The organism is Streptomyces sp. NPDC046831 (genome assembly GCF_040645305.1).
Taxonomy (GTDB): Bacteria; Actinomycetota; Actinomycetes; order Streptomycetales; family Streptomycetaceae; genus Streptomyces.
In genome coordinates this window covers 1-56,473 of the sequence record NZ_JBEYXZ010000023.1, presented here as the reverse complement: position 1 = coordinate 56,473, position 56,473 = coordinate 1, and the positions used below count along the sequence as shown (strand labels likewise).

Below are 56,473 nucleotides of genomic sequence, written 5' to 3'. Positions count from 1 at the left end.
GCCGCCCGCGCCCGCCGCCCACGACGGCCGCAGGACCCTGGCCGAGGGGCCGGCCCGCGGCCCCTCGGTGACAATGGGCGGGTGACCAGCCCCGCCGCCGGCCTCGCCGACCTCGCACCCCGGCTCCCGTCGCCCCTGCAGGAGGTCGCCGACGACCGGTTCACCGGCCGCGGCCTGCGCCTGCTGCTCAAACGGGACGACCTGATCCACCCCGAGCTGATCGGCAACAAGTGGCGCAAGCTCGCCCCGAACCTGCGCGCCGCGGCCGGCCGGCCGATCGTCACCTTCGGCGGCGCGTACTCCAACCACCTGCGCGCCACCGCCGCCGCGGGACGCCTGCTCGGCCTGCCCACCGTGGGCGTGGTCCGCGGCCAGGAGCTCGCCTACCGCCCCCTGAACCCCTCGCTCGCCCGGTGCGTGGCCGACGGCATGCGCCTGCACTTCGTGGACCGGGCGACGTACCGGCGCAAGGCCGAGCCGGAGACCCTCGCCGCGGTCCTGCGCGCCGCCGGTGCGGGCGACGCCCACGTCGTCCCCGAGGGCGGCAGCAACAGCCTCGCCGTACGCGGCTGCCGCGAGCTCGGCCGCGAACTGCGCGGCCGCACCGACGTCGCCGCCGTGGCCTGCGGCACCGGCGGAACCCTCGCGGGCCTCGCCGCCGGGCTGGCCCCCGGCCAGCGGGCGCTCGGGATACCGGTCCTCAAGGGAGGCTTCCTGGGCGCCGGCGTACAGGCCCTGCAGGAGGAGGCGTTCGGGGCCCGCCGCGGGTCCTGGTCCCTGGACGACCGCTTCCACTTCGGCGGTTACGCCCGCACCGGCCCCGAACTCGGCGCCTTCGCGGAGGACTTCACCGGGCGCCACGGCGTGCCCGTCGAGCGTCTGTACGTCGCCAAGCTGCTGTACGCACTCGTCCGCCTGGCCGAGGAGGGCGCCTTCCCGCGCGGGACGACGATCACCGCGGTCGTCACCGGCCGGCCGTTCCCCCCGTCGTGACGCGCCCGGACGATTCCGACCGGCCCGGCCTCCCCCGGGCGCGCTCCGTCGGGCCTAGGCGGCCGCCTCGCGGTAGGCGGCGGCCTCCTCCAGGTCGAGTCTGCGCAGCAGCGTCCGCAGCATCTCGTCGTCGATGTAGCGGCCGTCCCGCAGCCGTACGAACACCGACCGCTCGGTGCTGATCACCTCCCGGGACAGTCTGCGGTAGGTGTCGTCGACGCTCTCCCCGGTGACCGGGTTGACCTGCCCGAGCCGCTCCCACACGGCGTTGCGGCGGCGCTCCAGCGCCGAGCGGAGCCGGTCGGCCAGTGGCCCGGGCAGGGCGTTGCGCTCGTCGGCGAGCAGTTCCTCCAGGCGCTGTTCGGCGGCCCGCGAGGCCTGGGCCTGGGCGTTGGCCTCGGCGAGGGTCACGGCCTGCGCGTCACGGCCGGGGAACCGCAGCATCCGGATCAGCGGCGGCAGCGTGAGGCCCTGCACCACCAGCGTCCCGATGACCGTGGTGAAGGTCAGGAACAGCAGCAGGTTGCGCTGCGGGAAGGGCTCCCCGCCGTGCAGGACGACGGGGATCGAGAAGGCGATGGCCAGGGAGACCACGCCCCGCATGCCGGCCCAGCCCATGACCATCGCCCCCTTCCAGGTGGGGTTCTCCTCGCGCTCCCGGATCCGCCGCGAGAACCTCCGCGGCAGGAACGTCGCCGGGTACACCCAGACGAACCGGGTCGCGACGACGACCAGGAAGAGGGCGACCGCGTACCAGGCCGCGGCGGCGCCCTGGTCGCGGCCCAGGCCGGCCGTCACGACGTGGAGCTGCAGCCCGATCAGCGCGAACACCGCCGACTCCAGGATGAACGCCACCATCCTCCACACCGCCTCCTCCTGGAGCCTGGTGGCGAAGTCGACCTCCCACGCGCGGTGCCCGAGGTAGAGGGCGACCGTGACGACCGCGAGGACGCCGGAGGCGTGCAGCTGCTCGGCGACGCCGTACGCGACGAACGGGATCAGCAGGGAGAGGGTGTTCTGGAGCAGCGCCTCCTTCAGGTGCGTGCGCAGCCAGTGGAGCGGCGCCATCAGCACCAGCCCGACACCGACGCCGCCGAACGCCGCGAGCAGGAACTCGCCGATGCCCCCGGCCCAGGTCGCGCCCTCGCCCACGGCGGCCGCGAGCGCCACCTTGTAGGCGGTGATCGCGGTGGCGTCGTTGAGCAGGGACTCGCCCTGGAGGATGGTGGTGATCCTCGAGGGCAGCCCGACCCGGCGCGCGACCGCCGTCGCCGCGACCGCGTCCGGCGGTGCGACCACGGCGCCCAGCACCAGTGCCGCCGTCAGCGGCAGCCCCGGCACGATCATGTACGCGGCCCAGCCGACCACGAACGTCGCGAAGAGCACGTAGCCCACCGACAGCAGTGCGACGGGCCGCAGTTGCGCCCGCAGGTCGAGGTAGGAGCTCTCGATGGCCGACGTGTAGAGCAGGGGCGGCAGCAGCAGCGGCAGGACGACCTCGGGATCGAGGGCGTAGTCGGGCACCCCGGGGATGTAGGAGGCCGCCAGTCCGACGGCGACCAGCAGCAGCGGCGCCGGCACCGGGGTCCGCCGGGCGGCCCCGGCCACCGCGGCGCTGCCCGCCACCAGCAACAGCAGCGGCATCGTGTTCATCGCCCACCCGCCCTTTGTTTCTGCGCGCGGCCACCCGTACAGCCGTCGTAACCTGGCAATCATGAAACAGTGCACGCACGCCGGCGCGCTGCCGCACCCCGAGCCCGAGCCGATGAGCGAGACGTGCCCGGAGTGCCTGGCCGACGGTACGCACCCGGTGCAGTTGCGGCTCTGCCTGACCTGCGGGCACGTCGGCTGCTGCGACTCGTCGGTCGGGCGGCACGCGACCCGGCATCACGAGGACACCGGGCACCCGGTGATGCGGACCTTGGAGCCCGGCGAGGACTGGCGCTGGTGCTTCGTCGACCACGTGCTCGCGTGAGCGGGAATCCGGACGGTTCGACCGTCTGACGTCTGGGTACGTCAACCCGGCACACGCTGTTACCGATTGGGCCCGCGAACCCTCTAGCCACGGAGCGTGTTCGGAGCTTTACTATGAGTGACAGCGTGGGGCCGGGGTCCCGGGACAGTAATGTCACGAGCGCGGTAGCGTCACCGCAGAACCACGAATCGCGTTGGCCCGGGGGGCGACCCCTCGGCCCCGAGCAAGCATGTACTCCCCTTGGAGGTGAGGGTGTCCCAGAACGCAGGCGAGCCCGCGACCCAGGACTTCGTGGAAGTCCGGCTGCCGGCTGCGGGTGCCTACCTGTCGGTGCTGCGTACGGCCACGGCCGGCCTCGCGGCCCGCTTGGACTTCACCCTGGACGAGATCGAGGACCTGCGCATCGCCGTGGACGAGGCCTGCGCGATCCTGTTGCAGCAGGCCGTGCCCGGCTCGGTGCTCAGTTGCGTCTTCCGGCTCGTCGACGACTCGCTGGAGGTCACCGTCTCGGCCCCGACGACGGACGGTCACGCCCCCTCGCGGGACACCTTCGCCTGGACCGTGCTGTCCGCCCTCGCGGGCAAGGTCTCCTCCGCGGTCGACGACGACAAGACCGTGTCGATCAGCCTCTACAAACAGCGCGGCGCCGGACCCGGGCCGGCGTGAGGAACGGGGACGGGCCGGTGCGGGACGAAGAGCGCGGCACACGGGGGCTGCCGGCCGGGGACGGGACGACGCCGTCCCGTCCGGAGGCGGCCGAGGGCAGGGCGGAGGGCGGCCCGAGCGGGTCGGCCGCATCTCGGCGCGCGGCGGGCGGCATCGACGGCATCCCCGAGCAGGCCAGACCGCATCCGGAGGACGACCCCCTGGGGGCACGCCTCGCGCGCGACGGGCAGCGGGAGCAGGATGGTGCCCCGCCGGACGCACCTCCGGCGCGGGAGGGGGCCGCCCCTGGCCACGGGGGTCCCCCCGCTCGTGCGGGGGAGGGGGCGAGGGCTCGGGGAAGGGCAACGGGCGGGACGATGAGCGAGCACGAGCGATTCTCAGAGGACGACGCGCACGGTCTGCCGGGCGCGCACGGCGCACCGCACGATCCCCAGAACCGCACGGGCGCGCGCACCCTGTTCGTCGAACTGCGTCAGCTGAACCAGGGCGACCCGCGCTACGCGGAGCTGCGCAACCAGCTGGTCCGTATGCACCTGCCGCTCGTCGAGCACCTCGCCCGCCGCTTCCGCAACCGCGGGGAGCCGCTGGACGACCTGACCCAGGTGGCGACGATCGGCCTGATCAAGTCCGTCGACCGGTTCGACCCGGAGCGCGGCGTGGAGTTCTCCACGTACGCGACCCCGACGGTGGTCGGCGAGATCAAGCGGCACTTCCGGGACAAGGGCTGGGCGGTCCGCGTGCCGCGCCGGCTGCAGGAGCTGCGCCTGGCGCTCACCACGGCCACGGCCGAGCTGTCCCAGTTGCACGGCCGCTCCCCCACGGTGCACGAGCTCGCGGAGAAGCTCGCCATCTCCGAGGAGGAGGTCCTGGAGGGCCTGGAGTCCGCCAACGCCTACTCCACGCTGTCCCTGGACGTGCCCGACACGGACGACGAGTCCCCGGCGGTCGCGGACACCCTGGGCGCGGAGGACGAGGCGCTGGAGGGCGTGGAGTACCGCGAGTCGCTGAAGCCGCTCCTGGAGGACCTGCCGCCGCGCGAGAAGCGCATCCTGCTGCTGCGCTTCTTCGGCAACATGACCCAGTCGCAGATCGCGCAGGAGGTCGGGATCTCGCAGATGCACGTGTCGCGGCTGCTGGCACGCACGCTGGCGCAGCTGCGGGAGAAGCTGCTGGTGGAGGAGTAGCCGCTGCGGCCCGCCCTCGGCGGGCCCGGCGCCCGGCGGAACCCACCGAACAGGCCGACACCCCCCGGGCCCGGCGGAAGCCACCGAACAGGCCGACGCCCCGCGGGCCCGGCGCCCGGCGGAACCCACTCGACGGGCCGACGCCCCCACGGACCCGGCCTCGGCGGGCCGGCGGGGCGCAAGGCCCCCAGCCGATCCAGGTGCCGCGCGCGACCGCGCTTTGCGTCCGCCGGGCGAAGGCGGCGCTACCGCTTGGGTTCGTCCGCGCGGCCCGGTCCCCGGATGCCGAGGGCCTGGCCCGTCGCCCGGTTCGCCAGCAGGACGAGCCCCGCCACCGCGACGACCGCCAGCCCGATGCCCGCCGGGACGGCCACGCTGTCGGCCTGGAGCAGGCTGTAGGCCACCGGAAGCGCCATGAGGTGCGTGACCACGGCGGGACCCCGGCTCCAGCTCCGCCGCAGCAGCAGCCCCCGCGCGGCCAGCAGGGGCAGCAGCGCCAGCACGACCAGGGTGATTCCGCCGGTGAGCGCCTGCTGCCGGTCCTCGGAGTCACCGAGGCCGAGGACGAGCATCCAGACCCCGGCCACGACGAGCGCCAGCCCCTCCAGCGCGGACAGCGCCGCCGCACAGGTCAGCCGCCAGGGGCGCGGCCCGGCGGCGTCCGTGGTCTCGTTGGGGTTCCGCTCGCTGCTCACCCCAGAAGCGTAGCCCGCAGGGCGTGCGCCCCCGTGGGGAGGCTCACGTCCGCACCTCTTACCCGATCCCTACCTGCCCTGGGCCGAGTACCGCCCAGTAGGTACGCTGCCCCCATGCGTGCACTTCTCGTGGTCAATCCGGCGGCAACCACCACAAGCGCACGTACGCGCGACGTCCTCATCCACGCGCTCGCCAGCGAGATGAAGCTGGAGGCGGTCACGACCGAGTACCGGGGGCACGCCCGCGACCTCGGCCGGCAGGCCGCGCTGAGCGAGGACGTCGACCTGGTCGTGGCGCTCGGCGGCGACGGCACCGTCAACGAGGTCGTGAACGGCCTGCTGCACCGCGGCCCCGATCCGGAGGGCCTGCCCCGTCTCGCCGTGGTCCCCGGCGGTTCCACCAATGTCTTCGCGCGCGCCCTGGGCCTGCCCAACGACGCCGTGGAGGCCACCGGGGCGCTCCTGGACGCCCTGCGCGAGGGCAGCGAGCGCACCGTCGGCCTGGGCCTGACCTCGGGGACGCCGGGCAGTGAGGACGAGGCGGTCCCGGCGCGCTGGTTCACGTTCAACGCGGGGCTGGGCTTCGACGCGGGCGTGGTCGGGCGGGTCGAACAGCAGCGTGAGCGCGGCAAGCGGTCCACACACGCTCTCTACGTGCGTCAGGTGGTCCGTCAGTTCCTCGGCGAGCCGCACCGCCGGCAGGGCACGATCACACTGGAGCCGGAGGACGGGGACGCGGTCACCGATCTGGTGGTCGCCATAGTCTCGAACACCTCGCCGTGGACGTTCCTCGGCAATCGCCCCATGTACACGTCGCCTCAGGCCTCGTTCGACAAGGGACTCGACGTACTCGGTCTCAGCCGCCTGTCCACGGCCGCGGTTGCCCGGTATGGCACCCAGTTGCTCACTTCGTCCCCGGAGCGGGGACCCCATGGCAGGCATGCCGTCCCACTGCACGACTTGACGCGGTTCACCTTGCATTCGAAGGTGCCACTGCCTCTCCAGATGGACGGTGACCACCTGGGGCTGCGTACGAGCGTGACGTTCACAGGCGTACGGCGTGCACTGCGTGTGATTGTGTGAGCAGAACGGGCCAAAGTCCTTTCACTCGAACGTTTAGGCCAGGATCCACCCCATGGAAGTACGGCTGTGACCTAGTCGACACCGAGGAATCAAAAAAAACTTTCTGGAAGGGGTTGTATCCGCCGCTGAGGTTTGCGAGTCTCTACCTGGCGATCGGGACGGCCCACCACAGCGGGCTCCCAGAGATCACCGGAACCCCTCTTCAACTCAAAGGACCACGGTCAGGGAGACCTGGCGGTCGGCCCTTCACTTGTTGAGGGATTCGTGAAAGCGTTCACATTCACAAGCAACCTGCACGTAATACCAAGGAGAGGTAGCAGCCATGGACTGGCGTCACAACGCCGTTTGCCGCGAGGAAGACCCCGAGCTCTTCTTCCCCATCGGCAACACCGGTCCTGCGCTGCTGCAGATCGAGGAAGCCAAGGCCGTCTGCCGTCGCTGCCCGGTTATCGAGCAGTGCCTGCAGTGGGCGCTCGAGTCCGGTCAGGACTCCGGCGTCTGGGGTGGTCTCAGCGAGGACGAGCGCCGCGCCATGAAGCGCCGCGCCGCCCGCAACCGGGCCCGTCAGGCCTCCGCCTGACAACACCCACCCCGCTCGACAGCCTGAGCTTGGCGGCGCGTACAGCGAGTACGCATCTCCCGCCCCCGAGCCGCAGCGCGCAGTACCCCCGATGCTCCCCCGGGCTCTCACAGCAGGGGGTACCCCCATCGACAGCGCACGAAGGGCCTCGGACCGTCACCGGTCCGAGGCCCTTCGTCATGTCGGCATGCCGGCCCGTTCGGGGACCGGCCGGGGCGTCCCGTGGGGCGTGGCGCCGCGCCGCGAAGTCGCCCTGCCCGCACGCTACTTGTGCGCCTGCACCGGGATGTCGAGGATCACGCGGGTGCCGCGCTCCGGGGCGGCGACCATGTCGAAGCTGCCGCCCAGCTCCCCCTCGACCAGGGTGCGCACGATCTGCAGGCCGAGGTTGCCGGAGCGGTGCGGGTCGAAACCCTCGGGCAGGCCGATGCCGTCGTCCTGCACGGTGACGAGCAGGCGCGCCTCGCGCGTGGTGCCGCCGCGCACCGCGGAGACCTCGACGGTGCCGGTCTCGCCCTGGCGGAAGCCGTGTTCCAGGGCGTTCTGCAGGATCTCGGTCAGCGCCATCGACAGCGGGGTCGCCACCTCGGCGTCCAGGATGCCGAACCGGCCGCTGCGCCGGCCGGTGACCTTGCCCGGCGAGATCTCGGCGACCATGGACAGCACCCGGTCGGCGATGTCGTCGAACTCCACCCGCTCGTCCAGGTTCTGCGACAGCGTCTCGTGCACGATCGCGATCGACCCCACCCGGCGTACCGCCTCCTCCAGGGCCTCGCGGCCGCGCTCCGACTCGATCCGCCGGGCCTGCAGCCGCAGCAGGGCCGCCACGGTCTGGAGGTTGTTCTTGACCCGGTGGTGGATCTCCCGGATCGTCGCGTCCTTCGTGATCAGCTCCCGCTCTCGGCGGCGCAGCTCCGTCACGTCCCGGAGCAGCACCAGCGAGCCGATGCGCGTGCCCTTGGGCTTGAGCGGTATCGCCCGGAACTGGATCACCCCGTCGTTGGCCTCGATCTCGAACTCGCGCGGCGCCCAGCCGCTGGCCACCTTGACCAGCGCCTCGTCCACCGGCGCCCGGGACGGCGCGAGTTCGGCGGTGGTCATGCCGAGGTGGTGCCCGACGAGGTCCGAGGCGAGGCCGAGGCGGTGGTAGGCGGAGAGGGCGTTCGGTGAGGCGTACTGCACGGTGCCGTCCGCGTCGAGCCGGATCAGGCCGTCGCCGACCCGGGGTGAGGCGTCCATGTCGACCTGCTGGTCCGGGAAGGGGAAGGCACCGGCCGCGATCATCTGCGCCAGGTCGGAGGCGCTCTGCAGGTAGGTCAGCTCCAGCCGGCTCGGGGTGCGGACGGTGAGCAGGTTGGTGTTGCGGGCGATGACGCCGAGCACACGCCCCTCCCGCCGCACCGGGATCGACTCGACGCGGACCGGGACCTCCTCGCGCCACTCCGGGTCGCCCTCCCGCACGATCCGGCCCTCGTCGAGGGCGGCGTCCAGCATGGGCCGGCGGCCGCGCGGGACGAGGTGGCCGACCATGTCGTCCTGGTAGGAGGTGGGGCCGGTGTTCGGCCGCATCTGGGCGACGGAGACGTAGCGCGTGCCGTCGCGGGTGGGGACCCACAGGACCAGATCGGCGAAGGAGAGGTCGGAGAGCAGCTGCCACTCCGAGACCAGCAGGTGGAGCCACTCGAGGTCGGAGTCGTCGAGGGCGGTGTGCTGGCGTACGAGTTCGTTCATGGAGGGCACGTCTGCGAGCGTACCCGGGGGTCCGGCCGGGGTCCGAAACCGGCGGGGGCGGGAGGCGTCCGCGGGCCGGGCGGGAGGCACCCGCGGGCCGCGGCGCCTGGGAGGGACCCTCAACCCTCCCGGCACCGCAGCCCGGAGCAACAACGGCCGTGGGGTGTGCGGTCCCGGTCGGCCGAAGGATGAGGAGCCGGGGCAGTCAGGGCAGAGAGCTCCGGTTCCTCGATCCGCCTTCCTGTGCGGGGAAGACGGAGGCTGGTGCGTTCACTGGCGTGCGGGACGTGCCGCGCGCGTCCGCTGTTCAGGACTCCCTCAATTGTGGACTAGACCACTCGGCCTGTCCATGAGCGAGGGGTGTCCGTCGTCGCTTTTCATCGGCCCACCGCGCCCGGACGGGTCCGGCCCGGTGACCGGCGGGGCACTCCGGCACCCCACCGGACAGCAGCCTAGCCCGCCCGGGTCGGCCGTGGGGCCGGATGGCCGTGGCGATTTCCGCGAGTGCCCCCGGTTCCTCCCGGCCCGCGCCGTCGCGCGCCTGTGCATCAGTGCGCCCGCGCAGGCACGAGCGCGCCGGCCTCGGCGCCGGCGGGCGGCCTCGACGCCGACGGGCCGCCTCCCCTCCCGGACGTCCTCGGCGCCGGGCCCGCGGCCTCGCCCGGTCCGCCGCGCCGGGTGGACGCGAGCGAGGGTTCACCGCCGCGCGGAACAAGGCGTTTCGACCGCGGTGACAGGGCTACGAGGAGAGCGCCGCGAGGGGCCGCTCTGCTAGATTGGTCTAAACCACCCGGCCCCCCGTCACCGGGTCCGGTCCTCCTCTCGGCTCTCCTCGGATAGGCAGGCCCAGCGTGGAAGTTGTCATCGTTCCGGACGCCAGAGGGGGCGGCGAGCTCATCGCCGAGGCCATGGCGCGGCTGCTGCGGCGAAAGCCCGCCGCCCTGCTGGGCGTGGCCACGGGTTCCACTCCGCTGCCCGTCTACGAGGCCCTGGCGGCGAAGGTGCGCTCCGGCGCCGTGGACACGTCCCGCGCGCGGATCGCCCAGCTCGACGAGTACGTGGGGCTGCCCGCCGACCACCCGGAGTCCTACCGCTCCGTCCTGCGCCGGGAGGTGCTGGAGCCGCTCGGGATCGCGATGGAGGCGTTCCTGGGACCCGACGGCACCGCCGGGGACGTGCAGGCCGCGTGCGAGGCGTACGACAGGGCGCTGGCCGAGGCCGGCGGGGTGGACCTGCAGCTGCTGGGGATCGGCACCGACGGGCACATCGGCTTCAACGAGCCGTGTTCCTCGCTCGCCTCGCGGACGCGGATCAAGACGCTGACCGAGCAGACCCGGATCGACAACGCGCGCTTCTTCGAGGGCGACGTGGACCAGGTGCCGCACCACGTCATCACGCAGGGCATCGGGACGATCCTGGAGGCGCGGCACCTGGTGCTGCTGGCCACCGGCGAGGGCAAGGCCGACGCGGTCGCCGCGACCGTCGAGGGCCCGGTCGCCGCCGTCTGCCCGGCCTCGGCGCTGCAACTCCACCCGCACGCCACGATCGTGGTCGACGAGGCCGCCGCCGCCAAGCTGAAGCTCGCCGACTACTTCCGCCACACCTATGCCAACAAGCCGGAGTGGCAGGGCATCTAGCCCGCGCCGTCCGGATCGGGCCGGCCCCGGCGCGCGGTGCCTCCCGGCCCACCCGGGCGGGGTCCGGCGCGTGCGGCCGCGAGGCGGAGGGGGGCGCCGACGCGGGGCCCGGCAACCGACGGCAACGCGGCGGACGTGGCGTGCCGGACCCCGCGACGCCGGGCTGATCCGGACGGCCGGGGCCGGCCCGCTCGCCCGCCGGACGACGAAGGCGCCGGCCGTCCCATCGGGGGCGGCCGGCGCCTTCGTTCCGTGTCGGGGCGCCTTCGTACCGTGTCCGTTCACCCGCCCGCGATCACCTCGGCCGCCGCGCGGCCGCAGACCCGGGCCGCGCCGTGGGTGGCGATGTGGAGGGCGCCGCGCGGGGCCGCCTGCGGGACGCCCATCTCGACGACGATCGTGTCGGGGCGGGCCGTCAGCAGGATGTCGAGGGCGGCCGCCATCCAGGGGTGCCGGTGCTCGTCGCGGACCACGGCCACCACGCGCCTGCCGTCGGCCGCCGCGAGCGCCGCGTGCCCCGCCTCCTCCCCGGCGAAGCTGCCCGTCCGGGTACCGGGCAGGAGCCGGGCCAGCTCCGCCGCCACGCCCCACGGCGTCTCGTCGCCGACCGCGATGTTGGCGACGGGGGTGAGCGCGGCGACGTAGGGCGGGGCGGTGAGCGGGGTGAAGGTCTCCGCGCCGGTCACCGCCAGGGCACGCCGGGCCGCCAGCAGGCCGACCTCGCCGTCCGCGGCGGTGCCGTCCGCCGTGCCTGCGGCCCCGGCCGTCCAGCGGGCGAGCGCGCGGACCCGTTCCGCCGCGTCCGCCAGCCGTTCCTCGGGCAGGTCGCCGGCGCGGACGGCGGCGACCAGGGCGTCCCGCAGACGGCGCACCGTCTCGTCGTCCGCGAGGCCGCCGCCCACGCAGATCGCGTCGGCGCCGGCGGCGATGGCGAGGACGCTGCCCCGTTCGATGCCGTAGGTGCCGGCGATGGCCTGCATCTCCATGCCGTCGGTGACGATCAGGCCCTCGTAGTCCAGCTGCCCGCGCAGCAGGTCCGTCAGCACCCCGTGCGAGAGGGTGGCGGGGCGGTCCGGGTCGAGCGCCGGGACCAGGATGTGCGCGCTCATCACGGCCTTGGTGCCCGCGGCGACGGCTGCCCGGAACGGGGCCAGTTCGCGTGCCTGGAGCACGGAGGCGTCCACGTCGATGCGCGGCAGCGCGTGGTGGGAGTCGACGGCGGTGTCGCCGTGCCCGGGGAAGTGCTTGGTGCAGGCGGCGACGCCCGCGGACTGCAGGCCCGTCACGTAGGCCGCGGTGTGCCGGGCGACCAGGTCGGTGTCGGCACCGAAGGAGCGGACGCCGATGACGGGGTTGGCGGGGTTGGAGTTGACGTCGGCGGAGGGTGCCCAGTCGAGGTTGACCCCGCACTGAGCGAGGCGGCGGCCGAGTTCGCGGGCGACCCGCCGGGTCAGCTCGACGTCGTCCACCGCGCCCAGGGCGTGGTTGCCGGGAAAGGAGGAGCCGGTGCGCACCTCCAGGCGGGTGACGTCCCCGCCCTCCTCGTCGATCGCGACCAGGACGTCGTCGCGCTCGGCGCGCAACCGGGCGGTGAGCGCGGACAGTTGGCCGGGCGAGGCGATGTTGCGGCCGAACAGGCCGACCGAGGCCAGGCCCTCGCCGAGCCGGCGCAGCAGCCAGTCGGGGGCCGTGGTGCCGGGGAAGCCGGGCTGGAGGACCGTCAGCGCGTCGCGGGTGAGTGTGTCGGTGCCGCTGGCGAATGTCGTCATCGGGTGGCGTTATCCCTTCACGGCGCCCGCGGTCAGGCCCGCGGCCATCTTGCGCTGGACGAGGAGGAAGAGGACGACGATCGGCACGGCCATCATCGTGGCGCCGGCCATCATCGGGGCGTACTCGGTGCCGTGCTTGGTGGTGAAGTTGCCGAGCCACACGGTCGCGGTCTGGTGGTCCTGGCTCAGCAGCATCAGGGCGTACAGGTACTCGTTCCACGCCTGGATGAAGCCGTACACCGAGGTGGCGACCATTCCGGGGGCCAGCAGCGGGAAGACCACCCGGAGGAAGGCGCCCGTGCGGGAGCAGCCGTCGACCATGGCGGCCTCCTCCAGCTCGCGGGGGATGTTGACGATGAAGCCGCGCAGCGTCCACACCGTGAAGGGGAGGATGAAGGTCAGGTACGTGACGATGATTCCGGTCAGCTTGTCGTACTGACCCAGGTCGTTGAGCAGCAGGAAGACCGGGATGATCATGGCGACCAGCGGCACCATCTGCACCGCCAGGATGCCGACAATCACCAGCTTGCGGCCGCGGAAGGCGAACCGGGAGATGGCCAGGGCCGCCAGCAGGCCGACGGCCATGCCGATGACGACCACCGCCACGGAGACGGCCAGGCTGCGCCCGACCGGCCCCCAGAAGTCGGCGATGTCCAGCGCCCGGCGGAAGTTGGCGAACGTGACGCCGGTGGGCAGCAGGCTCGGGTCCGGGTCGATGGCGTCCTTGGCGGGCTTGAACGCCGTGTTGAGCATCCAGTACAGGGGGAAGCCCACGGTCACGAAGACGACGAGACCGAGGAGGTTCCAGCCGAGCCTGGACGTGCGGCGGCCCGGTGCGGGGGCGGTGCTCCGGCCGGGCGTGCCCGTCCCGCCTGTCGTGCCGGCCGTGCGGGTCACGCCGGTCGTACTGCTCACGCTGCTCATTCCACGTCCCCGATCTTCAGCATCTGGCGCATGTAGACGGCGACCACGCCGAGCAGCAGCAGTACCGTGAGCAGGGCGATCGCCGAGCCCTGCGCGTAGTCGTTGACCACGAACGCGCGGTCGTAGGAATAGGTGTTGAGGACCTGGAACTCCGCCTCGGGATGGCCGTTGCGCATCACGAACACCTGCGGGAAGACGCCCATGTCCCAGATCACCGACAGGGTCGTGAGCATCACGACGATCGGCTTGAGGATCGGCAGGGTGACGTGCCGGAAGACCCCCCACGAGCCGGCGCCGTCCAGCCGCGCGGCCTCCTCCAGCTCCCTGGGCACCTGGGTCAGGCCGGCGCTCAGCGTGATCACCACGAAGGGCACGGCGCCCCACACCACCAGCAGCATGATCACGGCCAGGCCCTCGGGACCGCTGGCGAACCAGTTGTGGCCGATCATCCGCACCCCGGGCAGCTTGCTGAGGAGCGCGTTGAGGACGCCGTAGTCGGAGTCGAACAGCCACTTGAAGACGGTGGTGGCGACAATGACCGGCATGCCCCAGCCGGCCACCAGCACGATGTTGATGAGCACCTTCAGCCAGCCGGACACCCGCTGCAGCAGCAGGGCCAGCGCCATGCCGGCGACCATCGTGAGGACGACGGCGCCGGCCGCGAAGACGATGGTGCGCAGCACCACGGCCCAGAACTGGCCGTCGCCGAGCACCTTGGAGAAGTTGGCGAAGCCGGCGGACTCGGCCGGCCGGAACCCCCACAGCTGCGACTGGCCGAACGTCTGGAAGGAGAGCGTGACCAGCCGGAGCAGCGGATAGCCCATGACCAGGGCGAGGGTGAGCAGACAGGGCGCGAGCAGCAGCCAGGGGACCGCGGCCCCTTTCGAGGCGCGTCGTTTGCGGGGCGCGCGGGCGGCGCCGGGGGGTGGCGGCGCCTGCCGCGGCGGCGGCACCTTGGCCGGGGTGGTCGTGTCTGCGGCACTCATCGCGCGCTCCTCAGCGGTCCCTCAGGTCGTACGAAGGCGAGGCCCCGCACGGTCGTACGGGGAGCAGGGCCCCGCTGTCCGGGGGAGGAGCCGGACGGAGACGGGACCCTGCGCTCAGGTCACTTGGTGTTGATGACCTTGTCGATCGCGGCGTCCGCCTCCTTGGCGGCGGCCTCGACCGACTTCTTGCCGGTGCCGATGTTCTGCAGCATGGTCTGCAGCACCTGGGCCTTCTCGACCTGGCCCCAGCCGGGGGCCATCGGGACGAACCAGTTCGACTCGGCCGCGGTGGCCGGGACGGCCGTCTTCGGGTCGTTCTTCAGCGTCGCGAGGTCGGTCTTGTTGTTGGGCAGGTTGCCCTTGGCCATCAGGCCCTTCTGGCCGGCGGAGCCGGTGAGGGCGTTGATCCACTCCGCGGCGAGGGCCTGCGCCTTGGACCTCACGGGGACGGCGAGGTCCGAACCGCCGAGGAAGACCGGCATGTTCTTGCCGGAGGGGCCGGGCATCACGAAGTTCTCGAGGTTGCCCTTGAGCTTGCCGGTCTTGTCGTTCTTCGGGTCCTCGGCGGTCGCGCCCTCCCAGGCGGCGGCGAAGATCATGCCGGACCTGCCCTGGCCGTAGACGATGTAGCGGTCGGACTCGTCCTTGGTCTTGTCGCCGTGCATGTACGAGTCGAGCACCCTGCGGTACTCGTTCAGGCCCTTGAGGGACTGGGGCGAGGAGAGGTTGGCCTTCCACTTGCCGCCCTCCTCCTCGGCGATGGAGCCGCCGGCGTCGTAGACGAAGGACATGGCCGCGTACCAGTCCCGGCTGGGCTGGTACCAGGCGTTGAACTTGCCGCCCTCCTTCTTCTGGACCTTGTCCAGGGCGGCGGTCAGCTCCGGGTACGTCTTCGGGGCGGTCTTCACGCCCACCGAGGCGAAGACGTCCTTGCGCCAGTTGGCGACGCGGCCGCCCGCGTAGTACGGCACGCCGTAGGTCCTGCCCTCGTACGTCACCGACGCCTTGAGGCCGTCCAGCCAGGCGCCGGAGTTGTCGAAGGCCGCCGGGTCGACGGGGGCGAAGGCGCCCTTGACCATGTAGCCGAGCATCTCGGTGTTGCCCATCTCGACCACGTCGGGTGCCTTGTCCGTGGCGAGGACGGCGTCCAGCTTGGTGTTCTTGTCCGGCCAGCCGTAGTACTCGTGCTTGATTCTGACGCCCGGGTGCTTCTTCTGCACCGCGTCGTCGGCGGCCTTCACCAGTTCCGGCCAGTTGTTCTGCGCGTCCACGGTGAGCCAGACGGTGAGCTCCTTGGCGTCCGCGCCGCCCTTGCCCGATCCCTCGCCGTCATCGCTCCCGCACGCCGCGATGGAGGCCATCATGCCCGCGATACCGATCGCGGCAACCAGCTTGCGCTTCACGCCACCCTCCTCAGGGATGCCTCAAACCCCCTGCCTCCCCGCGGTGAGCTGGGCCTGCCCGTGCATACCGCCCGTGGGGCCGGGACCTGGACCAATGGTGTAGACCAGTACGGGGAGCTTGGCCCAGACCAATTGGGCTGTCAAGGGTGCGCCGACACGCTCCGCCGGTCCGTTACGGGACCGCGATATGCAGGGACCTTTCATTGCCGATGCGACAGAACGGACGGCTTCCTTCCGCTGCGACGGAAGCGCTGGCTCCCCCGTGCCGACCCGCCCTCCGGCGTCCCACCACCCCCCGCGACGGCCTGTACCACTGTCCCGTGGCCACCTATGGACTAGACCATCAGGGGTCACGGGGGTATACAGAGGAGATCACGGAGCGTGCGGGTGGCCGCCCGACACACGAAGCCGTGCCACGATGTGGGCCGGGGCCGATGGGATGTCGGCCGCTTCGGCACTGGAGCCGGGAAGGCGGAGCATGAGCACCGAGGTCAGCAGTGCGGAGAACGAGGGTGGGACGACCGTCCGCACCGCGCGCGTGCCCAAGTACTACCGCCTGAAGAAGCACCTGCTCGACATGACGGAGACGCTGCCGCCCGGCACCCCGGTCCCGCCCGAGCGCACGCTGGCGGCCGAGTTCGACACCTCCCGCACGACCGTGCGCCAGGCCCTGCAGGAACTCGTCGTGGAGGGCCGGCTCGAACGCATCCAGGGCAAGGGCACCTTCGTCGCCAAGCCCAAGGTCTCCCAGGCGCTGCAGCTCACCTCGTACACGGAGGACATGCGCGCGCAGGGGCTGGAGCCGACCTCCCAGCTGCTGGACATCGGCTACATCACCGCCGACGACCGGCTCGCCGGCCTGCTCGACATCACCGCCGGCGGACGCGTGCTGCGCATCGAGCGGCTGCGCATGGCCAACGGCGAGCCGATGGCCATAGAGACGACGCACCTGTCAGCGAAGCGCTTCCCGGCCCTCCGGCGCAGCCTGGTGAAGTACACGTCCCTGTACACCGCGCTCGCCGAGGTCTACGACGTCCGCCTCGCCGAGGCCGAGGAGACCATCGAGACCTCCCTGGCCACCCCCCGGGAGGCCGGGCTGCTCGGCACCGACGTGGGCCTGCCCATGCTGATGCTGTCCCGGCACTCGCTGGACCGGGAGGGCCGGCCGGTGGAGTGGGTGCGCTCGGTCTACCGGGGGGACCGCTACAAGTTCGTCGCGCGGCTGAAGCGGCCCGCCGACTAGGCGGCGGATCCGGAACCGGGACCGGATCCGGAAGCGGAACCGGCCGGAGCCGGGGTCCCGCCGCGGGACCCGACCCGCCGCGGCCCGTGCCCCCTCGCGGCGCCGGAACCCGCCGCGGCCGGGGCCGCCTCCGCGCCCCTGGGCTCTCACCTGCGGCGGCATTGTTGCTGTTGGGGACCGATATACCGCCGAGGGGTTCCGTTCGCGGGAGACCGTCACCTACATTGCCTGCGCACTGCACAGGTGATCAGCGAGGGGACGGAGCCGCCACATGTCAGATGCCCCAAGAACAACCGGAACCGGAGCGGCGGTGGTGACGCCCGTGCGCGTCGTCATCGCCCTCTGCCTGCTCGCGCCCTTCGTGGCGATGCTGTGGGTGGGTTCCTACGCCAAGGTGGACCCGGCCTTCATCGGCATCCCGTTCTTCTACTGGTACCAGATGCTCTGGGTGCTCATCTCCACGGCGCTGACCATGGTCGCCTACCAGCTGTGGCAGCGTGACCAGCGCGCCCGCGTCTCCCGGAAGGGCGGTGCGGCGGAATGAAGGACGGCGTCAACGGCGTCGCGCTCGGCGTCTTCATCTTCTTCTTCCTGGCCGTCACCGTCATGGGCTTCCTGGCGGCCCGCTGGCGCAGGGCCGACAACGAGCACAGCCTCGACGAGTGGGGCCTCGGCGGCCGGTCGTTCGGCACCTGGATCACGTGGTTCCTGCTCGGCGGCGACCTGTACACCGCCTACACCTTCGTGGCGGTACCGGCCGCGATCTACGCGGCGGGCGCGGCGGGCTTCTTCGCGGTGCCCTACACGATCCTGGTCTACCCGCTGATCTTCACGTTCCTGCCGCGCCTGTGGTCGGTGTCCCACCGCCACGGCTACGTGACGACATCGGACTTCGTGCGCGGCCGGTTCGACTCCAAGGGGCTGTCGCTGGCCGTGGCGGTCACCGGCCTCCTGGCGACGATGCCGTACATCGCGCTCCAGCTGGTCGGCATCCAGGCCGTCCTGGACGTGATGGGCGTCGGCGGTGGCGAGAACACCAACTGGTTCGTCAAGGACCTGCCCCTGCTGATCGCCTTCGGCGTGCTGGCGGCGTACACCTACTCGTCGGGTCTGCGCGCGCCCGCGCTGATCGCGTTCGTGAAGGACACGCTGATCTACATCGTCATCGCGGTCGCGATCATCTACATCCCGATCAAGCTGGGCGGGTTCGACGACATCTTCGCCAAGGCGGGCGACGCGTTCGCGCAGACCAACCCGGCGACGGGCAAGCCGCGGGGCGCCCTGGCCCCCGCCGAGGCGGGCCAGTGGACGTACGCCACGCTGGCCCTGGGATCCGCGCTGGCGCTGTTCATGTACCCGCACTCGATCACCGCGACGCTGTCCTCGCGCAGCCGTGACGTGATCCGGCGCAACACCACCATCCTGCCGCTGTACTCGCTGATGCTGGGTCTGCTGGGACTGCTGGGCTTCATGGCGATCGCGGCCGGCATCAAGGTGCAGAACGGGCAGCTCGCCATCCCGCAGCTGTTCGAGACCATGTTCCCGGACTGGTTCGCCGGCGTGGCCTTCGCGGCGATCGGCATCGGCGCGCTCGTGCCGGCGGCCATCATGTCGATCGCGGCCGCGAACCTGTTCACCCGCAACATCTACAAGGACTTCATCAAGCCGGACGCCACGCCGAAGGAGGAGACGCGGGTCTCCAAGATCGTGTCGCTGCTGGTGAAGGTGGGCGCCCTGGTCTTCGTCCTGACCATGGACAAGACGGTGGCCATCAACTTCCAGCTGCTCGGCGGCATCTGGATCCTGCAGACCTTCCCGGCGCTGGTCGGCGGCCTGTTCACCCGCTGGTTCCACCGCTGGGCGCTGCTCGGCGGCTGGGCGGTCGGCATGGTGTACGGCACGGTGGCCGCCTACGGGGTGGCCTCGCCGACGCAGAAGCACTTCGGCGGCTCGGCGGAGGAGATCCCGGGCATCGGAGAGATCGGCTACATCGGTTTGACGGCCTTCGTGCTCAACGTCGTCGTCACCGTCGTCCTGACCTTCGTGCTGAAGGCGGTGAAGGCTCCGGAGGGCGTCGACCAGACCCGGCCGGAGGACTACACGGCGGACGCGGGCGACCCGGGCGTGGAGGTCGAGCTGCCGCCGGCCACGGCCGGAGCGGCGCACTGACCCGCCGCGGCGTGGAGCGGGCGGCACGGTGAGCCGCCCGGAGGCCGACGGGCCGCCGGAGCATTCCGGCGGCCCGTCGTCGTATCCGCCCGGGGCGGGGACGGGGCGCGCACCGCGTGGACGACCCGGCGCCGGACGCGGACGATGTCACGCTGCTCACTCACCTGCTGACGCTCGGGCACACTGCAGGGCCACCGCGGCACAACATGTGGGGGCCTCTCCCTCGTCCGGCACAAGATGTATGCTCATGCTCGCTGTCGCCGCAGGGGAATCCGGTGCGAATCCGGAACTGTCCCGCAACGGTGTACTCGCGCGCGCCCACCCATGTCCTCGTCCAGGCGGGCCCGTGCGAGCGTCAGTCCGAGGACCTGCCGACAGTGCGCCCGGCCGTCCGGTCCGGGTGCCTGACGTCCGGGCCTCGTGGAATGGGCCGGTGGACGCGACGCCGCGTGCGTTCGTGTGCTGCCCCCTGCCCCCGGCGAGGCCCCGTGCCGAGCGAGGGAGTGCCCCACATGACCATCACGCCAGCCGGTCCGGCCGCAGCGACACCGGCCGACACCGACAGCGACTCCGGCGGCCCCGGTGCCGCGCTGCTGCGGACCCTGACGGAGCTGACCGCCGACCTGCCCGACGCCGACCCCGGCCGGGTCGCGGCCGCCGCGCTGCGCGGCCGGTCCGCGCGCACCGCCTCCGAGATCACCGTGGAACTGCGCGAGCTGGCCACGGAGGCCGCCGCCGGCCTGATCCCCGAGGACCCCGCCTACTCGAAGCTGGCCGCCCGCCTGCTCGCCGTCGGCATCCGCGCCGAGGCCGCCTCCCAGGGGGTCACGTCCTTCACCACCTCCGTCGCCGTCGGCCACCGGGAGGGGCTGATCGCCGACCGGACCGCCGCGTTGGTGCGCCTGCACGCCGAGCGCCTCGACGCGCTGGCCGACCCGGCCGCCGACGACCGCTTCGGCTACTTCGGCCTGCGCACCCTGCACAGCCGCTACCTGCTGCGGCACCCGCTCACCCGCAAGGTGATCGAGACGCCCCAGCACTTCATGCTGCGCGTCGCCGCCGGTCTCGCCGAGGACGACACCCCACGGTCGGTGGACGAAGTCGCCGCGCTGTACGGGCTGATGAGCCGCCTGGACTACCTCCCCTCCTCCCCCACCCTGTTCAACTCCGGCACGCGGCACCCGCAGATGTCCTCGTGCTACCTGCTCGACTCCCCCGTGGACGAGCTGGACTCGATCTACGAGCGCTACCACCAGGTCGCCCGCCTGTCCAAGCACGCCGGCGGCATCGGCATCTCCTACTCCCGCGTCCGCGCCCGGGGTTCGCTGATCCGCGGCACCAACGGCCTGTCCAACGGCATCGTGCCGTTCCTGAAGACGCTGGACGCCTCGGTCGCCGCCGTGAACCAGGGCGGCCGGCGCAAGGGTGCTGCCGCGGTGTACCTGGAGACCTGGCACTCCGACATCGAGGAGTTCCTGGAGCTGCGCGACAACACCGGCGAGGGCGCCCGCCGCACGCACAACCTCAACCTGGCGCACTGGATCCCCGACGAGTTCATGCGCCGGGTCGCCGACGACGGTCAGTGGTCGCTGTTCTCGCCGTCGGACGTCCCGGAGCTGGTGGACCTGTGGGGCGAGGAGTTCGACACCGCCTACCGTGCGGCCGAGGCCGCCGGGCTGGCGAGGAGGACCCTGCCGGCCCGTGACCTGTACGGCCGCATGATGCGCACCCTCGCGCAGACCGGCAACGGCTGGATGACCTTCAAGGACGCCGCCAACCGCACCGCCAACCAGACGGCCGAGCCCGGCCACGTCATCCACTCCTCCAACCTCTGCACGGAGATCCTGGAGATCACCGACGACGGGGAGACGGCGGTGTGCAACCTGGGCTCGGTGAACCTCGGCGCGTTCGCCGACCCGGCGACCGGCGACCTCGACTGGGAGCGGCTGGACGCCACCGTCCGCACGGCCGTCACCTTCCTCGACCGCGTGGTGGACATCAACTACTACCCCACCGGGCAGGCCGCCCGTTCCAACGCCCGCTGGCGTCCGGTGGGGCTGGGCGCGATGGGCCTGCAGGACGTCTTCTTCAAGCTGCGCCTGCCCTTCGACTCCCCCGAGGCCGAGGCGCTGTCCACCCGCATCGCCGAGCGTGTCATGCTCGCCGCCTACGAGGCCTCCGCCGATCTCGCCGAGCGCAACGGCCCGCTGCCGGCCTGGCCGAAGACCCGAGCCGCCCGCGGCGTCCTCCACCCCGACCACTACGGCGTGGAGTTCACCTGGCCGGAGCGCTGGGCGGCCCTGCGCGAGCGCATCGCGGCCGTCGGGATGCGCAACGCGCTGCTGCTCGCCATCGCCCCGACCGCGACCATCGCGTCGATCGCCGGTGCGTACGAGTGCGTCGAGCCGCAGGTCTCCAACCTCTTCAAGCGCGAGACCCTCTCCGGGGAGTTCCTCCAGGTCAACTCCTACCTGGTGCAGGACCTGAAGGAGCTCGGCGTGTGGGACGCCCGCACCCGGGAGGCGCTGCGCGACGCGAACGGCTCGGTGCGGGACTTCACCTGGATCCCCGAGGACGTCCGCCGGCTGTACCGCACGGCGTGGGAGATCCCGCAGCGCGGACTGATCGACATGGCCGCGGCCCGTACGCCGTTCCTGGACCAGGCCCAGTCGCTGAACCTGTTCATGGAGACGCCGACCATCGGCAAGCTCTCCTCGATGTACGCCTACGCCTGGAAGCAGGGCCTGAAGACCACGTACTACCTGCGCTCCCGCCCGGCGACCCGCATCGCCCGCGCCGCCGGGACGCAGGCGCGCGGCCACGTCCCCGTGCCCGCGCAGCAGGTCGCCGACCCGGACGCGGTCGCCTGCTCCCTGGAGGACCCCGAGTCCTGCGACGCCTGCCAGTGACGTCCCGCCGCGACCCGACGACACCCACCCCGTTTGGAGGACGGCGCCCCGCGCCGACTGTCATGACATCCCAGAACCTGCTCGACCCCGGCTTCGAGCTGACCCTGCGCCCCATGCGCTACCCCGACTTCTACGAGCGCTACCGGGACGCCATCAAGAACACCTGGACCGTGGAGGAGGTCGACCTCCACTCGGACGTGGCCGACCTCGCGAAGCTCACGCCGGGCGAGCAGCACCTCATCGGCCGCCTGGTGGCCTTCTTCGCCACCGGTGACTCGATCGTCGCCAACAACCTGGTGCTGACGCTCTACAAGCACATCAACTCCCCCGAGGCGCGGCTGTACCTGAGCCGTCAGCTCTTCGAGGAGGCCGTGCACGTCCAGTTCTACCTGACCCTGCTGGACACCTACCTGCCCGATCCGGAGGACCGCGCGGCCGCGTTCGCGGCGGTGGAGAACATCCCCTCCATCCGCGAGAAGGCCGGCTTCTGCTTCCGGTGGATGGACTCGGTGGAGGAGATCGGCCGGCTTCGGACGGCATCGGACCGGCGCCGTTTCCTGCTCAACCTGATCTGCTTCGCGGCCTGCATCGAGGGCCTGTTCTTCTACGGCGCCTTCGCGTACGTCTACTGGTTCCGCAACCGGGGCCTGCTGCACGGGCTGGCGACCGGCACCAACTGGGTGTTCCGGGACGAGACCATGCACATGTCGTTCGCGTTCGACGTGGTGGACACCGTCCGCAAGGAGGAGCCGGAGCTGTTCGACGACGAGCTGCGGCAGCAGGTCACCGGCATGCTGCGGGAGGCCGTCGAGGCCGAGCTGCAGTTCGCGCGCGACCTGTGTGGTGACGGCCTCCCGGGCATGAACACCGACTCGATGCGGCAGTACCTGGAGTGTGTCGCCGACCAGCGCCTGGTGCGTCTGGGCTTCGCTCCGGTGTACGGCTCCGAGAACCCCTTCTCCTTCATGGAGCTCCAGGGCGTTCAGGAACTGACCAACTTCTTCGAGCGGCGTCCCTCGGCGTACCAGGTGGCGGTGGAGGGCACGGTCGAGCTGGACGAGGACTTCTGACTCCTCTCCGTCTCCCGGGCGCCCCGGTCCCCGCGGGCCGCCCGGGTCCCGCCGTCCCCGCCCGCCGTCCCGCCCGGGGAGGCGGCCCGGGCCTGCCTGGCCCGCTCGGCCTCCCTGATCCGCCGGTCGACGCGCCGGTCGTGCGCGATGCCGATCACGGACGGGGCGACCAGGAAGGCCAGGAGCCCGACGACGACGGCCATTCCGATGAGTCCTTGCAGCTGGTTGGTATCCATGGACACCACTGTCGGGTCGAGTGCTCCTGACCGGGAGTGGCAGGACTGCCGTAGTCCCTCGAATTCCTGCCAGTCATACGGCACACTGGCGGCATGTTGAAGAACGTGGCCGCCGTTGTCCTCGACGGTGTGCAGCCCTTCGAACTCGGTGTCGTCTGCGAGGTCTTCGGCAACGACCGCAGCGACGAGGGGCTTCCGGTGTACGACTTCGCCGTCGCCTCGGCCGAGGGACCCACCCTGGCCAGCCAGTGCGGGTTCACGCTGTCGACGCCGCACGGTCTGGAGCGGCTGGAGGAGGCCGACCTGATCGCCGTGCCGGCCGGCGACGCCTACACCTCCCGCAGCTATCCGCCCGAACTGCTCGACGCGCTGCGCCGGGCCGTGACGCGGGGCGCCCGGGTGCTCAGTGTCTGCTCGGGCGTCTTCGTGCTGGGTGCGGCCGGGCTGCTGGACGGGCGGCGCTGCACGGCGCACTGGCTGCACGCGCGGGAGCTCTCCGAGCGCTTCCCGCGGGCGGTCGTCGAGCCGGACGTGCTGTACGTCGACGAGGACCCCGTGATCACCTCCGCGGGCACCGCGGCCGGTATCGACGCCTGTCTGCACATCGTGCGCAAGGAGCAGGGGCCCGAGGTCGCCAACAGGATCGCCCGGCTCATGGTGGTGCCGCCGCACCGCGACGGCGGGCAGGCCCAGTACATCGAGCGGCCGCTGCCCAAGTCCTCGTGCGACACCGTGGGCGAGGTCCTCGTCTGGATGGAGGAGCACCTCGATCAGGAGGTCACCGTCGAGCAACTGGCGGCCCGTGCCCACATGTCGCCGCGCACCTTCGCGCGCCGCTTCCTGCAGGAGACGGGGACGACCCCCTACCGCTGGCTCCTGCGCCAGCGCGTGCTGCTGGCGCAGGAGCTGCTGGAGGCGACGGACGAGACGATGGACGCGATCGCGGCCCGCACCGGGCTCGGCACGGCGGCCGCGCTGCGCCATCAGTTCGTGCGGGTGCTTGCGACGACCCCGAACACCTACCGGCGCACGTTCCGCGGCCGCGAGGCCGTCTGACCGCGCGCCGGAGGCGCCCACCGCCGGTGCGGCGCACCGCTCCCGTAGCCGCACCGGACCGCGGCGTGGCCGCGCCCTCGGGCGCCGCGGGCGCCGGAGCGGACCGCCGCGCGGCGCGCCCCGGCGCCCGGAGGCGTCAGCGCGGCACGGGCTTCAGCAGCAGCCGGTGCGGACGGAGCGTGATGCCCACCCGGGGCGCGCCGTCCGAGCCGGGGGCCGGCTCCAGGCGGTAACCACGCGCCACCGCCGCCGTGATGAGGGTCAGTTGCGCCATGGAGAAGTGATCGCTGGGGCACTTGCGGTTGCCCACGCTGAACGGGCGCATCGCGTATTTCGGTACGTCCTTGGAGCGTTCGGGAAGCCACCGGTCGGGATCGAATGCGAGGTGGTCGGCATAGGATCGCGGATCGCGCTGGATCGCGTACGGACTGTAGATGATGTCCGAACCGGCCGGAATGCGATAGCCGCCGAGCTCGGTGTCCGTGACCGCGCGCCGGGTCAATACCCATACGGCCGGCCGCAAGCGCATCGCCTCGACGACGACATTGTTGGTGTGCGTGAGCCTGCGGACGTCGTCGAATCCGACCGGCCGACCACCGGTCACGGTTTCGACCTCGGCCCGGATGCGGTCCGCGTGTTCGGGGTGCTCGGCAAGTGCCTGGAGCAACCACATGACGGTGGATGCCACCGTTTCGCTGCCGGGGGTGAGTATCGCGACGACCTGGTCGTGGATCTCCTGCTCCCCGATGGGGTCGCCATTGTCGTCCTTCGCCTCCAGCAATGCCGTCAGCAAATCGTCCGGATTCCGACCGGATGCGCGCCGTTCCGCGACGATCTCGTCGACGAGGAGATGCAAATCGGCCAGAGCGCGGTTGAATTTGAGGTTGGCCGGCAGCGGCAGCCGGTACAGCGGTCCGAGCGGGACGACCATCCGCCGGTACATGCCCCGGAAGACGGTGGTCAGCGCCGTGCTCAGCCGCTCGGCCCGCTCGTCCATGTACTGGCCGCGCAGCAGGCACCGGGCCGCCATGCGGACGGCGACCCGGAAGGACTCCGAGGTGCAGTCGATCGTCTCCCCGGAGGCCCAGCGCGCGACCAGGGCGTGCGCCTCCTCCTCCATGATCGGCCCGTAGGCGGGGATGGCGTCGAGCCGGAAGGCGGGCTGGATGGTGCGCCGCTGGCGCCGGTGCAGCGGGCCGTTGGCCGTGGCCACGCCCTCCCTCCCGAGCAGGTCCTCCAGGGACTCCCACAGCGGGCCGGCGATGATGTAGTCGGCACTGAGCGCCACCGCCCCGGTGAGGGCGGGCGTGGTGACGGCGTACACCGTCTTGGGGCCGAGCCTGAGGCGCACGACGTCGCCGTGGTCGCGCAGCTGGGACATGTAGGCCAGCGGGTCGCGGGCCAGCTTCAGGCCGTGGCCGAGGAAGGGGACCGCGCCGCCGGCGACGGGCGGCTCGCGCAGCTCCGGCGCCGCTTCCCGCGGGCCGTCCTGCGGCGGGGCCGTTCCCGGTTCGGGAGAGGGGGACGTGGCGGAAGAATGGACGGTCATTTCTCACCTGCCGCTTCGTTGTTGACGTACGGGGGCGTGGACCGGTCGTCCCAGCTGTCGACCATGTAGCGGCCGGACTCGTGGTGGAACCAGTAGACCGAGCTGAACCAGTTCCGCATATTGCCGAGGCAGGCCCGGACCGCGCCGCTCAGTTCCTTTCCGCGTACCGTTCCGTCCGCGAGCCGGTCGGCGAAGAGCAATGCCTCCCGCTCGGCGTCCAGGAATTCGGATATGCATTCCTCGATCCGTCGGCGGAGGTCGGCGATGGCCGCCTCCAGACTCATTCCCTCGTGTTTGACGAGACTGATTCCGAGGTTGTGCACCTCGTCGCCGGCGATTTCCTTGGGAAGGGAGCACAGGTCGTTGTACCAGGCGGCGAATTCCTGACTCAGCAGTGCCGGTCGGCGGTATGCCGGATTCTTCCGCACGGCGTCGGGGAGTTCGCAGCCGGCACTCGGCTCCAGCAGGTCCGTCCAGATCCAGTGGGCAAAGGTCAGCCGGCGCAGCGCGAGGTATTCCCCGACCGTGGGGACCACGCCCTCGGTGCGATTGCGGAACTCCCGGTCGTAGGCGTCGATCACCGCGTGGAAGTGCCGGGCGAAGCGGGCGTTCCACGTCTGCGGGAGGAACGAGTACAGCCGCGACACGCTGTCCGCGAAGGCCGCGACCAGGGGATCCTCGTGGTGCAGGTGCGCCCCGGGTGAGTCCAGGGCCGTGTGCAGCGCCAGCCTGAGCCGCCGCCATGCGTCGGGCCGGCCGTGGACGATGTCGCGGTCGTGGCGGTCGTCCCAGACGAAGAACCACGCACTGTAGTCGGCGATCGCCTGGAGCACCTCGTCCGGGGCCCCGAGGTAGTACCCCGCCATGAGGTCGGTGTAGCACAGGCCGTCGGCGTGTTCCTCCACCTTGTCCGCCGGCATCAGCCGCTTTTCGAGCAGCCAGCAGCGGGTCTTCTCCTGAAGCCTGGGCCAATACGGATGCAGTCGCCTGGGAAACGCGACCTCGATCACCGGAAGAGCGAGTGACGGTGGGACCGCGACCGCCGTCGATGTGGTGCTGTGTGGGAAAGCTGGCACGAACAAACCCCTCTCAGCCGCCGGTGGCGCTCACCCCTGGTCTCGTGCCGGGCGCGCGCCGTCGCATATTCCCCGCACTCACCATTCAGCACCACAACTGACCACTGTGGGAACGGATTTGCTCCAATGACCATCCCCCGGTGCCGAGAATATCCTGATGTGTGGCTGATTATGAATCGAGAAGGCGCACAAAGAATCGAATACGACTGCACACACGCACGGCGCCCGGCCGGGAGGTTCCCGGCCGGGCGCCGTGTGAACGGGGCTCTCGCGCCCCGACTGCCGTCCCGCGCCTCAGTCGTTGGCGACGACGGGGTAGCGGGGCTCGTTCTCGGCCATCTGCCGCAGGGCGTCCTTGCGCTCGCGCTTGGACAGCCGGTCGATGTAGAGGTAGCCGTACAGGTGATCGGTCTCGTGCTGCAGGCACCGCGCGAAGTACCCCGTGCCACGCACCTTGACCGGGTTGCCCTTCTCGTCCTGGCCGGTGACCTCGGCGTAGTCGGGGCGGGCGAGCGGCGCGTAGGCGGTCGGCACGGACAGGCAGCCCTCGTTGCTGTCGTCCAGGCGGCGCCGGTCGGCGGGCAGATCGACGAGCTTGGGGTTGCAGACCACGCCGACGTGCCGGACGCCCTCGTCGTCCATGCAGTCGTAGACGAAGACCTTCAGGTCGACGCCGATCTGGTTGGCGGCGAGCCCGACGCCCTCGGCGGTGCGCTGGCTGGCGAACATGTCGGCGACCAGCTGCTGCAGCTCGTCGCCGAACTCGGTGACGTCCTTGCACTCCTTGTGCAGCACCGGATTCCCGACGACCGTGATCGGCCGCGAGGTGCCGCGCTCGCGCCAGGCGGTCTCGCGCTCCTCGCAGTCCTCCGTGTCGACGACGTAGCCCTCGTCGTCGACGGGGAGCACGCCCGCGTGCTGCTGATCGGTGTCCTGCTGCGCCATGACCGACGTATGCCTTCCTGCAAGCCTGAGAAACTTCGCGTGTACAGCCTAAAGGGGGCGGCCCGGCACCGGGGTCCGGCAGGCCTCAGCAGACCTCTTCGAGGTCCCGCCAGTCCCTGGAGTCGGGGCTGTCCGCGACCCAGCCGTCCAGCAGGCCCCGCACCAGCGAGGAGGGCGCCGCGATGCCGCACTCCCGCTCGGGCACCCACAGCTGACCGTCCGTGCGGTGGCCGAGCGGACCCGGCTGGCCCGGCTCGCTGTGGTCGTGCGGGTCGAGGTGCTCGCCGTCGCCCTCGTCGGACGGCATCCGCGACTCCGAGCACATCCGGCACAGCAGCCGTACGGAGGACGACCAGTCCTCGGCGGCGAAGCCGGCGTCGGCGGCGAGCTGCTCCAGGGCGTCCCGGTCGGCCTCGGTGGCGGCCTCCAGCAGCACCACCCAGGTGGGCACGGGCGAGGGCGCCCACAGCTCGATCTCGTCGAAGACGGGGTAGGTGTGCCCGGCGGCCGTGGTCCGCTCGCCGTGGGGCACACCGTCGTGCAGCACGACCTCGCCCCAGCGCCGCCCGGAGGACGGCAGCGGGATGGACAGCACCTCCATCCGGGCCGGGTCGAGCCGGCGCCCCCAGACGACCTCGGCCTCCCCCTCCGGGGACAGCCGCACCGCGGCGCTGCCCAGCTCCATGCCGAGCGGCTCCCCGGCCGCGGCCGCGCCGCCGGGGACCTTGAGCCCGTAGGCCTGCCAGGCCCGCCGGGCCAGGGGCCAGTCCTGCAGAGCGGTGGCCGCGATGCCGACGTTCCACCAGTCGGGCGCCCCGGTCTCCTTCTCGAGCAGCGCCACGGCCCGCAGACCCGCGGCCCTGGCCTGCTCCCAGTCGTGCCGGAACTTGTGCAGCAGGGCCAGGTTGAACCAGGACTCCGACAGCCAGGGCTCCAGGTCGGCCGCGCGCGTCAGCAGCGCGCCCGCGTCCTCGTACCGGCCGTCACCGATCAGGGTGAACGCCCGGTCGGTGGCCTGCCGCCAGGAGGCGGAGGGCCGGTGCCGTCCCTTGCCGAAGATCCTCACGATTCCCGCCTGCCAGTTCCGTTCAGTGGGCTGGCTTCGCCCCCGGACACCCTTCCTTGGCATCCAACCACGTGCGGCTGGAAGGACGCTCATTACCCATGGGTTACCCAGCCCCGGGCACCGTCAGACCGCCCGGTCCGGCGCCCGCCGCCCTCGGCCGGCGTCTCCGCGGCACCGGGCGGCCGCCCGAACTCCCAGCGGGCCGGGCCGTCCTGCCGGGCGAGCACCCGGGCCAGCGACTCCACCACCTCGGGCGCGTAGTCGCCCGCGGTGCCCAGCCGCAGCTCCTCCAGCGCCGTCAGCGGCCCGCCCGGGCCGGCGTTCCGCGCCTTCTCGTCGTAGGCGTTGACCGTCCGCACGATCCGCGCGGGCAGCGGCTGTTCCCGGCAGGGGTCGGCCTGCCGCTCCACCACCACGGCGACGGCCGGGTCGACCCCGGTCTGCCGGACGACGGCCCCGCCGAGCAGCGCGATGCGGCGCTGCTCCTCGGCGGGCAGAGCGGCGGTGGCCCCCGACGGCACCGGGTCGACCAGGCTGAGCTGTCCGATGTCGTGCATGAGGGCGGCGTACTCCAGCACGGTCAGCTCGGGCTCGGCGAGGCCCAGGTCGCGGCCCACGGCCCGGCTGAGGGCCGCGACCCGCCGGGCGTGCCCGGCCGGGGTGTACCCGGCGACCTCGGTGGCCCGGGCGAGCGAGGCGATGGTCTGCCGGTAGGTGGCCCGCACAGCGGCGTACCGGCGGTAGGACAGCTGCGTCAGCAGCAGCGGCAGGCAGAACACGGGCAGGGCCCACAGGCCGACGACGGCGACCGCGAGGGCCATGACGGCGCCCGTCGCGCACACCGCCGAGCCGATCCCGAGCAGCCCCCGCAGCTCCTCGCGCAGCAGCGGGCCGAACGGCCAGCGGGTACGGCTGTGCGCCAGCGCGGCGCCGAGCACGGCGTCGCACAGGGCGGTGAGCCCGAGGAGCGCCAGCACGAGCACGGTGTAAGCGGTTCCCTGCCAGGTCCCGAAGACCCCGCGGTCGTGCAGCGGCTGGAAGCAGACGGCGGTGAAGCCCACCGTGAGCGTCCGCCGCACCAGGTGGTCCAGCGACGGGCTGTGCCCCCGCGCGATGTGCGGCACGCTGCCGAGGACGGAGGCGACGAGCACGACGGCGACGACCTGGCAGGCACCGTGCTGGGTGGGCCGTCCGCCGTCGTCCCCCAGCAGCGCGTACGCCATCGCGCCCGCGGCCCCCAGCGGCGCGGTCTCCCGCATGTCGGCCCCGGTCCACCGGGTGAGCTCCCCGACGAGCACGAGCAGTCCGAAGGCGAGGGCGGCGCCGCGTTCCTCGAGTCCGCCCCAGAGGGTGTGCCCGAGGCAGACGAGGGCGAGGAGGAGGGCGCAGGCGCGGATGAGGAATCCCGGGACCGGCCGGGTCATCGGCGTGCTTCCTGCGGTCCGGACCGCCGGCCGCCGGGGACGGGGCGCCGCACCGCGGGCGTCTCCTCCTCGGCGGTGACCGCCGGGTGCCAGCCGTGCCGGCCGAGCGCCCGCTCCAGTGCCGTGACCATCCGCGGGTCGAACTGGGCGCCGGCGCATCGCTGGAGCTCCTCCAGCGCGGCCGGGACCGGCCGGGCCCGGCGGTAGGAGCGGGTGGACGTCATCGCGTCGAAGGCGTCGGCGACGGCCACGACCCGCGCGCACTCGGGGATCTGACCGCCCGCCAGCCCGTACGGGTAGCCGCTCCCGTCCAGCCGCTCGTGGTGGTGCAGGATGGCCGACCGGGCCTCCCCGAGGAAGGAGATGCCCCGCACCATCTCGTGTCCGTACTCCGGGTGCAGCTCGATGACCCGCCGCTCCTCGGGGGTGAGCGGGCCGTCCTTGCGCAGCAGCCGGGTGGGCACCCCCAGCTTGCCGACGTCGTGCAGGATCCCGGCGAACCTCAGCACCTCGACGCGCTCGTCGTCCAGGCCCAGCTCGCGCGCGATCATGACGGAGGCCTGACCGACCCGCTCGCTGTGCCCGCGGGTGTAGCCGTCCTTGATGTCGACGGCCTGGACCAGCGCGCGGATCGTGGCCTGGTGGGCGGCCCGCTCGCGGTGGTACTGCCCGTACACCCACCACGACACGCACATCGGCAGCAGGACGAACAGGGCGGCGACCGGCCCGTACGGGCTGCGCCACAGCACGGCCATCATCAGCCCCGCGAGCCCGTGCACCGCCAGCGGCGCGAGCGAGCGCAGGAAGAGCCCCCGCCAGGCCCGCCGCACCGGCACGCGCTCGGCGAGCGCGAGGATCCCGCCGTCCAGCAGCGTCAGCGCCAGGCAGAACGCCGCCACGGCGGCCCCGGCGGGCAGGAGCGCGTAGGGGACGTCGGAGTCCATGACGGCGTCCCGTCCGCCGAGCGCCCAGTGCACCCGGGCGGCCGTCCACACGGCGAGGGAGAGCTGGGCCGCCCGCCAGACGCGCCGCAGCGCCTCGGGCCGGCGGCCGGCCCGGGCGAGGAGGGCCCCCGGCAGCGGGACGAGGGCGGCCGCGGCAGGGGGCAGCAGGAAGGCCGCGGCCAGCAGGACCGGATAGAAGGTCCCGCCGAAGCGCCGGCGGGCGAGCTGCTCGCCGGCGGCGTAGACCACGGCGAGCAGGACGATCACCCACCAGGGGGTGCGCGGCGCCGGCATCGCCACCACGCACGGCAGGACGCCGAGCACGGCGCACACGACGTACGCGCGTGCCCGCCGTGGCACAGCCTCCATGACGCCCCTCCCCCGGTGCAGCCGGTCCAGGGCTTGGGAGCCTAGGGCCGGCAGGGGGGAGCCGGCGGGCCGATAACCCGCGAATTAGCACATTCGGGTGACGGCTTGGCCCGCCCGGACGAGGGCGCGGGATGCGGTCAGGACTCCTGCGGGGTCTTCGGCGCCTCGGCCATGTCCCGCTCGGGCGCGGTCTGCCCGGAGCGGATCAGCTCGATGCGCCCCATGACCTTGGCGCGGAGGTCGGCGGGCACGTCGTCATGCCCGCAGCACCGCTTGACCAGCTTCTTCACGGCCTGTTCCAGGCCGTACTTCTCGAGGCACGGTGAGCACTCCTCGAAGTGGTGCTCGAACTTGGTGCGATCGACTTCCGGCATCTCACTGTCGAGGAACTCGTACAGGTGATCGAGCACCTCACTGCAGTCCGTCTCGTGCGGCTCTCCGCAGCTCATGAGCCCGAGCCTTTCGCTTCGTTCGACTCGCCGGCGCCGGCCGGGACCAGCCCGCGCTCACGGGCGTAGTCCTCGAGCATGCCGCGCAGCTGACGGCGGCCCCGGTGCAGCCGGGACATCACCGTACCGATGGGGGTCCCCATGATGTCCGCGATCTCCTTGTACGCAAAGCCCTCGACGTCCGCGAGATACACGGCGATGCGGAATTCCTCGGGGATCGCCTGGAGCGCCGCCTTCACGTCCGAGTCGGGCAGGTGGTCGAGCGCCTGCGACTCGGCGGAGCGCAGACCGGTCGACATGTGCGACTCGGCGCGGGCAAGCTGCCAGTCCTCGATCTCCTCCGCCGCGCTGCGCTGGGGTTCGCGCTGCTTCTTGCGGTAGGAGTTGATGAACGTGTTCGTGAGGATCCGGTACATCCACGCCTTGAGGTTGGTGCCCTCGCGGAACTGGTGGAAGGACGCGTACGCCTTGGCGTAGGTCTCCTGCACCAGGTCCTCGGCGTCGGCCGGATTGCGCGTCATGCGCAGCGCGGCCGAGTACATCTGGTCGAGGAACTCGAGCGCGTCCCGCTCGAAGCGCGCGCTGCGCTCGGCGGTCGACTCCGTGCCCGTGCCGCGGCCCTCGGGCTGCTCCGCCTGGCCGTTGTCGGTCCCTGCGTCGGTCCCAGTGACCGGACCCACCTCCTCCGATGCCGTCGTAAGACCGAAATCGGTCCCACTGGAATCGGAGGATAGACGACCTGCGGTCAAAGACGCCTGCCAATCCGGTCCGCCCGCCGCCCGGACAGGGGCGGTCCTCGCCGCGGGCAGCACTGTCCACTCAAGATCAGCGCGGCTGCTGCGGCTCGGGCAGAAGATCGAACCCATGCGGCCGACTTCCTCTCCTACGACGTCGTGCTGGTCGCCAGCACGTGCGTCCGGCTCAACAGCAGGCGGGCGCCGGGCATTCCCCGCCGTCACCCGAGTGACACGGCCCACTGGGCGACGCCCTCGACGACGACCTCCAGCGCCCGCTCCTGGGTGACGCCGGCCCGCTTCGGCACGGCGAGACCGTGGTCGGCGGACGGCACCTCGATCAGCTCGTACGGGCCTTCGGGGAACTCCTCCGGCCGCCCGAACGGGTCGTTGCCGCCCTGGACGACGAGGGTCGGCACCCCGGCCGCGAGCAGTTCCCCGGCGCGGGACCTCTCGGGCCGGCCCGGCGGATGCAGCGGGAAGCTCAGGGCCAGGACGGCGTGCGCGCCGAGCTCCGTCGCCGTGCGGCAGGCGACCCGGGCGCCGGCGCTGCGGCCCCCCGAGACCACCGGCAGGCCGGTCCGCGCGAGCGCGGGCCACAGGCCGCGCCAGCCGGTGTCCAGCGTCTTCGGCGCGGGGGCGACCTTCCTGCCGGCCACGCGCCAGGGCTGCTCGACGAGCGCGACGGTCACCCCGCGCGGGGGCAGCGCGTGCGCCAGGGCCCTCAGGTCGCGTGCCTCGATGCCGCCGCCGGCGCCGTGGCCGACGGCGAGCACCATGCGTGCTCCGGGGGCCGTGTGCCAGGTGACGCGGGCGGTCCCGGCGTCCGTCTCGATGGTCTCGGTGGGTGCGTCCGTCGCGTGCGTCACATCAGAAGAGTGTGCCCTCTTCCGGCGCCGCGAGCTCCTTGAGCAGCTCGGGGCCGTTGTTGCGGACGTCACTGACGGCCGTGGCGACGGGATAGGCCCGCATCAGGCCGGGCGGCGGGGGCACCAGGAGCCCGCGCAGCTCGTCGACGTCCGTCCGGGCCGGGTCCAGCCAGGCGTCCCAGCGGTCCGGCGTCAGCATCAGCGGCATGCGGGGGTGGATGTCGGCCAGCGAGCCGGGGCCCTCGGCGGGCGCCACCGCGAGCGGGGTCCGCTCGGCCTCCGTCGTGATCACCGAACAGGTCGCCCACCATGCCCGGGGGTGGTCGTCCGGCAGCGTCCGGTCCCGCCAGAACTCGTAGAGCCCCGCCATGGCGAACACCGACCCGTCGGCCGGGGTCACGAAGTACGGCTGTTTGCGCGGCCGCTTCCGGCGCCCCTCGACCTCCAGCTCCCGCTCCTGCGGGCCGGTGACCCACTCGTAGTAGCCGTCGGCGGGCAGGACGCAGCGCCGGGCGGCGAAGGGGCGGCGGAAGGACGGCTTCTCGTGGACGCTCTCGGCCCGGGCGTTGATCATCCGCGCGGCCCCCTCGGGGGACTTCGCCCAGGAGGGCACCAGGCCCCACCGCAGCTTCCGCAGCTGCCGGACCGGGCGCCTGTCGGCGGCGTCCCTCAGGGGGCGCTCCAGGACCGCGTGGACCTCCTTCGTCGGAGCCACGTTGTAGTCGGGGGCCGGCGTCTCCTCCGGCTCCCACTTCTCGGTCTCGAAGACCGATGCGAGATCCTCGGGTCCGCGACTCGCTGCATACCGTCCGCACATGCGTGCAACACTGCCAGGCCCGCCCGTCACCCGGCCACCGCCTTCGCGTGACGGGCGCCCATCCGCCCGACCGCCCGGTCCGGCACGAGCGACACGAGGAGCCAGCCGACGACCATGGACAGCACCGCATCCATCGCGCTGCCCGGCCTCTGGGACCGGCTGGTGGGCACCCAGCCGCGACCCGAGCTGTGGATGGTGATCGCCACCCTGGCCGCCGCAACCGCCGTCGTCCTCCCGCACACCCTGTGGCGCGTCTCCCGCAACGCCATCACCATCGCCCACGAGGGCGGTCACGGGCTGGTGGCGCTGCTGACGGGCCGCACCCTGACGGGCATACGCCTGCACTCCGACACCAGCGGCCTGACCGTCAGCCGCGGCAAGCCGTACGGCGCCGGCATGATCCTCACGGCGGCCGCCGGCTACACCGCTCCGCCGCTGCTCGGCCTGGGCGGCGCGGCCCTGCTCGCCGAGGGCCGCCTCACGCTGCTGCTGTGGGTGGCCACGGCGCTGCTGCTGGTGATGCTGGTGATGATCCGCAACGCCTACGGCGCGTTGACGGTCGTCCTGACCGGCGGCACCTTCCTGCTGGTCTCGTGGCTGGCCGGGCCCCAGGTGCAGGCGGCGTTCGCCTACGCCGTGGTCTGGTTCCTGCTGCTCGGCGGGGTGCGCCCGGCCTTCGAGCTGCAGGTCAAGCGGGCCCGCGGCGACGCGGGCGACTCCGACGCGGACCAGCTGGCGCGGCTGACGCAGGCGCCGGCGGCGGTGTGGCTGTTCCTGTTCCACGCCGTGTCGCTGTGCTCGCTGATCGGCGGCGGGCGGTGGCTGCTGAAGCTGTGAGGGCCGGCGCGCCGGCGCGCGCCACGGCGCCGGCCCCGGGCCGCCGGACGCGGGGCCTCCGGGCGTGCGGGCGGCGGCGTGCCGGGTCCAGAAGGGGTTCCGCCGTCCCCGGTCAAAATCTCGGCTCCGCGCCAGCCACTAAAGTGGGGCCATGGCCGCTAACCCCGCACCCACCGCCCTCTGGCCCGCCCCGCACGCGAGCGGAGCCGTCGACGCGACGGTCCACGTGCCCGGGTCCAAGTCGGTCACCAACCGCGCCCTGGTGCTCGCCGCCCTCGCCTCGGAACCGGGCTGGCTGCGCCGCCCGCTGCGCTCCCGCGACACGCTGCTCATGGCGGACGGCCTGCGGGCGATGGGCGTGGGCATCGAGGAGACCGTGTCCTCCAGCTCCGGTGCGGGCGCCTCGGGCGAGGCGTGGCGTGTGATCCCGGCGAGCCTGCGGGGGCCGGCCGCGGTCCACGTCGGCAACGCGGGCACCGTCATGCGCTTCCTGCCGCCGGTCGCCACGCTGGCCGACGGCCCCGTCCGCTTCGACGGCGACCCGAGGTCGCACGAGCGCCCCCTGCACGGCGTCATCGACGCGCTGCGGGTGCTGGGCGCCCGGATCGACGACGACGGCCGCGGCGCGCTGCCGCTGACCGTGCACGGCAGCGGCGGGCTGGACGGCGGGCGGGTCGAGATCGACGCCTCCTCCTCGTCCCAGTTCGTCAGCGCCCTGCTGCTGTCCGCCCCGCGCTACAACCAGGGCGTCGAGGTCCGTCACGTCGGCTCGGCGCTGCCGTCCATGCCGCACATCCGGATGACCGTCGACATGCTGCGCGCGGTCGGCGCCCAGGTCGACACCCCCGAGTCGGGCGGCGAGCCGAACGTCTGGCGGGTCACCCCGGGCGCGCTGCTCGGCCGGGACCTGACCGTCGAGCCCGACCTGTCCAACGCGCAGCCGTTCCTGGCGGCGGCGCTGGTGACCGGCGGCAAGGTCGTCGTCCCGGACTGGCCGGCCCGGACGACCCAGCCGGGTGACCGGCTGCGGGAGATCTTCACCGAGATGGGCGGTTCCTGCGAACTGACCGAGTACGGCCTGCAGTTCACCGGTTCGGGAGCCGTCCACGGCATCGATGTCGACCTCGGCGAGGTCGGCGAGCTGACGCCGGGCATCGCGGCGGTCGCCGCCCTCGCGGACTCGCCGTCCACCCTGCGGGGCGTGGCGCACCTGCGGCTGCACGAGACCGACCGCCTCGCCGCCCTGACCAAGGAGATCAACGAACTGGGCGGTGACGTCACGGAGACCGCGGACGGCCTGCACATCCGCCCGCGCCCGCTGCACGGCGGCGTCTTCCACACCTACGAGGACCACCGCATGGCGACGGCCGGCGCGGTCATCGGCCTGGCCGTCGAGGGCGTGCGGATCGAGAACGTGGCGACGACCGCGAAGACCCTGCCGGACTTCCCCGAGCTGTGGACCGGGATGCTCGGGAGCGACAGGGCGTAGGGGACGTAAGCGATGCGCCGCTACGGCAAGCACACCGACGAGGACGACATCCGTTCGCGCCCCAACCGCCGGGGCAACCGCCCTCGCACCAGCATCCGCCCCAAGCACGAGGACGCGGCCGAGGGCATGGTGCTCACCGTCGACCGGGGCCGGCTGACCTGCCTGGTCGAGGGCCGCATCGTCATGGCCATGAAGGCCCGGGAACTGGGCCGCAAGGCCGCGGTGGTGGGCGACCGGGTGGCGCTCGTCGGCGACCTGACCGGCGCGAAGGACACCCTGGCGCGCATCGTCCGCATCGAGGAGCGGGTCTCCCTCCTGCGCCGCACGGCCGACGACGACGACCCGTACGAGCGCGTGGTCGTGGCCAACGCCGACCAGCTCGCCGTCGTCACCGCCCTCGCCGACCCCGAGCCGCGCCCGCGCCTGATCGACCGCTGCCTGGTGGCGGCGTACGACGGCGGCCTGGAGCCGCTGCTGGTGCTGACGAAGTCGGACCTGGCCTCGCCGGACAAGCTGCTGGAGCTGTACGGCGCCCTCGACATCCCCCATGTCGTCACCAGCCGCGAGGAGTTGGCCAGTGGCGAGGCGGCGGACCGGGTGCGCGAGCACCTGGCGGGGAAGATCACCGCGTTCGTCGGCCATTCCGGCGTCGGCAAGACGACGTTGGTCAACGCACTGGTGCCCGAGGAGCGGCGGCGGCTGACCGGGCACGTCAACGCGGTGACCGGGCGGGGCCGCCACACCACCACCTCGGCGCTCGCGCTGCCGCTGGCGGACGGCGAGGGCTGGGTCGTCGACACCCCGGGCGTACGGTCCTTCGGGCTCGCGCACATCGACCCCTCCCGCGTCATCAACGCCTTCCCCGACCTGCAGCCGGGGACGGAGGGCTGTCCGCGTGCGTGCAGCCACGACGAGCCGGACTGCGCCCTGGACGCCTACGTCGCGGAAGGCCACGCCGACCCGGCCCGGCTGTACTCACTGCGCCGGCTGCTGGCCACGCGGGAGCGCAAGGAAGGCGACTGACCTTCGCGTTGTTCGTCCTGGCCGGGGCGGGGCACGTGCATAATCGCACCGAGCCGGACGCGAGCCGGGCACCTCGACGAGCGGTCTCGGAACGCGGACACACGGAGGGACGGCACATGGCCTGGCTGCTGGTCATCGTCGCGGGTCTGCTCGAGACCGGCTTCGCGGTGTGTCTGAAGCTGTCGCACGGCTTCACCCGGCTCTGGCCGACCATCGCCTTCGCCTGCTTCGCCCTGGGCAGTTTCGGCCTGCTCACCCTGTCGCTGAGGAAGCTGGACGTCGGGCCCGCGTACGCGGTGTGGACGGGCATCGGCGCGGCGGGCACCGCGATCTACGGCATGGTCTTCCTCGGCGACCTGGTGTCGACGCTGAAGATCGTCTCGATCACCTTCGTCATCGTCGGCGTCATCGGGCTCCAGCTGTCCGGCTCCGCGCACTGAGCGAACGGCAAGGCCCGCGGCCCTCAGGCGGGTTGGCGGGGCAGGGCCCGGCGGACCAGCTCGGCGATCCCGCCGTCGGCCGGCGGAGCGGCCACGCAGGACAGCGCGAGGCGGAACACCACCTCGCAGGTGCGGGTCAGCTCGGCGGTGTCCGGAAGGAAGGCGCCGGACGCGGTCAGGACGTCGACGGCCCGGTCGCGGACGGCCGCCACGAAGTCGCCGGGCGACGGCAGCGCGCCGTCCGCCCTGCGCTGGGCCGGGACGGGCGAGGAGGACGGCACCGCCGCCAGGCCGGGCGCGGGCAGCCGCTCGTTCCAGCAGCCGGTGAGCAGGGCGCGGACCAGGGTGTTCTCCCGGGCGGCCAGGACGGTCCACTCGACGGCGGCGGTGAGCCGGTCCCCGGCGTCGTCGTGGGCGGCGAGCGCGCGCTCGACCCCGGCGAGGTAGCGGTCCGCCTCCCTGCGTACGAGGGCCCGCGCGAGGCCGTCCTTGTTGCCGAACTCGTTGTACAGCGTCTGCCGGGAGACCCCGGCCGCCGCGGCCACGTCGACCATCCGCACGGCGGGCCACGGCCGGCGGGCCAGCGCCGTACGGGCGGCGTCCAGCAGGGATTCCCGCGCTGCAGGCATCATCGCCTCCCTGGGGCGAGCGACGTCTGCGCCCAGATTTGACGCGCCCGGGAGGGCTGTCAAGCCCCCAGGAACGCCGCGGGCGAGGACCGTTCGGACCGGCGCGCGGGACGCGCCGCGATCACCGGGCGGCGGCCGGGCGGCGGCCGGGTCGGGAGCCCGCGGCATTCGGCGGGTGACGCCGGTCCGGCACGAGGCGTCCACCCTCGTCCGTTCCGACCACCGCGCCCAGGGCGCCCCGCCGCCCGGTGCCGCAGGCCCGCGCCCCCTGAGCCGGCCGGAACGCCGCCCGGAGCGGCGTGCAGGGACCGGAGGCGGCGCGGCCGGCGAACACCAAAGCCCAGGAGGCCGGGGGCGCCCGCCACGCGCCACGAGACGTCCCGCGGCCGGAGGTGCCCCGGCCGCGGGGCCGTCGTACGGCCGAATACGTCCGGGGCGGCGGACGGTCCCGCGCCCGGGGCGCGTCCGCGGGACCGATGCGCCGGGCGGGCGCACGCCGGGTCCTCGCCCCGTCCGTGCACGCCCGGCGCCGTTACCCGGGCCCCGTGTGGCCCCGGCCCCTCCGTGGCGGATACCGTTCGTTGCATGGCCGACTACCTCGACGACCTGCGCCTGGCCCACGTCCTCGCCGACGCCGCGGACGCCACGACCATGGCCCGCTTCAAGGCGCTCGACCTGAAGGTCGAGACCAAGCCGGACATGACGCCGGTGAGCGAAGCGGACAAGGCGGCGGAGGAACTCGTCCGCGGACAGCTCCAGCGCGCCCGGCCCCGCGACGCGGTCCTCGGCGAGGAGTACGGCGTCGAGGGCACCGGCCCCCGCCGCTGGGTCGTCGACCCGATCGACGGCACCAAGAACTACGTCCGCGGCGTGCCCGTCTGGGCCACCCTGATCTCCCTGATGGAAGCCGGCGAGGGGGGCTACGAGCCGGTCGTCGGCGTCGTCTCCGCGCCCGCCCTCAGCCGCCGCTGGTGGGCGGCCAGGGGCCACGGCGCGTTCACCGGCCGCAGCCTGTCGTCGGCGACCCGCCTGAAGGTCTCCGGCGTCGCACGGCTGTCGGACGCCTCCTTCGCGTACTCCTCACTCAGCGGCTGGGAGGAGCAGGGCCGCCTGAACGGCTTCCTGGACCTGACCCGCCAGGTGTGGCGCACCCGCGCCTACGGCGACTTCTGGCCGTACATGATGGTCGCCGAGGGGTCGGTCGACCTCTGCGCCGAGCCGGAGCTGTCCCTGTGGGACATGGCCGCCAACGCGATCATCGTCACGGAGGCGGGCGGCACCTTCACGGGCCTCGACGGCCGCCCGGGCCCGCACAGCGGCAACGCGGCCGCGTCGAACGGGCTGCTGCACGACGAGCTGCTCGGCCACCTCAACCGGCGTCACTGAGGGACGCGCGCACCGGCGCCCGCACGGCACCGCGCGCCCCCGTACCCGCGGCCACCGCGCCACCGCACAGACAGCCGGGCGTCCAGGCAGCCTGGCGCCCAGGCAGCCGGACAGCCGGAGTCCGTCCGGACGGACGAGCCGCCCGGAGGCGACGGCCGGAAGGCGCGCACCGAGCCCGCGCACGCTCATCCGGCCCCGCGCACGCCCTTGTTGACCCGTCCTTTACCTGCCACTCTGAGGACACCCCCATTTGTGAACTTGTGAATGACCGCACAAGTTCCGGGACTCCCAGGAGGTGGCCCCTTCCCATGCTCGTCCGCGACGCCATGAGCACCGTGGTCCTCACCATCGGTCCCGCACACACCCTCCGCCAGGCAGCCGCCATGATGTCCGCGCGCCGCGTCGGCGCCGCCGTGGTCCTCGACCCCGACGCCGGCGGCGTCGGCATCCTGACCGAACGCGACGTCCTCGACTCCGTGGGCCTGGGCCAGGACCCGGACACGGAAACCGTCCACGCCCACACCACGACCGACGTCGTGTTCGCCGCCCCGTCCTGGACCCTGGAGGAGGCGGCCCGCGCCATGGCGCACGGCGGCTTCCGCCATCTGATCGTCCTGGACCGCGACGAACCGGCCGGCATCGTCTCGGTGCGCGACATCATCCGCTGCTGGGCCCCGGCCCGGCAGGCCGCGCAGCGCGTGCCCGCCTGAACGCGCGAACGGGCCGGACCCCCGTTCCCGGGGGTCCGGCCCGTCACCGCGAGGTGCGGTCCGGCGCGCCGCGGTCGTCAGCCGCGCAGAGCCCGGACCGCGACCTCCAGGCGCTTGCCGAAGTCGGCGTCCGCCTGGCGGAAGTTGTTGACCGCGCGCTCGGCGATGTCCTCGCGCGAGACCTGCGAGATGGCGCCCGCCAGGTTGTTCACCAGCCGCTCCTTCTCCTCCTCCGTCATCAGCCGGTAGAGGTTGCCGGCCTGGACGAAGTCGTTGTCCTCGGCGTGCACCGGGGCCTCCTGGTCGCCGGTGACGCCGGTGACCGGGATCGGCTGCCACAGCGGCCGGTTCGTCTGGAACGGACCGCCGAAGCTGTTCGGCTCGTAGTTCTTCGCACCCTTGTGGCGGCCGTCGTACAGGTAGCCGTCACGGGAGGTGGTGCGCGCCTCGGTCGCGTGCGGGCGGTTCACCGGCAGGTGGTCGGCGTTGATGCCGACGCGGTAGCGGTGGGCGTCGCCGTAGGCGAAGAGGCGGCCCTGGAGCATCTTGTCCGGGGACGGGCCGATGCCGGGTACGAAGTGCGCCGGGGAGAAGATCGACTGCTCGACCTCGGCGAAGATGTTCTCCGGGTTGCGGTTGAGCTCCAGCTTGCCGATCTCGATGACCGGGTAGTCGGCGTGCGGCCAGACCTTGGTCAGGTCGAACGGGTTGAAGCGGTAGGTCGCCGCCTCGGCCGCGGGCATGATCTGGACGCCCACGGTCCAGCTCGGGTACTCCCCGCGCTCGATGGCCTCGCGCAGGTCGCGCTGGTGGGAGTCGGGGTCCTCACCGGCGAGCCTGGCGGCCTCGTCCTGGGTGAGGCACTTGATGCCCTGGTCGGTCTTGAAGTGGTACTTGACCCAGAAGACCTCGCCGGCCTCGTTGTTCCACTGGAAGGTGTGCGAGCCGAAGCCGTCCATGTGGCGGTAGGACGCCGGGATGCCGCGGTCGCCGAACAGCCAGGTCACCTGGTGCGTGGACTCCGGCGACAGACTCCAGAAGTCCCAGACGTTGTCCGGCTCCGTCGACCCGGTGTACGGGTCGCGCTTCTGGGTGTGGATGAAGTCGGGGAACTTGATGGCGTCCTTGATGAAGAACACCGGGGTGTTGTTGCCGACGAGGTCGTAGTTGCCCTCTTCGGTGTAGAACTTCAGCGCGAAGCCGCGCGGATCGCGGACGGCGTCCGCGGCGCCCAGGTTGCCGGCCACGGTCGAGAAGCGGAGGAAGACCTCGGTCTGCTTGCCCACCTCGGACAGGAACGCGGCGCGCGTGTACGGGGTGACATCGGCGGTGACCGTGAAGGTGCCGTAGGCACCGGCGCCACGGGCGTGCACGACGCGCTCCGGGATGCGCTCGCGGTTGAAGTGGGCCAGCTTCTCCAGGAGGAGCTGGTCCTGCACGAGGACCGGGCCGCCGACGCCCGCGGTCTCGCTGTTCTGGTTGTCGGCCACCGGAGCACCGGCCTCCGTGGTGAGCGGCCCCTGCGTCACGTGCGCCTCCTGCTTCATTACTGACCAATCCTGTTTCTTGGCCAAAGCCGAGCCCGATCCTACAATAGACATTGTCTAAGTCAAGTGACGCTCCAAAGTCACACCCGTTCGGGACCTGGCTCCCCCTGCTGCTAGGCTGGTTTGTATGAGCGACCTTCTGGAACGGCTGCGCGGACGCGGATGGCGCATGACCGCGCAGCGGCGCGTCGTGGCCGAGGTCCTGGACGGCGAACACGTCCACCTCACGGCTGACGAGGTCCACGCCCGGGCCGTCGTCAGGCTGCCCGAGATCTCCCGGGCGACCGTCTACAACACGCTGGGCGAGCTGGTCTCGCTCGGCGAGGTGATCGAGGTCTCCACGGACAGGCGGGCCAAGCGGTACGACCCGAACGCCCACCGGCCGCACCACCACCTGGTGTGCGCCCGCTGCGGCGCGATCCGGGACGTCCACCCGACCGGCAACCCGCTGGCCGACCTCCCGGACGCCGAGCGCTTCGGCTTCACGGTCTCGGACGTAGAGGTGACGTACCGCGGGCTGTGCCCGAACTGCACGGCGGCCTGACCGCACGGCTTTTCTCTTCGACGGCCCCGGCACTCGTGAGGTGCCGGGGTTTTTCGCCGCGCAGGCGCAATCTCTTCGACGGCCCCGGGGCCGGGGCCGGGGCCGGGGCCGGGGCCGGGGCCGGGGATTTTCGTCGCGCGGACGCCGCCCGCTCCCTGCGCGGACGCCGCCCGGAAGCCGGCCGTTCCCGCAGCCGGTCACACTTCGCGATCGAGAAAACACCGAGGGCCGGAGTCCAGTGCGGACTCCGGCCCTCGGTTTCAGTAGCGGGGACAGGATTTGAACCTGCGACCTCTGGGTTATGAGCCCAGCGAGCTACCGAGCTGCTCCACCCCGCGTCGATGAATGCAACGCTACGTCAACACCCTCGGCAAAAGCAAATCCCTTCGCCCGAGCCCCGTCGTCCCCCGCGGGCAGCCCGGTCACCGTGGGCTGTCCAGGCCCCCGAGCACGGCCACGGAGCGGGCGCCGCCCCGCGCGCTCCCGGCCGGCCCCACAGCCGCGCTCAGGCCGACAGCTCCTCGCGCAACGCGTCCCGCAGCCGCGCCGCCCGCTCCGCCACCGCCGCCGGCCCCAGCGACACGGCACGGTCGGCCCACCGCTGCCCCTCGTCCAGCTCTCCGCGGCGCGCGTAGACCAGGGCCAGCCGGAGCGCCGCCCGTCCGTGCCCGGCGTCGGCGGCCCGGGTCCACCACATCGCCGCCTCCGGCTCGCTCCCCTCGCGGGCCAGCAGCAGCCCGAGGTTGAACATCCCGTTCCGGGACCCCGCCTCGGCGGCGGACCGGTACCACCGCGCCGCCTCGACGACGTCGCCCCGCGCGGCGGCGAGCATGCCCACCCGCACCTGCGCCCGGCGGTGGCCCTGGGAGGCCGCCCGCTCGTACCACTCCTCGCACTCGGTCTTCGCCGGCACGGCCGGCTCACCGAGCTCGTGGGCGGGCGCCGGGGGGCGCCGCGCGTCGAGGACGGTCGCCAGCCGGTAGGCCGCCTCCGCGCTCCCCCCACCGGCCGCGCACCGCAGGTGCCGCTCCGCCGCCGGCTCGTCCCCCTCGCGCAGCCGGGCCATGCCCACCTGGAGGGCCGCCTCGGTGTGCCCGGCGGCCGCCGCCCGCTCGTACCACCGCAGGGCCTCGCGCTCCTCGCCCCGCCCGGCGTAGAGGATCCCCAGGTTGAACGCGGCGTCGACGCTGCCCGCCTCCGCCGCCTTGGAGAACCACGGCTCGGCCCCGGTCGTGTCCCCGACCTGCAGCAGCAGGATCGCCAGCGCGTTCGCCGCCTCCCGGTGCCCGGCGTAGGCGGCCCGCCGGTACCACTGCTCGGCCTGCGCGTTGCGCCCCTGCTCGGCGCAGAGCAGGCCGAGGTTGTAGGCGCCGTTGATGTCACCCGCGTCCATCGCGGCCCGGTACCAGCGCTCGGCGGTCTGCGTCTCCCCGCGCTCGGCGTGCAGCGCGCCCAGCGCGTTCGCCGCGTTGCCGTCCCCGTCCTGCGCGGCTCTCAGCCACCACATGGCAGCGCTCTCGGCGTCGCCGGCGTCGCGCAGCAGGAACCCCAGCGCGCAGGCGGCCCGGGGCTCGCCGTCCTTGGCGGAGGTCAGGTACCAGCGACCCGCCTCCTTGAGGTCGCCCCGCTTCTCCAGGATCGCCCCCAGGTGCAGCGCGGCCCGGCGGTGACCGCGCGCGGCGGCCTGCCGGTACCACTGCTCGGCCTCCTCGGCGCCGTCGCCCGTGTCGCAGCCGCCGGCGGCCCGCCGGTCCAGCAGCCGGGCGAGCCGGTACGCGGCCTCCCGGTGCCCCCGCTCGGCGGCGACCCGCAGCCACTTCTCGGCCGCGCCGTCGCCGCGGTGCTCCAGCAGGTCGGCGAGCGCGTAGGCGCCCAGCACGTGTCCCTGCTCGGCGGACTGGCGCAGCCAGTACTCGGCGGCGGGCTCGTCGCCCCGCTCACGGTGGTGCCGGCCGAGCGCGTGCGCGGCGGCGGCCGACCCTGCGACCGCGGCGATGCGCCACCAGCCGGCGGCCTCGTCGGCGTACCCGCGCTGGTGCAGCAGCACACCCAGGTTGTTGGCGGCGGCCCGGTCACCGGCCGCGGTGGCGCCCCGCAGATGAGGCTCGGCCCCGTCGAGATCGCCGCGGCGCAGCAGCATGGCCCCGAGGACGCTCATCGCCTCGACGTCACCGGCCTCCGCGGCGAGTCGCCGGCGCACCTCCTCGGCCGCCTCGTCGGCGGCCTCCCCGGCCTCGTCCCCGGCCTCGCCCACGATCCGCTCCGGATCGGAAGCCTGCACAAATCGCCCCGTCTCGAACAGAGTTGCCTTGTCCCCCATAACGTCCATCGTCGCACCACCTGCAACCCGGGTACACCTGGTATACCGCAGCCAGTGAGGTCACTTCAGCGTTTTGTCGACATGCCCACAGAGAGACAAGTCAAACACATATCGCCCAACTCCCCACAGCGGCGCGGCGCCCGATACGTCAAGGACATGCGTTCGCATACCACGAAGGCCCGGTGCGGATTCCCTCCGGAATCCGCACCGGGCCTTCGTCACGGTCACAGCCGCCGGGTCTCGCGGGGTCAGCCGCCGCTGGGAGCGCCGCCGTTCCCCGCGCCGGGGCTCGGGCTCGGGCTCGCGCCGGAGCCGGTACCGCCCTGGCCCGCCGCCCCGTCGCTGCCCTTCTCGGCCTCGGACTGCGCCGTCGCGGCCTGCTTCAGCGCCTCCTGGAGGTCCTTCTGGGCCTGGCCGTACGCCTGCCAGTCACCGTTCTTCAGGGCCGCCTGACCGTCGTCGAACGCCTTCTGGGCGTCCTTCAGCGCCTGCTGCACCGTCGGGTTGCCCTGCGCCGGCGGGTTGCCGGGGCCCGTCCCCGGCGGCTGCGCGACCGAACCCTCCGCGCCGAACACCTTGTTGAGGGCCTCGCCGAGGGTGTTCTCGAACGCGGTGTTGCCGCCGTACGTCACCAGCACCTTGCGCAGCAGCGGGTACTTGAGCCCGCCGCCGCGCACGTAGACCGGCTCGACGTAGAGCAGGCCCCCGTCCAGCGGGACGGTGAGCAGGTTGCCGTACTCGATGTCCGAGTCGCCGCCCTTCAGCAGCCTGATGGACTCCGCGATGGCCGGTTCCGAGTTGAACTGGCTCTGCACCCGCTTCGGGCCGTCGATCGTCTTGCCGGTCGGCAGCTTCAGGATGGTGATCCGGCCGTAGTCGGCCGTCCCCGCCTCGGCGTTGACCGACATGAACGCGCTCAGGTTGTCACGGCCGTTCGGCGTCATCGTCGTGGTGAGCGAGAAGGCCTGGGACGTCGCACCGGGCATCTTGAGGCTGAGGTAGTACGGCGGCACGGCGTTGCCCGACCGGTTGGTCGGGTCGTCCGGGATCTGCCACACCTCGCTGCCGCTGAGGAACGTCTGCGCGTCCTGCACGTGGTACCGGGTGAGCAGCTCGCGCTGCACCTTGAACAGGTCCTGCGGGTAGCGCAGATGGTCCATCAGCTCCGGCGAGATCGCCTTCTTCGACTTCACCGTGCCGGGGAAGGCCTTCATCCAGGTCTTCAGCACCGGGTCCTCGGTGTCCCACTGGTACAGCCTGACCTCGCCGGTGTACGCGTCGACCGTCGCCTTCACCGAGTTGCGGATGTAGTTGACCTGGTTCTGCTGGGCCACCACCCGCTGGTTGTTGGCGGCGGTCAGCGAGTCCGTCGTCGTGTCGCCCAGGGTGGTGCGCGAGGCGTAGGGGTAGCCGTTCGTCGTCGTGTAGGCGTCGACGATCCACTGGATCCGCCCGTCGACCACCGCCGGGTAGGGAACGCCGTCGATGGTCAGCCAGGGGGCCACCGCCTCGACGCGGTCCTTGGGCGTGCGGTTGTACAGGATCCGGGAACCCTCGCCGATCGCTCCGGAGTACAGGATCTGCGGCTCTCCGAACGCGACCGCGTACGCGGCGCGGTTGAGCGGGTCGGCGAGGTCGACGCCGCTCCTGCCCCGGTAGCTGGTGGTCTTCTCACCGCTGTCGTCGGAGTAGTCGATCTCCTTCTGCGGACCGCCGACGATCGAGTACTGCGTGGTCTTCTCGCCGTAGTAGATCCGCTGCTGGTAGTCGCCGAGCTCGCCCTTGGAGGGCAGGTCGTACTCGGTGAAGACCGGGCGCCCGGCGGAGTCGGCCTCGGTGCCCTTGGCCGCGACCACGCCGTACCCGTGGGTGTAGCGGAAGTGGTCGTTGATCCAGTTGTGCTTCGGGATGCCGCTGAGGTTCAGCTCGCGCAGGCCGATCACCGTGTCCTGGACCCCGCCGTCCTTGGTCCGGTAGCGGTCGACGGCGAGGTTGGAGGGGAACCCGTAATAGTTGCGGACCTGCTGGAGCTGCTGGAACGTCGGCGAGACGACGTTCGGGTCCATCAGCCGGACGCTGCTCACGTCGGTGGCGTCGTCGCGCAGCTTGGTCAGGTCCTTGGTGGTGCTGACGCCCGGGTAGTCGGCGACCTTGGTGTCGGCGATGCCGTAGGCCTCACGCGTCGCCGTGATGTTCTTCTCGACGTACGGGGCTTCCTTGGCCTGCTCGTTGGGCTGCACCTGGAACTTCTGGACGATCGCCGGGTACAGGCCGCCGATGAGGACCGCCGAGAGCACCATGAGGCCGAAGCCGATGAGCGGCAGCTGCCAGGTGCGCCGCCACAGGGTGGCGAAGAACAGCAGGGCGCAGATGACGGCGATGCAGAACAGGATCGTCTTGGCCGGCAGGTAGGCGTTGGCGTCGACGTACCTCAGTCCGGTCCAGTTGCCGGTCGCCTTGAAGTCGCTGGCCTTCACCGCCAGCCCGTACCGGTCGAGCCAGTAGGCGACGGCCTTCAGGGCGACGAAGATGCCGATCAGCACCGACAGGTGTCCCGTGGCCGCGGCCGTGGCGCGCGCTCCGGGGCTGGTCACGCGCAGCCCGCCGTACAGGTAGTGCGTGAGCGCCGCGGCGATCACGGACAGGATCGTGGCGGCGAAGCCGAAGCCGAGCAGGAAGCGGTACCACGGCAGGTCGAAGGCGTAGAAGGCCACGTCGAGGTGGAACTGCGGGTCCTTCTGGTGGAAGGGCACGCCGTTGACCCACATCAGCCAGGTCCGCCACTGGCTCGACGCCGAGGCGCCGGCGACCAGTCCCACCAGCGCGGTGATGCCGAGGAGCAGCCACTTCTTGTAGGGCGAGATGCCCATCCGGTAGCGGTCGAGGTTCTGCTGCTCGGCCGACATGGCGCTCAGCGGGGGCCGCAGCCGGTGCGCCAGCCAGATGTTGACGCCCACCGCGGCCGCCATCAGCAGACCGAAGACGAAGAAGAGCCCGATCTTGGTCCACAGAGTGGTGGTGAACACGGACGAGTACCGCACCGACCGGTACCACAGCCAGTCCGTCCAGAAGCCCGCGAACATGGTGAACGCCATGCCGAGGACGGCAAGGACGCCCAGTGTCATCAGCAGGGTCCGGACCGTCCGGGACGGGCGGCCCACTCTGATCCGCGGCCCTGTCGGGCCTCCGCCGCGGTCCGGCATCTGGAAAGCCAAGGTGCGCACCTCGAAGTTCGCTGTTGATCCGTCAGGCCCTCGTGTTCGCGGACCCTCCGTGCGCCCCCCTGTTCGTGGGCCCACACCTATGCAACTTACTCACCGTTTACTCGGTTCCCGATTCCGGGCGGGAACGAGGCAGGATTGTGACCATGTCCAACACTCCCATGGCAGCGAACCCGCTCACCCGGGCCGTGCTCGAGATCGACGAGTACGCCTCCGGCCTCGGCTGGGACCAGCCCGCTCGCCTCTTCGCCCTCGTAGACACCGCGCGGCTGCGGGTCCGGGAACCCGCCCTCGCGCAGCAGCTCGGCCTGGGCGACGAACCGGAGACCACCGGTCTCACCCCGATCGAGCAGGACGAGATCCCGGCGGAGCGGCCGCTCGACGAGTTCCTCGGCACGATCGCCTGGCCCGACGCCGTGGCCGGCTGCGCGCTGACCGTGGAGCGGCTGATGCTGCCGCCCTCGGCCGAGGCGCAGGTCCCGCAGGGGCTGGACGACCGGGAGCTGGCCCAGTGGGTGGCGGACCACCCCGAGCGGCAGGAGGTCCGCATGACGGTGGCGGTCCTGCGGGACGGCGCGCGCGAGTCCGCCCTGCGGCTGCGCGAGAAGGACTCCCCGACGGAGGTCCTGACCGGCCCGGACCTGGTGCCGGGACTGGCGGAGGCCCTGGCGGCGACGTTCGAGGACTGAGCCCGGCGGTTCGCGCACACGGCTGGGGGCGCGCCCTCGCACGGAGCGAGGGGGCGCCCCGCTGTGGTGAGACGCCGGCGCGCCCGCCCCCGGGTGCCGCGGGGGCGCGTCCGCACCGGCACCGGACCGCACGGACGTGTCCGCACCCGGTACCGGACCGCGGGAATCCGTCCGCGCCCGTCGCCGGGTGCCGCGGACCGTCAGCCCTTCGTCGTGCACTTGGGCAGGTCGGCGACCTTCCCGGAGCGGATGTCCGCGAGCGCGTCGAGTGCGTCGTCGAGGGTGCCCACCTTGACCAGCCTGAGCCCCGACGGGGTGTCCTTGGCGGCGGCCGCGCAGTTGTCGGCGGGCGTCAGGAAGTACTGGGCGCCCTTGTCGCGCGCGCCGGCGGTCTTCATCTCGATGCCGCCGATCGGGCCGACCTTGCCCTGGTCGTCGATGGTGCCGGTGCCGGCCACGAACTTCCCTCCGGTCAGGCTGCCCGGGGTGAGCTTGTCGTAGATGCCGAGCGCGAACATCAGGCCCGCGCTCGGGCCGCCGACGTCGGCCAGCTTGATGTCGATGGTGAAGGGGAACGTGTGATCGGTCCCGGCGGAGATCCCGACGATGGCCCGCTTCTGCCCGCTGTCCTTCGACCGCGCCGTCGTGATGGTGACGTCCTGCGTGGCCGTCGCCGTCCTGTGCTCCTTCTCCGCGGCGGCCTGGTCCTTGGCCGGGACGATGGTGAAGACGACGTCCTGGCCGGGCTTGCGCCTGGTCACCAGCCTGGCGACGTCGGCGGGCTGCTTCACCGTCGTCCCGTCGACGGCCTTGATGACGTCGCCGGCGTGCAGCTTGCCCTCCGCCGGGGTGTCCTTGAGCACCGTGGAGACGATCACCCAGGACCGCACCGGGATGCCGAGTTCCTTCAGGGCCGCGACCTTGGCGCTCTCCTGGGACTGGCTGAACTCCTCGGCGTTCTCCTGGGTCGACTGCTCCTCGGTCTTGCCGTCGGGGTACAGCGTGTCGTGCGGGACGACCTTGCTGTCGTGCGCGAGCCACCCGTAGACGGCCTCGACCAGGTTCATCCGGTAGTCGGCGCTGGTCACCCGGACCGTCGTCATGTTGAGGTGCCCGGTCGTGGGGTAGGTCCCGCGCCCGGAGATCTGCAGCACCGGCTCGCCGTCGTGCTCGCTGAGCGTGTTGACCGTCGGTCCGGGAGACATCTCCGCGTACGGCACGGGGAGGAACACCCCCGCGCACAGGAGCGCGATCAGCATCAGGGTCGAGGCGAGCATCGTCGCGGTGCGGCGTGGCATGGGTCGACAGTACGGGACGCGCCTGTCAGCACACCGTCAGGTGCCCGAGTGCGACCGCTCCATGGCCTCGCAGAAGCGGGCGTAGCCCTCCAGTTCGGGGCCGTCGCCGCGCACCCCGCGGGTGCGGTTCGCCCAGCTCCCCCACAGACTGGCACCTATCGCGGCGACAAGCGGAATCAGCAACCAGGCAAGCACGGCCATGCCGACCTCCCGACCCCAAGGAACAACCCCACTGGCTGATCAGCAGATTAACCATCCGCAGTGACAACGCTCACGCCGGGGGTGCGGTTACGCAACCGGAGTGGCCGCGCGGGGAGCGCGGGATCGGCCGGGCCGGATCAGCAGGCGCCGACCCACTCCTCGGTGCCGTCGGAGAACCTCTGGTGCTTCCAGATGGGCACCTCGTGCTTGATGTCGTCGATCAGTCTGCGGCAGGCCTCGAACGCCTCGCCCCGGTGCGGGCAGGACACCGCCACGACGACGGCGAGGTCCCCGACCCGGAGGTCCCCGACCCGGTGCAGCGCCGCCAGTGCCCGCACGGGGAAGTCCGCGGCCACCTTCTCGGCGACGCGCCGCATCTCGGCCTCGGCGCTCGGATGGCACGAGTACCCGAGCTCGGCGACGTCCGCGCCCCCGTCGTGGTTCCGCACGGTGCCGACGAAGAGCGCGGTGCCACCGGCGGCGTCGTCCCCGACGGCCCGGAAGACCTCGTCGAGGGACAGGGGCGTCTCCCGGATCCCGATCAGCTTGGCGGGGTCCTGCGCGGCCTGCTCGCCCGGGTGGTCGTTGGTGGATGCCATGCCCCCATCGTGCCGCACGCCCCCGACAGCGCGGAAAGCCGGATCGCCGGGCACGCGCCCGTACGGGCTCGGGGCCGGTGCACAAGCCGCAGTCGTGCTCCGCCGTGCCGCCGGAACGGCCCGGGGAACGGGGGCACAGCGGAACCCCGCGCCCGGCGGAGCGCGCCCGCGCCCCGACGCTGCAACGGGTTCCTCAGATGCGCCGCCGCGCCCTCCGCGCGCGCCGCACCACCGCGGCCGCGCCCAGGAGGGCCACCGTCGCCCCCGCGGCCCCTGCGGCCGTCGCGTCCTTGCGCCCGAGCCGCCGCCCGGCGACGGTGTGCCGGCCGGACACCTCCTCCAGCAGCTGCGCGAGGACCTCCTCGTTGGTCCACTGCGGACGCCAGCCCGCGTCGTGGAGCCGGCTCCCGCTCACCACCCAGGGGTGCATCGTGTACGCCAGGTCCCCGGCCGGGGACGGGGTGAGCCCGATGCGGTGCAGCCGCGCCGCCGCTCCCAGGGCGACCGCCGAGGGCAGCTCCATGCGCCGGATGCCGCTGAGCTCCTCGACCTCCTCCTGCTCCAGCCACCCGTCGCAGCCGACGGCCAGCTCGCCGTCGACCTTCTCCAGCACGGCGTACTCCAGCGCGCTGCACAGGTCCTCGACGTGGCAGAACTGCCACGCCGGCCGCGACCCGGCCACGACCAGCAGCCGGGGCGACTCGAAGTACCGCGTCAGTGCCGTGTCGGTGCCGCCGACCAGCAGGGCCGGCCGGACCACCGTGACGTTCAGCCCCGGATGGGCCCGGGGGGCGCGCCGCGCCAGGCGTTCGACCTCCAGCAGGTCCCCGACACCCGTCGCCTCCGCGGTCGCCCGCAGCTCCGCGTCCTCCGACAGCGGCAGCTCGTTGTCCGGCAGCGCCCCGTACACCATCGTCGAGGTGCACAGCACCACCCGGTGCACCCCGGCCGCCGCCGCGGCGGTCAGCACGGTCTGCGTCCCGCGCACGTTGTAGGCCGTCCGGGCGGCGGGGTCGGTCTCCAGATCCAGGTCGAGCGCCAGGTGGACCACCACGTCCGCGCCGCGCAGCCGCTCCGCGATCGCCGGGTCGCGCACGTCGAGGACGTGCCACTGCGCGGCGTCGCACTCCCCGCGCCGCTCGTCGATGGCGACGACCTGCCTGATCCGGTCCGACGCGGCCAGCCGCTCGGTGAGCAGCGCGCCCACTCCGGCCGCGGCGCCGGTGACCGCGACGACGGGCCCGCGCACGGCGGGAGTGCTTGTGTGGTTTCGCGCTGCGCGAACCTGCGGATCTGGGGAACTCACCGGGCGTCTCCAGCGGTTGTCTTCGGTACGAGCGCGAGTGAGGCGTACGTACCAGGTGGCATCCATCCTGCCGCAGGCGTTCGGTCGGCGAAGCACCGAGGCCCGAACCGTCCGTGGTGTCTACGCTGGGTGGTGTTGTCGGGCAGCCGCGCCGCCGGAGAGAACCGGTGGCCTTACCAGCCGAGGAACCCCGTGAGTGACACCCCATTCGGATTCGGCCTTCCGCCGGAGGAGCCGGAAGACGGCGACGAGGGCAAGAAGAAGGACCAGCAGAGCGGCGGTGGGCAGGGACCGGCCAACCCGTTCGGCTTCGGCCTGCCCGGTGCCGGAGGCCTTGGCGGGCCCGGCGCCGACAATCCGCTCGCAGCCATGTTCGGGTCGCTGAACCCCACCGACCTGGGCGCCGCGTTCCAGCAGCTCGGGCAGATGCTCTCCTACGAGGGCGGCCCGGTGAACTGGGACATGGCCAAGCAGATCGCCCGCCAGACCGTCTCCCAGGGCACCCCGGACGGGACGAAGGACGCCAGCGTCGGCCCCGCCGAGCGCACCGCCGTCCAGGAGGCCGTCCGCCTGGCCGACCTGTGGCTGGACGACGTCACGCCGCTGCCGTCCGGGTCCGCCGCCGCGGTGGCGTGGAGCCGCGCGGAGTGGGTCGAGGCCACCCTGCCCGCGTGGCAGGAGCTCGTCGACCCGGTCGCCGAGCGCGTCGGCACGGCCATGGGTGACGTGCTGCCGGAGGAGATGCAGGCCATGGCCGGTCCGCTGATCGGCATGATGCGCTCCATGGGCGGCGCCATGTTCGGCACGCAGATCGGACAGGCCATCGGCGTCCTGGCGGGCGAGGTGGTCGGCTCGACCGACATCGGCCTGCCGCTCGGCCCGGCCGGCAAGGCCGCGCTGCTCCCGGCGAACGTCGAGGCGTTCGGCAGGGACCTCGGCGTGCCGCAGGAGGAGGTGCGGCTGTACCTCGCCCTGCGCGAGGCCGCCCACCAGCGCCTGTTCGCCCACGTCCCGTGGCTGCGCTCGCACCTGTTCGGCGCGGTCGACGGCTACGCTCGCGGGATCAAGGTCGACACGGCGAAGCTGGAGGACGTCGTCGGCCAGTTCGACCCCCAGAACCCGGAGCAGTTGCAGGACGCCCTCCAGCAGGGCATGTTCCAGCCGGAGGACACCCCGGAGCAGAAGGCCGCCCTGGCCCGTCTGGAGACCGCCCTGGCGCTCGTCGAGGGCTGGGTGGACGCGGTGGTGCACGCGGCCGCCAAGCCCCGCCTGTCGTCGGCCGACGCGCTGCGCGAGACCCTGCGCCGCCGCCGCGCCTCGGGCGGCCCGGCGGAGCAGACGTTCGCCACGCTGATCGGCCTGGAGCTGCGCCCGCGCCGGCTGCGCGACGCCTCCCGCCTGTGGGCCTCGCTCACCGACGCGCGCGGGATCGACGGCCGCGACGCCCTCTGGTCGCACCCGGACATGCTGCCGACGGCCACCGACCTGGACGACCCCGACGGCTTCGTGCACCGCGAGCACCTGGACTTCTCCGAGCTGGACAAGATGCTCGGCGAGGCGGCGGACGGCTCCGCCGGCAAGCCGGACCTGCGGAAGAAGGACGACGGCGAGGCCGGGGGCGACGGCGCCGAGTGAGCCTCTACGACGACGCGGTCCTCGTGCTGAAGGGGTACGAGGACCAGGAGGAGCTGCGCCAGGCCTACCTGGAGCACCTGGAGCGGCATCCGGACGGCCTGTGGAAGGCCTGCTCGGCGGGTCACATCACGGCGAGCGCCATGGTGGTCGACCCGGAGCGCGGCCGGGTGCTGCTGACCCTGCACCGGAAGATCCGTATGTGGCTGCAGATGGGCGGCCACTGCGAGCCGGGCGACGCCACGCTGGCGGCGGCGGCCCTGCGGGAGGCGACCGAGGAGTCGGGCATCACGGGACTGACCCTGCTGCCCGGCGGCCCGGTGCGCCTGGACCGCCATCACACGCCCTGCGCCTGGCACCTCGACGTGCAGTACGCGGCGCTGGCGCCCGGCGGAGCCGTCGAGGCGATCAGCGACGAGTCGCTGGACCTTCGCTGGTACCCGTACGAGGAGGTGGCCGGCGTGGCGGACGAGTCCGTGGTCCGGCTGCTGGCGGCCACCCGGGCGCGGCTGTGACGCCACGCTGACGACGGCTGAGGGGCGACCGCCGCGGGCGGTCGCCCCTCACGTTCTCCGGCACGTCGGCCGTGGCCCGGGGGTACGCGTCCGTCCGGCGGGCGGTCAGCTCCAGACGTTCCCCTGGTTCTGCCCCCGAGCGCCCTGCTGCCCCATGCCGAACTGCGCGGCGAGGCCCTGCCCGATCTGCGCGTGCTGGGGCGGCAGCAGCTCGCTGGGCTGGACGAGCGCGAACCCGCTGCCCATGAAGCTGAGCTCCCAGCCCTCCCCGGTGCTGCCGCGGCGCCGCCACACACCGGACGCGTGCGTCTGGGCCTGCATCTGCACGCGCAGCCCGGTGGACCAGGCGACGATCGCGTCCGCGTCGCAGTTGACGTACCGGTCGGGCGTCACCTGCATCATCAGCGGCGCGCCCGAGGTCATCAGGGCGACCTTGCCGCGGCCGGTGATGTTGAGCTGGTACTTCCCGGAGCCGGAGATGCCGTACAGGCTGTCGACGGCGATGACCTCGTGGTGCAGGGCGGAGTCCATCGCGAGGACGTAGCTGCTGTCGACCGTCAGGCCGTCGTGCTCGACGTCCACGACGTGGACGTACTGGGCGAGGTTGGCGAGGTAGACGGTGCCCTGCCCGTGGCAGCGCATGAGGTCCAGGCCCTCGCCGGTGCGCGCACGTGCGCGTGCCTGGCCGTGGCTGCGGTACTCGGCGTCGAACTCGACGAGGCCCTGGTAGGCGACCATGGTGCCCTTGCGGGCGAGGACGTCCTCGTGGCCCTCCAGGACGACGCGCAGCATCTGCTCGTTCTGCAGGCTCCAGCGGTCCTGCGTCTGGGTGTCGTTGAAGGCGAAAAGCGGGCTCTTCATGGTGGTGTGGCTCCCCCTCAGCCCCGGATCCGGAGGCGGTCGGTGCTGTCCTCGCTGGGCTGGACGACGACGATGCCCTGGCCGGAGAAGGCCATCTGGTAGGCCTCGCCGCTGCCCCGGCCGATCAGCGACTGCGCCTTGAAGCTGCGCTTGCCCTTCACCTTGAGGTTCGGGGACCAGGCGACGAGCGCGTCCGGGTCGACGTAGGTCTCGTCCTCGCCGCCGCCGCAGTCGACGACGATCGGCTTGCCCCGGGAGGTCAGCGCGACCCAGCCCTGCCCGGAGATCTTGGTGTTCCACAGCCCCTGCCCGGCGAACTTCGCGAGTCCCTTGACCCGCTCGACGCCCCACTGGAGGCTCGCGTCGAAGGCGAGCAGGTTGGTGGCGTTGACGGAGATCGCGTCTCCGGCCAGGTTGACGACGACGACGTCGGCGCCGTAGTCGGCGAGGTAGAGCAGTCCGTCGCCGGAGCACTTCATCAGGGGCGCGCCCTCGCCGGTGACCCAGTCGCGCGCCACCTGGCGCACGGCCGGCGGGTTGGGCTCGTACTGGATGAAGCCTTCGTAGGCGACCATCGACCCCACGCGCGCGAGGAGGTCGTCGCCGGTCTGCATGGCCACCTTCAGCATGTGGCTGCCGTGGTTCTCCATGCGGGCGGTCACAGGTGCGGGGGCG

General features: G+C 72.4%; 51 protein-coding genes, 1 tRNA gene and 1 riboswitch. Of the genes, 23 read left to right on the top strand and 29 right to left on the bottom strand.

The features are described 5' to 3' along the window. The first annotated feature begins 81 nt into the window (after positions 1–81). Positions 82–993: a pyridoxal-phosphate dependent enzyme gene (locus ABZ920_RS20100; RefSeq protein WP_361506453.1), complete on the top strand. Its 912-nt coding sequence runs from the start codon at positions 82–84 to the stop codon at positions 991–993. Between the two features lie 54 nt (positions 994–1,047). On the opposite strand, the gene ABZ920_RS20095 is transcribed toward ABZ920_RS20100, so the two are convergent. Then, positions 1,048–2,646 carry a Na+/H+ antiporter gene (locus tag ABZ920_RS20095; RefSeq protein ID WP_361506451.1) on the bottom strand — a complete coding sequence of 533 codons (1,599 nt, stop codon included), beginning with the start codon at positions 2,644–2,646 and terminating at the stop codon, positions 1,048–1,050. Between the two features lie 61 nt (positions 2,647–2,707). Here ABZ920_RS20095 and ABZ920_RS20090 point away from each other — a divergent pair, with 61 nt between their 5' ends. The 3 genes from ABZ920_RS20090 (at position 2,708) to ABZ920_RS20080 (ending at position 4,818) form a co-directional block, all read left to right on the top strand. Next, entirely contained in the window at positions 2,708–2,968 is a 261-nt protein-coding gene (locus ABZ920_RS20090) for a UBP-type zinc finger domain-containing protein (protein WP_361506448.1), read from the top strand. A gap of 252 nt (positions 2,969–3,220) precedes the next feature. Next, the gene (locus tag ABZ920_RS20085; RefSeq protein ID WP_361506447.1) at positions 3,221–3,634 is read left to right on the top strand and encodes an anti-sigma regulatory factor; all 414 of its coding nucleotides are present in this window, start codon (positions 3,221–3,223) and stop codon (positions 3,632–3,634) included. Between the two features lie 17 nt (positions 3,635–3,651). After that, on the top strand, positions 3,652–4,818 hold the full coding sequence (locus tag ABZ920_RS20080; protein ID WP_361506444.1) for a SigB/SigF/SigG family RNA polymerase sigma factor: 1,167 nt from the start codon (positions 3,652–3,654) through the stop codon (positions 4,816–4,818). A gap of 245 nt (positions 4,819–5,063) precedes the next feature. Here ABZ920_RS20080 and ABZ920_RS20075 read toward each other — a convergent pair whose 3' ends face one another. Next, entirely contained in the window at positions 5,064–5,513 is a 450-nt protein-coding gene (locus ABZ920_RS20075) for a hypothetical protein (protein WP_361506441.1), read from the bottom strand. Between the two features lie 114 nt (positions 5,514–5,627). On the opposite strand from ABZ920_RS20075, the gene ABZ920_RS20070 reads away from it, so the two are divergent. Both ABZ920_RS20070 and ABZ920_RS20065 read left to right on the top strand, forming a co-directional pair. Beyond that, on the top strand, positions 5,628–6,596 hold the full coding sequence (locus tag ABZ920_RS20070) for a diacylglycerol kinase family protein (protein WP_361506438.1): 969 nt from the start codon (positions 5,628–5,630) through the stop codon (positions 6,594–6,596). Between the two features lie 322 nt (positions 6,597–6,918). Further along, complete coding sequence (locus ABZ920_RS20065; protein WP_003992873.1) at positions 6,919–7,176, top strand: WhiB family transcriptional regulator; 258 nt, start codon at positions 6,919–6,921, stop codon at positions 7,174–7,176. Positions 7,177–7,440: 264 nt separating this feature from the next. Here ABZ920_RS20065 and ABZ920_RS20060 read toward each other — a convergent pair whose 3' ends face one another. Further along, the gene (locus tag ABZ920_RS20060) at positions 7,441–8,907 is read right to left on the bottom strand and encodes a PAS domain-containing sensor histidine kinase (RefSeq protein ID WP_361506613.1); all 1,467 of its coding nucleotides are present in this window, start codon (positions 8,905–8,907) and stop codon (positions 7,441–7,443) included. A gap of 851 nt (positions 8,908–9,758) precedes the next feature. Here ABZ920_RS20060 and nagB point away from each other — a divergent pair. Then, the gene (gene nagB / locus ABZ920_RS20055) at positions 9,759–10,544 is read left to right on the top strand and encodes a glucosamine-6-phosphate deaminase (RefSeq protein ID WP_361506435.1); all 786 of its coding nucleotides are present in this window, start codon (positions 9,759–9,761) and stop codon (positions 10,542–10,544) included. A gap of 281 nt (positions 10,545–10,825) precedes the next feature. Here the strand turns inward: nagB and ABZ920_RS20050 are convergent, their stop codons facing one another. The 4 genes from ABZ920_RS20050 to ABZ920_RS20035 all read right to left on the bottom strand — a co-directional run bounded on the left by ABZ920_RS20050 (position 10,826) and on the right by ABZ920_RS20035 (position 15,626). After that, positions 10,826–12,313: a glycoside hydrolase family 3 protein gene (locus ABZ920_RS20050; protein ID WP_361506432.1), complete on the bottom strand. Its 1,488-nt coding sequence runs from the start codon at positions 12,311–12,313 to the stop codon at positions 10,826–10,828. Between the two features lie 9 nt (positions 12,314–12,322). Beyond that, on the bottom strand, positions 12,323–13,228 hold the full coding sequence (locus ABZ920_RS20045) for a carbohydrate ABC transporter permease (RefSeq protein ID WP_361506429.1): 906 nt from the start codon (positions 13,226–13,228) through the stop codon (positions 12,323–12,325). A gap of 5 nt (positions 13,229–13,233) precedes the next feature. After that, positions 13,234–14,223 (bottom strand): sugar ABC transporter permease, encoded by a 990-nt coding sequence (locus ABZ920_RS20040; RefSeq protein ID WP_361506426.1) that lies wholly within the window; start codon positions 14,221–14,223, stop codon positions 13,234–13,236. A gap of 119 nt (positions 14,224–14,342) precedes the next feature. After that, positions 14,343–15,626 (bottom strand): extracellular solute-binding protein, encoded by a 1,284-nt coding sequence (locus tag ABZ920_RS20035; RefSeq protein ID WP_361506423.1) that lies wholly within the window; start codon positions 15,624–15,626, stop codon positions 14,343–14,345. 478 nt (positions 15,627–16,104) lie between these two features. Here ABZ920_RS20035 and ABZ920_RS20030 point away from each other — a divergent pair, with 478 nt between their 5' ends. From ABZ920_RS20030 to ABZ920_RS20010, 5 genes are all read left to right on the top strand, one after another. After that, the gene (locus ABZ920_RS20030; protein ID WP_361506420.1) at positions 16,105–16,869 is read left to right on the top strand and encodes a GntR family transcriptional regulator; all 765 of its coding nucleotides are present in this window, start codon (positions 16,105–16,107) and stop codon (positions 16,867–16,869) included. A 271-nt stretch (positions 16,870–17,140) separates the two neighbouring features. Further along, entirely contained in the window at positions 17,141–17,413 is a 273-nt protein-coding gene (locus tag ABZ920_RS20025) for a DUF3311 domain-containing protein (protein WP_361506417.1), read from the top strand. Next, positions 17,410–19,038, top strand: coding sequence for a monocarboxylate uptake permease MctP (gene mctP, locus ABZ920_RS20020; protein WP_361506414.1), 1,629 nt, complete (start codon positions 17,410–17,412; stop codon positions 19,036–19,038). Before ABZ920_RS20025 ends, mctP begins: the two co-directional genes overlap by 4 nt. Before the next feature lie 266 nt (positions 19,039–19,304). Beyond that, positions 19,305–19,407, top strand: a riboswitch (cobalamin riboswitch). A 143-nt stretch (positions 19,408–19,550) separates the two neighbouring features. Continuing rightward, positions 19,551–21,947, top strand: a complete 2,397-nt coding sequence (locus tag ABZ920_RS20015) for a ribonucleoside-diphosphate reductase subunit alpha (RefSeq protein WP_361506411.1) — start codon at positions 19,551–19,553, stop codon at positions 21,945–21,947. A gap of 62 nt (positions 21,948–22,009) precedes the next feature. After that, positions 22,010–23,017, top strand: coding sequence for a ribonucleotide-diphosphate reductase subunit beta (locus ABZ920_RS20010; RefSeq protein WP_361506408.1), 1,008 nt, complete (start codon positions 22,010–22,012; stop codon positions 23,015–23,017). On the opposite strand, the gene ABZ920_RS20005 is transcribed toward ABZ920_RS20010, so the two are convergent. Further along, entirely contained in the window at positions 22,930–23,253 is a 324-nt protein-coding gene (locus ABZ920_RS20005) for a hypothetical protein (protein ID WP_361506405.1), read from the bottom strand. The two genes, ABZ920_RS20010 and ABZ920_RS20005, sit on opposite strands and share 88 nt — an antisense overlap. Before the next feature lie 93 nt (positions 23,254–23,346). Here ABZ920_RS20005 and ABZ920_RS20000 point away from each other — a divergent pair, with 93 nt between their 5' ends. Continuing rightward, positions 23,347–24,309: a helix-turn-helix domain-containing protein gene (locus tag ABZ920_RS20000; RefSeq protein WP_361506402.1), complete on the top strand. Its 963-nt coding sequence runs from the start codon at positions 23,347–23,349 to the stop codon at positions 24,307–24,309. A gap of 136 nt (positions 24,310–24,445) precedes the next feature. On the opposite strand, the gene ABZ920_RS19995 is transcribed toward ABZ920_RS20000, so the two are convergent. The 10 genes from ABZ920_RS19995 to ABZ920_RS19950 all read right to left on the bottom strand — a co-directional run bounded on the left by ABZ920_RS19995 (position 24,446) and on the right by ABZ920_RS19950 (position 34,551). Then, complete coding sequence (locus ABZ920_RS19995) at positions 24,446–25,858, bottom strand: cytochrome P450 (protein ID WP_361506399.1); 1,413 nt, start codon at positions 25,856–25,858, stop codon at positions 24,446–24,448. Beyond that, complete coding sequence (gene cyc1, locus ABZ920_RS19990; RefSeq protein ID WP_361506396.1) at positions 25,855–26,934, bottom strand: epi-isozizaene synthase; 1,080 nt, start codon at positions 26,932–26,934, stop codon at positions 25,855–25,857. The genes ABZ920_RS19995 and cyc1 overlap by 4 nt, the downstream gene beginning before the upstream one ends. Positions 26,935–27,228: 294 nt before the next feature. After that, positions 27,229–27,879 carry a peptide deformylase gene (gene def, locus ABZ920_RS19985; RefSeq protein WP_361506393.1) on the bottom strand — a complete coding sequence of 217 codons (651 nt, stop codon included), beginning with the start codon at positions 27,877–27,879 and terminating at the stop codon, positions 27,229–27,231. Positions 27,880–27,964: 85 nt separating this feature from the next. After that, positions 27,965–28,945, bottom strand: coding sequence for a hypothetical protein (locus ABZ920_RS19980; protein ID WP_361506390.1), 981 nt, complete (start codon positions 28,943–28,945; stop codon positions 27,965–27,967). 92 nt (positions 28,946–29,037) lie between these two features. After that, the gene (locus ABZ920_RS19975; RefSeq protein WP_361506387.1) at positions 29,038–30,369 is read right to left on the bottom strand and encodes an HD domain-containing protein; all 1,332 of its coding nucleotides are present in this window, start codon (positions 30,367–30,369) and stop codon (positions 29,038–29,040) included. Further along, a complete protein-coding gene (locus tag ABZ920_RS19970) occupies positions 30,366–31,682 on the bottom strand; it encodes an HD-GYP domain-containing protein (RefSeq protein ID WP_361506384.1) in 1,317 nt (438 codons plus the stop codon). Before ABZ920_RS19970 ends, ABZ920_RS19975 begins: the two co-directional genes overlap by 4 nt. A gap of 137 nt (positions 31,683–31,819) precedes the next feature. Beyond that, positions 31,820–32,131: a mycothiol system anti-sigma-R factor gene (gene rsrA, locus ABZ920_RS19965; protein WP_361506381.1), complete on the bottom strand. Its 312-nt coding sequence runs from the start codon at positions 32,129–32,131 to the stop codon at positions 31,820–31,822. Further along, the gene (gene sigR / locus ABZ920_RS19960; RefSeq protein ID WP_361506378.1) at positions 32,128–32,811 is read right to left on the bottom strand and encodes an RNA polymerase sigma factor SigR; all 684 of its coding nucleotides are present in this window, start codon (positions 32,809–32,811) and stop codon (positions 32,128–32,130) included. The genes rsrA and sigR overlap by 4 nt, the downstream gene beginning before the upstream one ends. A gap of 275 nt (positions 32,812–33,086) precedes the next feature. Beyond that, positions 33,087–33,734 (bottom strand): alpha/beta family hydrolase, encoded by a 648-nt coding sequence (locus ABZ920_RS19955; protein WP_361506375.1) that lies wholly within the window; start codon positions 33,732–33,734, stop codon positions 33,087–33,089. Position 33,735: 1 nt separating this feature from the next. Then, positions 33,736–34,551, bottom strand: a complete 816-nt coding sequence (locus ABZ920_RS19950) for an SOS response-associated peptidase (protein ID WP_361506372.1) — start codon at positions 34,549–34,551, stop codon at positions 33,736–33,738. A gap of 114 nt (positions 34,552–34,665) precedes the next feature. Here ABZ920_RS19950 and ABZ920_RS19945 point away from each other — a divergent pair, with 114 nt between their 5' ends. The 4 genes from ABZ920_RS19945 to ABZ920_RS19930 all read left to right on the top strand — a co-directional run bounded on the left by ABZ920_RS19945 (position 34,666) and on the right by ABZ920_RS19930 (position 38,340). Continuing rightward, positions 34,666–35,388 carry a M50 family metallopeptidase gene (locus ABZ920_RS19945; RefSeq protein WP_361506369.1) on the top strand — a complete coding sequence of 241 codons (723 nt, stop codon included), beginning with the start codon at positions 34,666–34,668 and terminating at the stop codon, positions 35,386–35,388. A gap of 151 nt (positions 35,389–35,539) precedes the next feature. Further along, entirely contained in the window at positions 35,540–36,877 is a 1,338-nt protein-coding gene (gene aroA, locus ABZ920_RS19940) for a 3-phosphoshikimate 1-carboxyvinyltransferase (protein WP_361506367.1), read from the top strand. A gap of 12 nt (positions 36,878–36,889) precedes the next feature. Next, a complete protein-coding gene (gene rsgA / locus ABZ920_RS19935; protein WP_361506365.1) occupies positions 36,890–37,900 on the top strand; it encodes a ribosome small subunit-dependent GTPase A in 1,011 nt (336 codons plus the stop codon). A gap of 116 nt (positions 37,901–38,016) precedes the next feature. Then, positions 38,017–38,340 carry a multidrug efflux SMR transporter gene (locus ABZ920_RS19930; protein ID WP_361506362.1) on the top strand — a complete coding sequence of 108 codons (324 nt, stop codon included), beginning with the start codon at positions 38,017–38,019 and terminating at the stop codon, positions 38,338–38,340. Between the two features lie 23 nt (positions 38,341–38,363). On the opposite strand, the gene ABZ920_RS19925 is transcribed toward ABZ920_RS19930, so the two are convergent. Further along, positions 38,364–38,972: a helix-turn-helix domain-containing protein gene (locus ABZ920_RS19925; RefSeq protein ID WP_361506359.1), complete on the bottom strand. Its 609-nt coding sequence runs from the start codon at positions 38,970–38,972 to the stop codon at positions 38,364–38,366. Between the two features lie 582 nt (positions 38,973–39,554). Between ABZ920_RS19925 and hisN the strand changes: the two genes are divergently transcribed. Both hisN and ABZ920_RS19915 read left to right on the top strand, forming a co-directional pair. Next, positions 39,555–40,355 carry a histidinol-phosphatase gene (gene hisN, locus ABZ920_RS19920; RefSeq protein WP_361506356.1) on the top strand — a complete coding sequence of 267 codons (801 nt, stop codon included), beginning with the start codon at positions 39,555–39,557 and terminating at the stop codon, positions 40,353–40,355. A 308-nt stretch (positions 40,356–40,663) separates the two neighbouring features. Beyond that, a complete protein-coding gene (locus tag ABZ920_RS19915) occupies positions 40,664–41,065 on the top strand; it encodes a CBS domain-containing protein (RefSeq protein WP_361506353.1) in 402 nt (133 codons plus the stop codon). A 77-nt stretch (positions 41,066–41,142) separates the two neighbouring features. Here the strand turns inward: ABZ920_RS19915 and ABZ920_RS19910 are convergent, their stop codons facing one another. Next, a complete protein-coding gene (locus ABZ920_RS19910; protein ID WP_361506610.1) occupies positions 41,143–42,594 on the bottom strand; it encodes a catalase in 1,452 nt (483 codons plus the stop codon). A 145-nt stretch (positions 42,595–42,739) separates the two neighbouring features. On the opposite strand from ABZ920_RS19910, the gene ABZ920_RS19905 reads away from it, so the two are divergent. Beyond that, entirely contained in the window at positions 42,740–43,156 is a 417-nt protein-coding gene (locus tag ABZ920_RS19905) for a Fur family transcriptional regulator (RefSeq protein ID WP_361506350.1), read from the top strand. Between the two features lie 264 nt (positions 43,157–43,420). Here ABZ920_RS19905 and ABZ920_RS19900 read toward each other — a convergent pair. The 3 genes from ABZ920_RS19900 to ABZ920_RS19890 form a co-directional block, all read right to left on the bottom strand. Beyond that, positions 43,421–43,494: transfer RNA gene (locus ABZ920_RS19900), tRNA-Met, on the bottom strand. A gap of 167 nt (positions 43,495–43,661) precedes the next feature. Beyond that, entirely contained in the window at positions 43,662–45,485 is a 1,824-nt protein-coding gene (locus tag ABZ920_RS19895) for a tetratricopeptide repeat protein (RefSeq protein ID WP_361506347.1), read from the bottom strand. A 239-nt stretch (positions 45,486–45,724) separates the two neighbouring features. Next, positions 45,725–48,679, bottom strand: coding sequence for a UPF0182 family protein (locus ABZ920_RS19890; protein WP_361506607.1), 2,955 nt, complete (start codon positions 48,677–48,679; stop codon positions 45,725–45,727). A gap of 164 nt (positions 48,680–48,843) precedes the next feature. Between ABZ920_RS19890 and ABZ920_RS19885 the strand changes: the two genes are divergently transcribed. Then, the gene (locus ABZ920_RS19885; protein ID WP_361506344.1) at positions 48,844–49,386 is read left to right on the top strand and encodes a PPA1309 family protein; all 543 of its coding nucleotides are present in this window, start codon (positions 48,844–48,846) and stop codon (positions 49,384–49,386) included. Between the two features lie 200 nt (positions 49,387–49,586). Here ABZ920_RS19885 and ABZ920_RS19880 read toward each other — a convergent pair whose 3' ends face one another. From ABZ920_RS19880 to ABZ920_RS19865, 4 genes are all read right to left on the bottom strand, one after another. Next, the gene (locus ABZ920_RS19880; RefSeq protein WP_361506341.1) at positions 49,587–50,684 is read right to left on the bottom strand and encodes a PDZ domain-containing protein; all 1,098 of its coding nucleotides are present in this window, start codon (positions 50,682–50,684) and stop codon (positions 49,587–49,589) included. Between the two features lie 36 nt (positions 50,685–50,720). Further along, positions 50,721–50,885: a hypothetical protein gene (locus ABZ920_RS19875; RefSeq protein WP_361506338.1), complete on the bottom strand. Its 165-nt coding sequence runs from the start codon at positions 50,883–50,885 to the stop codon at positions 50,721–50,723. Between the two features lie 137 nt (positions 50,886–51,022). Continuing rightward, the gene (locus ABZ920_RS19870; RefSeq protein ID WP_361506335.1) at positions 51,023–51,484 is read right to left on the bottom strand and encodes a molybdenum cofactor biosynthesis protein MoaE; all 462 of its coding nucleotides are present in this window, start codon (positions 51,482–51,484) and stop codon (positions 51,023–51,025) included. Between the two features lie 193 nt (positions 51,485–51,677). Next, entirely contained in the window at positions 51,678–52,790 is a 1,113-nt protein-coding gene (locus ABZ920_RS19865; RefSeq protein WP_361506332.1) for an SDR family oxidoreductase, read from the bottom strand. 192 nt (positions 52,791–52,982) lie between these two features. On the opposite strand from ABZ920_RS19865, the gene ABZ920_RS19860 reads away from it, so the two are divergent. Both ABZ920_RS19860 and ABZ920_RS19855 read left to right on the top strand, forming a co-directional pair. Further along, a complete protein-coding gene (locus ABZ920_RS19860; RefSeq protein ID WP_361506329.1) occupies positions 52,983–54,425 on the top strand; it encodes a zinc-dependent metalloprotease in 1,443 nt (480 codons plus the stop codon). Then, on the top strand, positions 54,422–54,937 hold the full coding sequence (locus tag ABZ920_RS19855) for an NUDIX hydrolase (RefSeq protein ID WP_361506326.1): 516 nt from the start codon (positions 54,422–54,424) through the stop codon (positions 54,935–54,937). Before ABZ920_RS19860 ends, ABZ920_RS19855 begins: the two co-directional genes overlap by 4 nt. A gap of 105 nt (positions 54,938–55,042) precedes the next feature. Here the strand turns inward: ABZ920_RS19855 and ABZ920_RS19850 are convergent, their stop codons facing one another. Both ABZ920_RS19850 and ABZ920_RS19845 read right to left on the bottom strand, forming a co-directional pair. Then, on the bottom strand, positions 55,043–55,798 hold the full coding sequence (locus tag ABZ920_RS19850; protein ID WP_361506323.1) for an AIM24 family protein: 756 nt from the start codon (positions 55,796–55,798) through the stop codon (positions 55,043–55,045). A gap of 17 nt (positions 55,799–55,815) precedes the next feature. Then, a partial coding sequence (locus tag ABZ920_RS19845; RefSeq protein WP_361506320.1) for an AIM24 family protein occupies positions 55,816–56,473 on the bottom strand: 658 nt, incomplete at its 5' end.

Coding starts and splice junctions, on each gene's coding strand:
- ABZ920_RS20095 (WP_361506451.1), bottom strand. CDS start 2,646: ATGAACACGATGCCGCTGCTGTTGCTGGTGGCGGGCAGCGCCGCGGTG.
- ABZ920_RS20090 (WP_361506448.1), top strand. CDS start 2,708: ATGAAACAGTGCACGCACGCCGGCGCGCTGCCGCACCCCGAGCCCGAG.
- ABZ920_RS20070 (WP_361506438.1), top strand. CDS start 5,628: ATGCGTGCACTTCTCGTGGTCAATCCGGCGGCAACCACCACAAGCGCA.
- ABZ920_RS20065 (WP_003992873.1), top strand. CDS start 6,919: ATGGACTGGCGTCACAACGCCGTTTGCCGCGAGGAAGACCCCGAGCTC.
- ABZ920_RS20060 (WP_361506613.1), bottom strand. CDS start 8,907: ATGAACGAACTCGTACGCCAGCACACCGCCCTCGACGACTCCGACCTC.
- ABZ920_RS20050 (WP_361506432.1), bottom strand. CDS start 12,313: ATGACGACATTCGCCAGCGGCACCGACACACTCACCCGCGACGCGCTG.
- ABZ920_RS20040 (WP_361506426.1), bottom strand. CDS start 14,223: ATGAGTGCCGCAGACACGACCACCCCGGCCAAGGTGCCGCCGCCGCGG.
- ABZ920_RS20030 (WP_361506420.1), top strand. CDS start 16,105: ATGAGCACCGAGGTCAGCAGTGCGGAGAACGAGGGTGGGACGACCGTC.
- ABZ920_RS20025 (WP_361506417.1), top strand. CDS start 17,141: ATGTCAGATGCCCCAAGAACAACCGGAACCGGAGCGGCGGTGGTGACG.
- mctP (WP_361506414.1), top strand. CDS start 17,410: ATGAAGGACGGCGTCAACGGCGTCGCGCTCGGCGTCTTCATCTTCTTC.
- ABZ920_RS20015 (WP_361506411.1), top strand. CDS start 19,551: ATGACCATCACGCCAGCCGGTCCGGCCGCAGCGACACCGGCCGACACC.
- ABZ920_RS20010 (WP_361506408.1), top strand. CDS start 22,010: ATGACATCCCAGAACCTGCTCGACCCCGGCTTCGAGCTGACCCTGCGC.
- ABZ920_RS20005 (WP_361506405.1), bottom strand. CDS start 23,253: ATGGATACCAACCAGCTGCAAGGACTCATCGGAATGGCCGTCGTCGTC.
- ABZ920_RS20000 (WP_361506402.1), top strand. CDS start 23,347: ATGTTGAAGAACGTGGCCGCCGTTGTCCTCGACGGTGTGCAGCCCTTC.
- ABZ920_RS19995 (WP_361506399.1), bottom strand. CDS start 25,858: ATGACCGTCCATTCTTCCGCCACGTCCCCCTCTCCCGAACCGGGAACG.
- def (WP_361506393.1), bottom strand. CDS start 27,879: ATGGCGCAGCAGGACACCGATCAGCAGCACGCGGGCGTGCTCCCCGTC.
- ABZ920_RS19975 (WP_361506387.1), bottom strand. CDS start 30,369: ATGACCCGGCCGGTCCCGGGATTCCTCATCCGCGCCTGCGCCCTCCTC.
- ABZ920_RS19970 (WP_361506384.1), bottom strand. CDS start 31,682: ATGGAGGCTGTGCCACGGCGGGCACGCGCGTACGTCGTGTGCGCCGTG.
- rsrA (WP_361506381.1), bottom strand. CDS start 32,131: ATGAGCTGCGGAGAGCCGCACGAGACGGACTGCAGTGAGGTGCTCGAT.
- ABZ920_RS19950 (WP_361506372.1), bottom strand. CDS start 34,551: ATGTGCGGACGGTATGCAGCGAGTCGCGGACCCGAGGATCTCGCATCG.
- ABZ920_RS19945 (WP_361506369.1), top strand. CDS start 34,666: ATGGACAGCACCGCATCCATCGCGCTGCCCGGCCTCTGGGACCGGCTG.
- aroA (WP_361506367.1), top strand. CDS start 35,540: ATGGCCGCTAACCCCGCACCCACCGCCCTCTGGCCCGCCCCGCACGCG.
- rsgA (WP_361506365.1), top strand. CDS start 36,890: ATGCGCCGCTACGGCAAGCACACCGACGAGGACGACATCCGTTCGCGC.
- ABZ920_RS19930 (WP_361506362.1), top strand. CDS start 38,017: ATGGCCTGGCTGCTGGTCATCGTCGCGGGTCTGCTCGAGACCGGCTTC.
- ABZ920_RS19925 (WP_361506359.1), bottom strand. CDS start 38,972: ATGATGCCTGCAGCGCGGGAATCCCTGCTGGACGCCGCCCGTACGGCG.
- hisN (WP_361506356.1), top strand. CDS start 39,555: ATGGCCGACTACCTCGACGACCTGCGCCTGGCCCACGTCCTCGCCGAC.
- ABZ920_RS19915 (WP_361506353.1), top strand. CDS start 40,664: ATGCTCGTCCGCGACGCCATGAGCACCGTGGTCCTCACCATCGGTCCC.
- ABZ920_RS19905 (WP_361506350.1), top strand. CDS start 42,740: ATGAGCGACCTTCTGGAACGGCTGCGCGGACGCGGATGGCGCATGACC.
- ABZ920_RS19895 (WP_361506347.1), bottom strand. CDS start 45,485: ATGGACGTTATGGGGGACAAGGCAACTCTGTTCGAGACGGGGCGATTT.
- ABZ920_RS19890 (WP_361506607.1), bottom strand. CDS start 48,679: ATGCCGGACCGCGGCGGAGGCCCGACAGGGCCGCGGATCAGAGTGGGC.
- ABZ920_RS19885 (WP_361506344.1), top strand. CDS start 48,844: ATGTCCAACACTCCCATGGCAGCGAACCCGCTCACCCGGGCCGTGCTC.
- ABZ920_RS19880 (WP_361506341.1), bottom strand. CDS start 50,684: ATGCCACGCCGCACCGCGACGATGCTCGCCTCGACCCTGATGCTGATC.
- ABZ920_RS19875 (WP_361506338.1), bottom strand. CDS start 50,885: ATGGCCGTGCTTGCCTGGTTGCTGATTCCGCTTGTCGCCGCGATAGGT.
- ABZ920_RS19870 (WP_361506335.1), bottom strand. CDS start 51,484: ATGGCATCCACCAACGACCACCCGGGCGAGCAGGCCGCGCAGGACCCC.
- ABZ920_RS19850 (WP_361506323.1), bottom strand. CDS start 55,798: ATGAAGAGCCCGCTTTTCGCCTTCAACGACACCCAGACGCAGGACCGC.